Annotated in this window: 51 protein-coding genes, 1 tRNA gene and 1 pseudogene (1 of these 53 only partly in view); 29 read left to right on the top strand and 24 right to left on the bottom strand. The window is 64.5% G+C overall.

Translation table 11 applies throughout. The features are described 5' to 3' along the window. On the bottom strand, positions 1 to 305 hold the 5' end (the start) of the coding sequence (locus ACFC3J_RS05340; protein WP_375195169.1) for a CsgG/HfaB family protein. The gene continues 466 nt to the left of window position 1, outside the view; 305 of the gene's 771 nt are visible here — the first part of the coding sequence; the start codon lies at positions 303 to 305; its stop codon lies beyond the left edge, outside the window. Between the two features lie 249 nt (positions 306 to 554). Between ACFC3J_RS05340 and lepA the strand changes: the two genes are divergently transcribed. From lepA to ACFC3J_RS05325, 3 genes are all read left to right on the top strand, one after another. Further along, entirely contained in the window at positions 555 to 2,360 is a 1,806-nt protein-coding gene (lepA, locus tag ACFC3J_RS05335) for a translation elongation factor 4 (protein ID WP_375195168.1), read from the top strand. Positions 2,361 to 2,602: 242 nt separating this feature from the next. Next, positions 2,603 to 2,989 carry a PH domain-containing protein gene (locus tag ACFC3J_RS05330; RefSeq protein WP_375195167.1) on the top strand — a complete coding sequence of 129 codons (387 nt, stop codon included), beginning with the start codon at positions 2,603 to 2,605 and terminating at the stop codon, positions 2,987 to 2,989. Between the two features lie 173 nt (positions 2,990 to 3,162). Then, positions 3,163 to 3,846: a hypothetical protein gene (locus ACFC3J_RS05325; RefSeq protein ID WP_375195184.1), complete on the top strand. Its 684-nt coding sequence runs from the start codon at positions 3,163 to 3,165 to the stop codon at positions 3,844 to 3,846. A 378-nt stretch (positions 3,847 to 4,224) separates the two neighbouring features. Here ACFC3J_RS05325 and ACFC3J_RS05320 read toward each other — a convergent pair whose 3' ends face one another. Then, complete coding sequence (locus ACFC3J_RS05320; protein ID WP_375195166.1) at positions 4,225 to 4,521, bottom strand: I78 family peptidase inhibitor; 297 nt, start codon at positions 4,519 to 4,521, stop codon at positions 4,225 to 4,227. A 12-nt stretch (positions 4,522 to 4,533) separates the two neighbouring features. After that, positions 4,534 to 5,700, bottom strand: coding sequence for a ribonuclease D (gene rnd, locus ACFC3J_RS05315; protein WP_375195165.1), 1,167 nt, complete (start codon positions 5,698 to 5,700; stop codon positions 4,534 to 4,536). A gap of 127 nt (positions 5,701 to 5,827) precedes the next feature. On the opposite strand from rnd, the gene aspS reads away from it, so the two are divergent. From aspS to ACFC3J_RS05290, 5 genes are all read left to right on the top strand, one after another. Beyond that, the gene (gene aspS / locus ACFC3J_RS05310; protein WP_375195164.1) at positions 5,828 to 7,612 is read left to right on the top strand and encodes an aspartate--tRNA ligase; all 1,785 of its coding nucleotides are present in this window, start codon (positions 5,828 to 5,830) and stop codon (positions 7,610 to 7,612) included. A gap of 74 nt (positions 7,613 to 7,686) precedes the next feature. Next, the gene (locus ACFC3J_RS05305) at positions 7,687 to 9,066 is read left to right on the top strand and encodes an APC family permease (RefSeq protein WP_375195163.1); all 1,380 of its coding nucleotides are present in this window, start codon (positions 7,687 to 7,689) and stop codon (positions 9,064 to 9,066) included. Then, positions 9,063 to 9,845, top strand: a complete 783-nt coding sequence (locus ACFC3J_RS05300) for a polyphosphate kinase 2 family protein (RefSeq protein ID WP_375195162.1) — start codon at positions 9,063 to 9,065, stop codon at positions 9,843 to 9,845. The genes ACFC3J_RS05305 and ACFC3J_RS05300 overlap by 4 nt, the downstream gene beginning before the upstream one ends. An 86-nt stretch (positions 9,846 to 9,931) precedes the next feature. Continuing rightward, positions 9,932 to 11,260 (top strand): methyl-accepting chemotaxis protein, encoded by a 1,329-nt coding sequence (locus ACFC3J_RS05295; RefSeq protein WP_375195161.1) that lies wholly within the window; start codon positions 9,932 to 9,934, stop codon positions 11,258 to 11,260. 128 nt (positions 11,261 to 11,388) lie between these two features. Beyond that, a complete protein-coding gene (locus ACFC3J_RS05290; RefSeq protein ID WP_192665389.1) occupies positions 11,389 to 11,574 on the top strand; it encodes a hypothetical protein in 186 nt (61 codons plus the stop codon). On the opposite strand, the gene bla is transcribed toward ACFC3J_RS05290, so the two are convergent. Then, positions 11,571 to 12,428 carry a subclass B3 metallo-beta-lactamase gene (gene bla / locus ACFC3J_RS05285; RefSeq protein WP_375195160.1) on the bottom strand — a complete coding sequence of 286 codons (858 nt, stop codon included), beginning with the start codon at positions 12,426 to 12,428 and terminating at the stop codon, positions 11,571 to 11,573. The genes ACFC3J_RS05290 and bla overlap by 4 nt on opposite strands. A 105-nt stretch (positions 12,429 to 12,533) precedes the next feature. Between bla and ACFC3J_RS05280 the strand changes: the two genes are divergently transcribed. Beyond that, complete coding sequence (locus ACFC3J_RS05280; RefSeq protein ID WP_375195159.1) at positions 12,534 to 13,400, top strand: LysR family transcriptional regulator; 867 nt, start codon at positions 12,534 to 12,536, stop codon at positions 13,398 to 13,400. Here the strand turns inward: ACFC3J_RS05280 and greB are convergent. Both greB and ACFC3J_RS05270 read right to left on the bottom strand, forming a co-directional pair. Then, on the bottom strand, positions 13,388 to 13,873 hold the full coding sequence (greB, locus tag ACFC3J_RS05275; protein WP_375195158.1) for a transcription elongation factor GreB: 486 nt from the start codon (positions 13,871 to 13,873) through the stop codon (positions 13,388 to 13,390). The genes ACFC3J_RS05280 and greB overlap by 13 nt on opposite strands. Positions 13,874 to 13,886: 13 nt before the next feature. Continuing rightward, positions 13,887 to 15,917, bottom strand: a complete 2,031-nt coding sequence (locus tag ACFC3J_RS05270; RefSeq protein WP_375195157.1) for a transglycosylase SLT domain-containing protein — start codon at positions 15,915 to 15,917, stop codon at positions 13,887 to 13,889. Between the two features lie 169 nt (positions 15,918 to 16,086). Between ACFC3J_RS05270 and dapA the strand changes: the two genes are divergently transcribed. The 7 genes from dapA (at position 16,087) to ACFC3J_RS05235 (ending at position 23,830) form a co-directional block, all read left to right on the top strand. Further along, a complete protein-coding gene (gene dapA, locus ACFC3J_RS05265; RefSeq protein ID WP_375195156.1) occupies positions 16,087 to 16,965 on the top strand; it encodes a 4-hydroxy-tetrahydrodipicolinate synthase in 879 nt (292 codons plus the stop codon). 113 nt (positions 16,966 to 17,078) lie between these two features. Further along, positions 17,079 to 17,561, top strand: a complete 483-nt coding sequence (gene smpB / locus ACFC3J_RS05260) for an SsrA-binding protein SmpB (protein ID WP_192665395.1) — start codon at positions 17,079 to 17,081, stop codon at positions 17,559 to 17,561. Further along, positions 17,561 to 18,154, top strand: a complete 594-nt coding sequence (locus ACFC3J_RS05255; RefSeq protein WP_375195155.1) for a DUF2062 domain-containing protein — start codon at positions 17,561 to 17,563, stop codon at positions 18,152 to 18,154. Before smpB ends, ACFC3J_RS05255 begins: the two co-directional genes overlap by 1 nt. Before the next feature lie 24 nt (positions 18,155 to 18,178). Continuing rightward, entirely contained in the window at positions 18,179 to 20,626 is a 2,448-nt protein-coding gene (locus tag ACFC3J_RS05250) for a response regulator (RefSeq protein ID WP_375195154.1), read from the top strand. Between the two features lie 91 nt (positions 20,627 to 20,717). After that, positions 20,718 to 21,074 (top strand): response regulator, encoded by a 357-nt coding sequence (locus ACFC3J_RS05245; protein WP_375195153.1) that lies wholly within the window; start codon positions 20,718 to 20,720, stop codon positions 21,072 to 21,074. Between the two features lie 101 nt (positions 21,075 to 21,175). Then, positions 21,176 to 22,249: a recombinase RecA gene (gene recA / locus ACFC3J_RS05240; protein WP_375195152.1), complete on the top strand. Its 1,074-nt coding sequence runs from the start codon at positions 21,176 to 21,178 to the stop codon at positions 22,247 to 22,249. A 1,071-nt stretch (positions 22,250 to 23,320) separates the two neighbouring features. Further along, positions 23,321 to 23,830: a hypothetical protein gene (locus ACFC3J_RS05235; RefSeq protein ID WP_375195151.1), complete on the top strand. Its 510-nt coding sequence runs from the start codon at positions 23,321 to 23,323 to the stop codon at positions 23,828 to 23,830. 85 nt (positions 23,831 to 23,915) lie between these two features. Here the strand turns inward: ACFC3J_RS05235 and ACFC3J_RS05230 are convergent, their stop codons facing one another. The 6 genes from ACFC3J_RS05230 to ACFC3J_RS05205 form a co-directional block, all read right to left on the bottom strand. Beyond that, on the bottom strand, positions 23,916 to 27,503 hold the full coding sequence (locus ACFC3J_RS05230) for an error-prone DNA polymerase (protein ID WP_375195150.1): 3,588 nt from the start codon (positions 27,501 to 27,503) through the stop codon (positions 23,916 to 23,918). Further along, a complete protein-coding gene (locus tag ACFC3J_RS05225) occupies positions 27,500 to 29,092 on the bottom strand; it encodes a DNA polymerase Y family protein (RefSeq protein ID WP_375195183.1) in 1,593 nt (530 codons plus the stop codon). Before ACFC3J_RS05225 ends, ACFC3J_RS05230 begins: the two co-directional genes overlap by 4 nt. Further along, positions 28,989 to 29,849 carry an ImuA family protein gene (locus ACFC3J_RS05220; protein ID WP_375195149.1) on the bottom strand — a complete coding sequence of 287 codons (861 nt, stop codon included), beginning with the start codon at positions 29,847 to 29,849 and terminating at the stop codon, positions 28,989 to 28,991. The genes ACFC3J_RS05225 and ACFC3J_RS05220 overlap by 104 nt, the downstream gene beginning before the upstream one ends. Positions 29,850 to 29,895: 46 nt before the next feature. Then, the gene (locus ACFC3J_RS05215; protein ID WP_375195148.1) at positions 29,896 to 30,705 is read right to left on the bottom strand and encodes a transglutaminase family protein; all 810 of its coding nucleotides are present in this window, start codon (positions 30,703 to 30,705) and stop codon (positions 29,896 to 29,898) included. Positions 30,706 to 30,879: 174 nt separating this feature from the next. Next, positions 30,880 to 35,067: a translocation/assembly module TamB domain-containing protein gene (locus ACFC3J_RS05210; protein ID WP_375195147.1), complete on the bottom strand. Its 4,188-nt coding sequence runs from the start codon at positions 35,065 to 35,067 to the stop codon at positions 30,880 to 30,882. After that, positions 35,067 to 37,205 (bottom strand): autotransporter assembly complex family protein, encoded by a 2,139-nt coding sequence (locus tag ACFC3J_RS05205; protein WP_375195146.1) that lies wholly within the window; start codon positions 37,203 to 37,205, stop codon positions 35,067 to 35,069. The genes ACFC3J_RS05210 and ACFC3J_RS05205 overlap by 1 nt, the downstream gene beginning before the upstream one ends. Before the next feature lie 137 nt (positions 37,206 to 37,342). Between ACFC3J_RS05205 and recJ the strand changes: the two genes are divergently transcribed. The 4 genes from recJ to ACFC3J_RS05185 all read left to right on the top strand — a co-directional run bounded on the left by recJ (position 37,343) and on the right by ACFC3J_RS05185 (position 40,981). Beyond that, positions 37,343 to 39,109, top strand: coding sequence for a single-stranded-DNA-specific exonuclease RecJ (recJ, locus tag ACFC3J_RS05200; RefSeq protein ID WP_375195145.1), 1,767 nt, complete (start codon positions 37,343 to 37,345; stop codon positions 39,107 to 39,109). A gap of 121 nt (positions 39,110 to 39,230) precedes the next feature. Beyond that, positions 39,231 to 39,306: transfer RNA gene (locus ACFC3J_RS05195), tRNA-Glu, on the top strand. 115 nt (positions 39,307 to 39,421) lie between these two features. Then, positions 39,422 to 40,090 carry a peptidylprolyl isomerase gene (locus ACFC3J_RS05190; protein WP_375195144.1) on the top strand — a complete coding sequence of 223 codons (669 nt, stop codon included), beginning with the start codon at positions 39,422 to 39,424 and terminating at the stop codon, positions 40,088 to 40,090. Between the two features lie 144 nt (positions 40,091 to 40,234). Beyond that, positions 40,235 to 40,981: a DUF72 domain-containing protein gene (locus ACFC3J_RS05185; RefSeq protein WP_375195143.1), complete on the top strand. Its 747-nt coding sequence runs from the start codon at positions 40,235 to 40,237 to the stop codon at positions 40,979 to 40,981. Positions 40,982 to 41,277: 296 nt separating this feature from the next. Here the strand turns inward: ACFC3J_RS05185 and ACFC3J_RS05180 are convergent, their stop codons facing one another. After that, complete coding sequence (locus ACFC3J_RS05180) at positions 41,278 to 41,463, bottom strand: PspC domain-containing protein (protein WP_375195142.1); 186 nt, start codon at positions 41,461 to 41,463, stop codon at positions 41,278 to 41,280. Between the two features lie 327 nt (positions 41,464 to 41,790). Here ACFC3J_RS05180 and ACFC3J_RS05175 point away from each other — a divergent pair, with 327 nt between their 5' ends. Further along, positions 41,791 to 42,177, top strand: a complete 387-nt coding sequence (locus tag ACFC3J_RS05175; RefSeq protein WP_375195141.1) for a gamma-glutamylcyclotransferase — start codon at positions 41,791 to 41,793, stop codon at positions 42,175 to 42,177. 64 nt (positions 42,178 to 42,241) lie between these two features. Beyond that, entirely contained in the window at positions 42,242 to 43,147 is a 906-nt protein-coding gene (locus ACFC3J_RS05170; protein ID WP_375195140.1) for a dienelactone hydrolase family protein, read from the top strand. On the opposite strand, the gene ACFC3J_RS05165 is transcribed toward ACFC3J_RS05170, so the two are convergent. Then, entirely contained in the window at positions 43,148 to 43,681 is a 534-nt protein-coding gene (locus ACFC3J_RS05165) for a peroxiredoxin (protein WP_375195182.1), read from the bottom strand. Positions 43,682 to 43,729: 48 nt separating this feature from the next. Between ACFC3J_RS05165 and ACFC3J_RS05160 the strand changes: the two genes are divergently transcribed. The 4 genes from ACFC3J_RS05160 (at position 43,730) to ACFC3J_RS05145 (ending at position 47,003) form a co-directional block, all read left to right on the top strand. Continuing rightward, positions 43,730 to 44,419 (top strand): hypothetical protein, encoded by a 690-nt coding sequence (locus ACFC3J_RS05160; protein ID WP_375195139.1) that lies wholly within the window; start codon positions 43,730 to 43,732, stop codon positions 44,417 to 44,419. 115 nt (positions 44,420 to 44,534) lie between these two features. Beyond that, a complete protein-coding gene (gene recF / locus ACFC3J_RS05155) occupies positions 44,535 to 45,605 on the top strand; it encodes a DNA replication/repair protein RecF (RefSeq protein WP_375195138.1) in 1,071 nt (356 codons plus the stop codon). Positions 45,606 to 45,712: 107 nt separating this feature from the next. Then, the gene (locus ACFC3J_RS05150; protein ID WP_375195137.1) at positions 45,713 to 46,243 is read left to right on the top strand and encodes a CHAP domain-containing protein; all 531 of its coding nucleotides are present in this window, start codon (positions 45,713 to 45,715) and stop codon (positions 46,241 to 46,243) included. Positions 46,244 to 46,316: 73 nt separating this feature from the next. Then, positions 46,317 to 47,003, top strand: a complete 687-nt coding sequence (locus tag ACFC3J_RS05145; protein WP_375195136.1) for a CHAP domain-containing protein — start codon at positions 46,317 to 46,319, stop codon at positions 47,001 to 47,003. Between the two features lie 76 nt (positions 47,004 to 47,079). On the opposite strand, the gene ACFC3J_RS05140 is transcribed toward ACFC3J_RS05145, so the two are convergent. From ACFC3J_RS05140 to ACFC3J_RS05110, 7 genes are all read right to left on the bottom strand, one after another. Further along, positions 47,080 to 47,358 carry a DUF3297 family protein gene (locus tag ACFC3J_RS05140; RefSeq protein WP_375195135.1) on the bottom strand — a complete coding sequence of 93 codons (279 nt, stop codon included), beginning with the start codon at positions 47,356 to 47,358 and terminating at the stop codon, positions 47,080 to 47,082. Positions 47,359 to 47,390: 32 nt separating this feature from the next. Next, positions 47,391 to 48,287, bottom strand: a complete 897-nt coding sequence (locus ACFC3J_RS05135; RefSeq protein WP_375195134.1) for a serine protease — start codon at positions 48,285 to 48,287, stop codon at positions 47,391 to 47,393. A gap of 3 nt (positions 48,288 to 48,290) precedes the next feature. Continuing rightward, positions 48,291 to 48,713 (bottom strand): DUF350 domain-containing protein, encoded by a 423-nt coding sequence (locus tag ACFC3J_RS05130; protein ID WP_375195133.1) that lies wholly within the window; start codon positions 48,711 to 48,713, stop codon positions 48,291 to 48,293. 145 nt (positions 48,714 to 48,858) lie between these two features. Continuing rightward, a complete protein-coding gene (locus tag ACFC3J_RS05125; protein WP_375195132.1) occupies positions 48,859 to 49,161 on the bottom strand; it encodes a hypothetical protein in 303 nt (100 codons plus the stop codon). Positions 49,162 to 49,269: 108 nt separating this feature from the next. Beyond that, positions 49,270 to 50,511, bottom strand: a complete 1,242-nt coding sequence (locus ACFC3J_RS05120) for a class I SAM-dependent methyltransferase (protein WP_375195131.1) — start codon at positions 50,509 to 50,511, stop codon at positions 49,270 to 49,272. A gap of 32 nt (positions 50,512 to 50,543) precedes the next feature. Beyond that, the gene (locus ACFC3J_RS05115; RefSeq protein WP_375195130.1) at positions 50,544 to 51,296 is read right to left on the bottom strand and encodes a molybdopterin-binding protein; all 753 of its coding nucleotides are present in this window, start codon (positions 51,294 to 51,296) and stop codon (positions 50,544 to 50,546) included. Beyond that, on the bottom strand, positions 51,293 to 52,021 hold the full coding sequence (locus tag ACFC3J_RS05110) for a cytochrome b/b6 domain-containing protein (RefSeq protein ID WP_375195181.1): 729 nt from the start codon (positions 52,019 to 52,021) through the stop codon (positions 51,293 to 51,295). Before ACFC3J_RS05110 ends, ACFC3J_RS05115 begins: the two co-directional genes overlap by 4 nt. Before the next feature lie 291 nt (positions 52,022 to 52,312). Between ACFC3J_RS05110 and ACFC3J_RS05105 the strand changes: the two genes are divergently transcribed. Next, a complete protein-coding gene (locus tag ACFC3J_RS05105) occupies positions 52,313 to 52,822 on the top strand; it encodes a porin family protein (protein ID WP_375195129.1) in 510 nt (169 codons plus the stop codon). 303 nt (positions 52,823 to 53,125) lie between these two features. Further along, positions 53,126 to 53,632 carry an outer membrane protein gene (locus ACFC3J_RS05100; protein WP_375195128.1) on the top strand — a complete coding sequence of 169 codons (507 nt, stop codon included), beginning with the start codon at positions 53,126 to 53,128 and terminating at the stop codon, positions 53,630 to 53,632. A gap of 53 nt (positions 53,633 to 53,685) precedes the next feature. Here ACFC3J_RS05100 and ACFC3J_RS05095 read toward each other — a convergent pair whose 3' ends face one another. The 3 genes from ACFC3J_RS05095 to ACFC3J_RS05085 all read right to left on the bottom strand — a co-directional run bounded on the left by ACFC3J_RS05095 (position 53,686) and on the right by ACFC3J_RS05085 (position 56,016). Continuing rightward, positions 53,686 to 54,111 carry a hypothetical protein gene (locus tag ACFC3J_RS05095; protein WP_375195127.1) on the bottom strand — a complete coding sequence of 142 codons (426 nt, stop codon included), beginning with the start codon at positions 54,109 to 54,111 and terminating at the stop codon, positions 53,686 to 53,688. A 107-nt stretch (positions 54,112 to 54,218) separates the two neighbouring features. Then, entirely contained in the window at positions 54,219 to 55,478 is a 1,260-nt protein-coding gene (gene rlmN, locus ACFC3J_RS05090) for a 23S rRNA (adenine(2503)-C(2))-methyltransferase RlmN (RefSeq protein ID WP_375195126.1), read from the bottom strand. 46 nt (positions 55,479 to 55,524) lie between these two features. Continuing rightward, on the bottom strand, positions 55,525 to 56,016 hold the full coding sequence (locus ACFC3J_RS05085; protein WP_375195125.1) for a hypothetical protein: 492 nt from the start codon (positions 56,014 to 56,016) through the stop codon (positions 55,525 to 55,527). A 169-nt stretch (positions 56,017 to 56,185) separates the two neighbouring features. Here ACFC3J_RS05085 and ACFC3J_RS05080 point away from each other — a divergent pair. Beyond that, positions 56,186 to 56,475, top strand: a pseudogene (locus ACFC3J_RS05080) (DNA polymerase III subunit beta); the annotation flags it as partial.

Here is a 56,475-nt window from a genome sequence, read left to right as displayed (position 1 = left end):
GCCATGGCGCGTTCCATGTTGCGGCTGGCCATGGCGCGGCCGCGATTGACGATGCCGAAGCAGCCGGACTGCTGGATGAACACCTTGAGGATCGCCTCCGGGCTGCCCAGATTCAGCTCGCGCCACCACTGATTGTCCGGCTCGACGATCGCGACGGTGCCGAGGCGGCGGGTGCAATGGGGGATTTCGGCCGTTTTCTTGGCCTGCTGCTGCCGGGCCGACGAACCCTTGTCGGCGGCCATCGCAGGAGAAGCCGCGACAGCCAGACCGGCTGCGGCAGCGACGAATTTCGTGAACACACGCATGATCATGCACCCCTGAAGATTGCTGAAGTCATTTTGATTTTTGGCGCCCCGGTTGTTACCAAAGCTCTAGCACAATGGTGTTACGGTTCAAGTAATGCGAACGGTTATCACCGGGATTTCCATTGATGGGCCAGACCGGAAAAGCGCATGTCGGCGCACCGTGGCGCCCGGACGCGATTTTTCGCGCATTTCCGGCCAGACTCTAACCGTTGCTGACAGGCCCGCAAATGGCTGCTATCGGCGCGGGCCATGACCGATCTCTCGCACATCCGCAATTTCTCGATCATCGCCCATATCGACCATGGCAAGTCGACGCTGGCCGACCGTCTGATCCAGCGCACCGGCGGCCTCACCGACCGCGAGATGTCGGCGCAGGTTCTCGACAATATGGATATCGAGAAGGAGCGCGGCATCACCATCAAGGCGCAGACCGTGCGTCTCGATTATGTCGCGAAAAATGGCGAGACTTACGAACTCAACCTCATGGACACGCCGGGCCATGTCGACTTCGCCTATGAGGTGAGCCGGTCGCTCGCCGCGTGCGAGGGCGCGCTGCTGGTGGTGGACGCGGCGCAGGGCGTCGAGGCGCAGACGCTGGCGAACGTCTATCAGTCGATCGAGCATGATCATGAGATCGTGCCGGTTCTCAACAAGATCGACCTGCCTGCCGCCGAACCGGAAAAGGTGCGCGCGGAAATCGAGGAAGTGATCGGTCTCGACGCATCGGAAGCGGTGCTGGCCAGCGCCAAGTCGGGCATCGGCATCGACGATATCCTTGAAGCCATCGTCGCCAAGATCCCGGCACCCAAGGGCGATCGCAATGCGCCGCTCGAAGCCATGCTGGTCGACAGCTGGTATGACCCCTATCTGGGCGTCGTCATTCTGGTCCGCGTGGTCAATGGCGTGATCCGGAAGGGTCAGAACATCAAGTTCATGATCGGCGAGACGGAACATCTGATCGACCGCGTCGGCTGCTTCCGGCCCAAGATCGAGCAGCTTGCCGAACTCGGCCCCGGCGAGATCGGCTTCATCACCGCGCAGATCAAGGATATCAGCCAGACCCGCGTCGGCGATACCATCACCACGGTCAAGAATCCGGCGAAGGAACCGCTGCCGGGCTTCAAGGAAGTGCAGCCGGTGGTATTTTGCGGCCTGTTCCCGGTCGACGCCAATGATTTCGAGAAGCTGCGCGATTCGATTTCGAAGCTGCGCCTCAACGACGCCAGCTTTTCCTTCGAGATGGAGACGTCGGCGGCGCTGGGCTTCGGCTTCCGCTGCGGCTTCCTGGGGCTGCTCCATCTGGAGATCATCCAGGAGCGGCTGACCCGCGAATATGATCTCGATCTCATCACCACCGCGCCGTCGGTGGTTTACGAGATGCACATGAAGGATGGGGAGGTCAGGCATCTTCACAACCCGGCCGACATGCCCGATCCCAACCATATCGAGATGATCGAGGAGCCGTGGATCGAGGCGGTGATTTACTGCCCCGACGAATATCTCGGCAGCATCCTGAAGCTCTGCCAGGACCGGCGGGGCATCCAGAAGAACCTGACCTATGTCGGCGGGCGCGCGCAGGTGACCTATGAACTGCCGCTCAACGAAGTGGTGTTCGACTTTTACGATCGCCTGAAGTCGATTTCACGCGGCTATGCCAGTTTCGACTATCATCAGATCGGTACGCGCGAGGGCGACCTCGTCAAGATGAGCATCCTCGTCAACAATGAGCCGGTCGATGCGCTGTCGATGATCGTTCACCGCAGCGCGGCCGAATCGCGCGGGCGGCATATGTGCGAGCGGTTGAAGGACCTCATTCCCCGCCATCTGTTCAAGATTCCGATTCAGGCGGCGATCGGCGGCAAGGTGATCGCCCGCGAGACGATTGCGGCGATGCGCAAGGACGTGACCGCCAAATGTTATGGCGGCGACATCACCCGCAAGAAGAAGCTGCTGGAGAAGCAGAAAGAGGGCAAGAAGCGGATGCGCGAATATGGCTCGGTCCAGATTCCGCAGGAAGCCTTTATCGCGGCGCTGCGCATGGGGGATGAGAGCTGAGAGGCCGTTTGGGAACGCGCTCGTCCGCGCATTTCCAAACAGTCCCTAAATCGATTTGACTGCGCTGGCCTTCGGCCCCCGGCAATTGGAAACGCGGTTCGACGAAGCCGTCTTTCCGTTCCCGCCGGTTGTTGATGCAGATCAGACAAATATTTGGCAAACCAGCGGGATAGGCAGGGCGCCGGCTTGACGCTCAGGCCCGATCCATGGTCATGTCCCCTGCACCATTGGCGGGAGGTGGCATGAGCGATACATGGCTGTATGATGAGCATCCGGCGATGTTCCGCGCCCATCCCTTTCTGTTCGTTCTGCTGCTGATTTCGGTCATTGGCATCTTGGCGATCGGCATATGGTGGGTGTTGTGCAAGGGCGAACGATTGGCGCTGAGCGATCGGGAGGTGCTGCTGGAGCGGGGCCTGCTGGCCAAGCAGCGGACGGAGATCGCGCTTTCCAGCATTCGCAGCGTGCGGATCACCCAGACGCTGGGCCAGCGCATTTTGAACGTGGGAAATGTCGAACTGTTCAGCGCGGGCGACATGGCGGAAATCGCGGTCAGATCCATGCCCCGGCCAGACCGGATCCGGGCCATTGCGGCGTCGCGCAATCTTGATCTGTTGCCGCAGCGATAAGGGATGTTGGTGGACTCTCTTGACTTGTCCGTATTTTTTTCAACGATAGTGCAATAGCGAGAGGGGCGCGTTGGAGCGCTCCCGGCCAGCAGGAAGGACGCCGAAGGAACGCCAGCCCGCGAATGGCGCGGGCGGGCTAAGCCAAGGGGTCGTCGTGCATGGGCTTGCGTGTGATGCCGTCGCTGCCAGAACTGACCGCGCAGCAGCGGGACGATGTCCGTCAGGCGTGCGGTTTTGCCTGCGTCCGCTGCGGGGTGACGATCTATCGCTATCTCGGCCTGCCGGAGGGCAATGGCGTGACCCTGCTCTGTCCCACCTGCCATGGGCTGGTGGAGGAAGGGCGGCTGACGCCGATGCAGGTGCAGGGCTTCCACGCCAATCCGGTGGTGCGACAGCGCCATTTCGCCCGCGATCGCCTGCCTTTCTCGCCTGAACTGCCGACTCTGATCATGGGCGGATCGCGGCTGCTCCGCGACACGCCCATCCCGCTGACGCTGGAGGGGGAGCCGATCCTGATCTTCGCGCCGCCGCGTCGCAGCAACGGCGCCACCCGTATCAGCGTGCGCATGGGCGACGCTGATGGAGAGCCGACGCAGATTATCGACGGCAATGAATGGATCCCGGCCGACGGTAGCTGGCACTTTCTGCTGCGAGGGGATCGTTACAGCATGATGGCGACCCGTGGCGACGGGCTGGCGGTGCTTCGGATCGTGGCGCGCAACCGGATCGCCGTGGAGCATCTGCGCACGACGATTCGCGGGCGACGGCTGGAGGTAACGCCGGACTGGCTGGAGATTGACGGAAAACGCTATGTCGGCCGGATCGGCAGCGGCACGCTCATCGGGCTGGAGTGCTGACCGCAGCTTTCTTCCGGGACCCGATCAGGGTGAGGACGAAGGCCGCCTGCAAGAGCGCTTTTGAGGGTTCCGCCTCGCCAGCCGCGGGTTCCGCGATTGGCGCGTCGATCAGCGTCGAGGGGAAATCCCCGTCCGTCATCGAGCCGATCCGGCCCCTGTTGCTGAAGAGCTGCCCCGTCCGGAGAAAAGGCGAAGGCGTAGCGGTGGCGCCGGGAGGGGCCTAATCCTCATGCTCCACCGCTACGCCGCCCTGTAGGGACCACCCTGAGGGCTGGGCCGGGCACGATCGGAAGGATCGCGACGGGTGCCGGGGAGAATACGCCTGAGAGGGGAGGATTATTCCACCCCAATCCTGTCCGCTTTGACGGCGGTCGGGATTCAGCCGCAGCGGGCGTTGGTGATCGCCATTTTCGCGTCATAGCTGACCGTCAGCCGATCAGCGCGAAAGTCCATGGTCATCGCCATGCCGGGCGCGCCCCAGCGCAGCGTGCGGGCGCCGGAGGCCTTGAGCAGTTCCGCGCCCAGATCGGCGCTGGCGGTCTGGCCGATAAAAGAGTCCAGACCTTCATTCCTGCACGGCCCTTCCGCCGTTGCCGGCGGAGCGGCCGGACCTTCGCCATTGGCGCCTGCGCAGGCCGCGAGCAGGGGAAGAAGGCTGAGCATTGCCGTCCGCATCGCTTGAAACTCCTATTCGGTCCGGGTCATTTTCAGACGGCCATTCTTGACCGCGAAGGCCATCCTGCCCTCGACCAGATCAACCGCGTCGCGGCCGAATTGTTCATAGCGCCAGCCTTCAAGGATCGAGAGATCCTCACGCACCCCGGCCGCCAGCGCGTCGATATCGTCGCTGCGGGCGATCAGGCGCGCGGCGACATTGATGTCGCGCGAGCGGATCTTGAGCAGCAGCTTGAGCAGATCGGCGACCAGCGCGCCATCCTTCCCAAGGCCGGGCCGTTTGGGATCCCGCTCGGGCATCTCGTCCTTGCCAAGCGGCTGGTGATTGGCGAGCGCCAGCATCAGCCGGTTGCCGATATCGTTGGTCTTCCAGGTGGCGCTGAGGCCGCGCACCTTGCCCAGATCCTCCTGAGAGCGCGGGGGATGGCTGGCGATGTCCGCCAGCGTCTCATCCTTGACGATGCGGCCGCGGGGCAGGTTCTTGTCCTGAGCCTCGATCTCGCGCCACGCCGCCAGCGCCTTCAGGCGGCCCAGCACATCGGCCTTGCGGCTGGCGATGCGGACGCGCTGCCACGCCTCCTCCGGCCTGTTTTCATAATTGGAGGCATCGCTGATCCGCTCCATCTCCTGATCCAGCCAGTCGCCCCGGCCGGTGCGGCGCAATTCCTCCAGCATCTTGGGGAAAATCTGGATCAGGTAGGTGACGTCGCCGATAGCATAATCGATCTGCCGCTTGTCGAGCGGCCGGCGCGCCCAGTCGGTGAAGCGGGCGCCCTTGTCGAGCTGCACGCCCAGCCACGCATCGACCAGATTGCCGTAGCCGATCTGTTCGCCCAGCCCCAGCGCCATTGCCGCGATCTGCGTGTCGAACAGCGGGTGCGGCGTCTTGCCGGTAAGATTGTAGATGATTTCCAGATCCTGCCCGCCGGCATGAAAGACCTTCAGCACATCCTCATTGTCGACCATCAGGTCGAGCAGGGGAGAAAGGTCGAGGCCAGGGGCTTTGGGATCGATCGCCGCGGCCTCGTTCGGGTCGGCGACCTGGATCAGGCAGAGTTCGGGCCAATAGCTGTTTTCGCGCATGAACTCGGTATCGATCGCGACATAGGGCGATTGGGCGATCCGGGCGCAGAAGGAAGCAAGAGTTTGGCTGTCGGTAATCAGCGGATGGATTTGCATATGGTCTTCGATCTTATTATGGGCTGGCCCGTTGCTCACGGGCTCGTCAAAGCTTGACAGGTTCGCCCATAGCGGGGCTGCAACAATTTGTCATTTCCGTAAAACGAATCTGAAAGACCGAAACGCCATGCACGCATATCGCACTCATACCTGCGGCGCCCTTACGACGGCCGAGGTCGGCAATGAGGTGCGCGTGTCGGGCTGGGTCCATCGCAAGCGTGACCATGGCGATCTGGTCTTCATCGACCTGCGCGACCATTATGGCATGGTGCAGATCGTCACCGAGGTCGACGGGCCGGTGTTCAAGGTGATCGAATCGCTGCGCGCCGAAAGCGTCGTGACCGTGACCGGCAAGGTCGTGGCGCGTGCGAAGGAAGCCGTCAATCCCAACCTGCCCACCGGCGAAATCGAGATTCGCGCGCTGGACGCGGTGCTGCTGTCCGCCGCCGCCGATCTGCCGCTGCCAGTGGCGGGCGAGCAGGAATATCCGGAAGACATCCGCCTGCGCTACCGCTTCCTCGACCTGCGTCGCGAAACGCTGCACGCCAACATCGTCAAGCGGACGAAGATCATCTCCGACATGCGCCGCCGCATGGAGGCGCAGGGCTTCACCGAATATTCGACCCCGATCCTGACGGCGTCCTCGCCCGAAGGCGCGCGCGACTTCCTCGTGCCGAGCCGCATCCATGCGGGCAAATTCTACGCGCTGCCGCAGGCGCCGCAGCAATATAAGCAGCTGCTGATGGTCGCTGGCTTTGACCGCTATTTCCAGATCGCGCCCTGCTTCCGCGACGAAGACCCGCGCGCCGACCGCCTGCCGGGCGAATTCTACCAGCTTGACCTGGAAATGAGCTTCGTCACGCAGGAAGACGTGTGGAACACGATGGAGCCGGTGATTGCCGAGGTGTTCGAGCAGTTTGCCGAGGGCAAGCATGTGACCCCGGCGGGCAGCTTCCCGCGCATCCCGCACGCCGAGGCGATGCTGAAATACGGGTCGGACAAGCCCGACCTGCGCAACCCGATCGTCATTACGGATGTGACCGAGCATTTCGTGGGTTCCGGCTTCGGCATCTTCGCCTCGCTGGTCGAGAGCGGCAGCGTGATCCGCGCCATCCCGGCGCCGGGTGCCGGCGCGGGCAGCCGCAAGTTCTTCGACGAGATGAACAATTGGGCGCGGGCCGAGGGCTATTCGGGCCTTGGCTACATCAACATCAAGGATGGCGTGCCCGGCGGTCCCATCGCCAAGAATCATGGCGAGGAGCGGACGGCGAAGCTGATCGACGCGCTGGGCCTTGGTCCCAATGACGGCGTTTTCTTCGCGGCGGGCAAGGAGTCGCAGGCCGCCAAGCTGGCCGGTCTGGCGCGCATTCGCGTCGGCGAGCAGCTCGACCTGATCGACAAGGACCGGTTCGAGCTGTGCTGGATCGTCGATTTCCCCTTCTACGAATATGATGAGGAAACGAAGTCGATCGACTTCGCGCACAACCCTTTCTCCATGCCGCAGGGCGGGATGGAGGCGCTGGAGTCTCAGGACCCGCTCAGCCTCAAGGCCTATCAATATGACATGGTCTGCAACGGCTATGAGATCGCTTCCGGGTCGATCCGTAACCAGTCGCCGGAGCTGATGGTCAAGGCGTTCGAGAAGGTCGGCCTCAGCCAACAGGATGTGGAGGAGCGTTTCGGCGGCCTCTATCGCGCCTTCCAGTACGGCGCGCCGCCGCATGGTGGTATGGCCGCTGGCGTAGATCGCATCGTGATGCTGCTCTGCGGCGCGCAGAATCTGCGCGAAATCACGCTGTTCCCGATGAACCAGCGCGCCGAAGACCTGCTGATGGGCGCGCCCAGCCCGGCCGAGTTCAAGCAGCTGCGCGAACTGCATATCCGCGTCGTGGAACCTCAAGCCAAGGCGTAATTCCTGACGGCCGGTGGAGGGGCTTGTCCTCCGGTCTCCCCTCGGGTGTAAGGACTGCACCGAGGGGGACGCACATGCTTGACGACCAGATGTTGCCGGACAAGCCGCCCGCCCTGGCGCGCAGCCTGGGCGTGGCGGGCGTGCTGTTCCTGACGCTTTCCGCGACGACCCCGGCATCCTCCGTCTTCGTCATCATCCCCGGCATGTTGCAGGAAGCCGGGACCGGCGCGATCTGGGCGATGATTCTCGCCAGCCTGATCTGCGTCACCACCGCCTTCATCTATGCCGAACTTTCCTCCGCCTGGCCGGTCGCGGGCGGGGAATATGTCGCGGTGGCGCAGACATTGGGGCCAATGGCGGGCTTCGTCATGCTGGGCGTCAATGTCTTCAACAATGTGCTGTTCCCGCCCGTCGCGGCGCTGGGCATCGCTTCGGTCATGGCGACGCTGGTGCCGGGCCTGCCCGCCGTGCCGGTCGCGGTCGCGGTGATGATCGGATCGACGCTGGTGGCGATCCTCAACATTCGCGTGAATGCCGCCATCACCGGGCTGTTCCTGTTGGTCGAGTTGCTGGCCGTGGTCGTAGTGATGGTGCTGGGCTTTGCCGACAATGCGCGTCCCGCGCTCGATTTCCTCATCCACCCGGTCGCGGTGGGGAGGCAGGGCTTCGCCCCGGCCAGCGCGGCCTCCATCGGGGTTGCGACCACCATCGCGATCTTCGCCCTGAACGGCTATGGCATGGCCGTCTATTTCGGCGAGGAAATGCAAGGGGCGCCGCGGCGCATCGCCCGGACCATCCTTGCCGCGCTGGGGTTGGCGCTGCTGTTCGAAGGTGTGCCGCTGGTCGCGTTGCTGCTCGCGAAAATCGACCTTGCGACCCTGCTGACCGTCGACGATCCCTTCGGCCTGCTGGTCCGGCAGAGGGGCAGCGCGGGATTGTCGGCGCTGGTGTCGGTGGGCATCGTGCTGGCCATCATCAACGCCATCATCGCCTGTGTGCTGGCCTGCGCGCGCTTCTTCTATTCGACCGGCCGGGACCGGGCATGGATTCCGCGCATCGACGACTGGCTGGTGGCGATCCACCCCCGCTTCGATTCCCCGTGGATCGGGACGATCATCGTCGGCGCGCTCGGCACGCTCGCATGCTTCCTGCCGTTGCCATTGCTGCTGGTGCTGAACGGCACCGGGCTGGTGGCGATCTATGGCGGCATAGCGCTGGCGGCTCTGGCGGGGCGGCGCAGCGGGGCGAGTTCCCATGCGCCCTACAAGATGCCGCTCTATCCGATCGCCCCCATCGTGACGCTGTTGGCGCTCGCCTATGTGACCTGGACGAGCTGGCTCGATGTCGGGGAAGGCCGCCCCGGCCTGATCGCAACCGCTGCCCAGATTGCGGGTTCCATCCTTTGGTATAAGCTGGTGCTTTGCCGCCGGGGCCAGTGGAAGGTGAAGACATGACCATCGACCTTGCCGATTATGAGAAGGGCGCGATTTTCAAGGGCGATTATGAGGCGAAGCTGGGCGCGCTTCAGGAACGGCTCGCCAAGATTCAGGTCGCGCACATCATCCATGACCGGCGCAGCGTCATCCTGCTGGAAGGCTGGGATGCGGCGGGCAAGGGCGGCATCATCAAGCGCATGACCGCCGACTGGGACCCGCGCTATTACAAGGTGCACCCCATCGCCGCGCCCAGTGAGGAGGAGCGCGACCGTCATTTCCTCTGGCGCTTCTGGACCCGTCTGCCCGCCGGACGCAACATCGCAATCTTCGACCGCAGCTGGTATGGCCGGGTGCTGGTCGAGCGGGTCGAGGGCTTTTGCTCCAGGGGCGAGTGGAAGCGCGCCTATGACGAGATCAATGCCTTCGAAAAGCAGCAGGTCGACGCGGGGACCAACATCGTCAAGCTGTTCGTCCATATCACGCAGGAGACGCAGGACGAGCAACTCGCCCAGCGGCTCGACACGCCGTGGAAGCGGTGGAAGACCGGCGCGGAGGATTATCGCAATCGGGCAAAGCGAAAGGATTATCTGGACGCCATGCACGACATGTTTCGCAAGACCGATACCAAGGCTGCGCCCTGGCATGTGATCGACAATAACCACCGCCGGGCAGGACGGATCGCGGCGCTCAACCATGTTGCCAAGCGATTGGAAAAACTGGTGCCGATGAATTTTCCCGAAGCCGATCCCGAAGTGGTGAAGCTGGCCGCCAAGGCCTACGGCTATAAGGTTCCTTGAGAAAATATTGGAAAAACAAGGATTTGTCATAAAATTGTCATCAAAATCTAATGCCTCATTTACCATTGGGCGCTTAATCGGGGGCCATGTTCGCACCCCAGATGCTTGATCGATCCATCGCCCATGCGGCTCCGCAGGAGCGTGGGCACATACCCTTTGTCGCGGCCAGTCCGATGATCCGGCTCGGTCGGCCCTTGTCGGAGGCTGTCGACCAGTTTCAGATCGATCCGACGCTGCGTCTCTTGCCCGTGCTTGACGCGGAAGGGCGACCTGCCGGTGCCATTTACGAGCGCGACATGCGGCGCATTCTGTTCAACCCCTTCGGCCATGCGCTGCTGCGCAATCCCAGTTTCGGCGGGCGGCTGGACGATCATGTCCGACCCTGCGCCCATGTCGAACGCAGCGCCTGCGTGGAAGCGTTGATCGACCTCTATGCGGCGCAGGGTCAGGGCTGCGAGGGGCTGATCGTGGTGGATGGGGGCCGTTATGCGGGGGTCATCGGCGGGCAGTTGCTGCTGAAGCTGGCCGCGGAGCGCGACGCGCGGGAAGCGATTGCCCGCGCTGAGCGGCTGGAGCGCGTGACCCAGCAGAGCCAGGCCTTCCGCAGCGACATCGAGTCGCTGATCGCCGATCTGGTGGGCATGGCCGACATGCTGTCGCGCTTCGCGACCGAAGCGGCTGAGCGGGCTGCGCAGAATGGCCATGCTTCGGCGGGGATGGCGGTGGCCGCGGCGCAGACGGCGGACAATATGGCGGGCATAGCGGCATCCGGGCGCGAACTGGGCCTGCTGTTCCAGTCGATGGAGGGGGAAGTGCGGGAGGCCGGCGCCGCCATTCGCTCCGCCGTCGAGCAGAGTCGGCAGGGATCGGCCCAGACGCAGGCCCTGCGCCTTCAGGCCGACGGCATCGGCGAGGTGACGGCGCTGATAGACGCAATTGCGCGGGCGACGACGACGCTGGCGCTCAATGCCGGGATCGAAGCAGCGCGGGCCGGAGAGGCGGGACAGGGTTTTGCCGTAGTCGCGCGGGAGGTGAAGTCGCTTGCCGGACAGACCCGCGACGCCGTGGCCGAAATCGCGCGGCGCATCGACCATATCCGGGCTGCCGTCGGCCAGGTTGCGCAGGGGCATGCGCATATGGATGCGGCGATCGCGACGGCTGACCGCCTCTCGGCTTCGGTGTTCGAGGCGGTGGCCCGTCACGGCACCTTCAGCCGGGAGATCACCGCAAGCCTGGCCGAAGCGGGGCAATCAAGCGAGCATATCCGCGCCAGCGCTGCCCGGATCAGCGATCATGCCGGTGCGGCGGTCGATGGCGCGACGGCGATGCGCAAGGCGGCAGGCCGGCTGTCGGCGGAGGCGCAGCGGCTGGATGCGCGGGCCAGCGCCTTTATCCGGGCGATACAGCTGGCCTGATGGCGATTTGACGCCCCGAGCCTCCTTTCCGGCACTCCAGCGGCGCTGAACTTCGCCTCACGGTCGTCAGCTGTTCCATCTGACGCGAAATCCCCCTAAGCTCGTCTTCCAATAAGAAGGAGAGATGCATGCTCGTCATGTTCGTGGGCGCTGATCGCACCGAAACCGCCGTCAATGCCGCGCAGGTCACCTTCGTTTCCTCAGTCACCGACGGCACCCGCATCCGCTTTGGCGAAGGGCGCAGCGTGACCGTGACCGAACCGATCGGGGAGGTGATGAGGACTCTCAACGAGGCGCTGCGTCCGCATGATTAGGGCTTGGCGCCTGCTTCCTTCCTGAGCCTTGCATCCAGCCGGGCCTGCGCGCTGTCGGCATAGCTGCGGCAGTTGGCGCCCCTGCCCTGGTCGGGATGGGCGGTAATCAGCATGTCGCAGGGCAGGGTCCGCATGATTGCGAAGCTCTTGCGGAAAGCGGCCACCTGCGAGCGGTGGGCCGGGTCGGAGAAGCGATAGCCGTCGCCGGAAATGGCGTTGAGGCTGGAGGCGAAGACCATGCTGCGGCATTCGCGTCCCTCGCAGGACCGCCAGCGCCAGCTCATGCTGCCCATGGTGTGACCCGGCGTGGCGACGGGCATGACGGTGACGCCGCCCAGCCTGATCGCTTCGCCGGGGCGGGCGATGCGCAGCTTCGTGACGGCGGCTATGGGCGCAAGGATCGAGGTCTGCGGGTCGTTTGGATCTGCACCGCCCTTGCGCAGCACCGACGCGGCATAGGCGCTGGCGACGACGGGGGCGCCGCTGTCGCGCGACAGGGCGGCAAGGCCCCCAGCATGATCATAATGGGGTTCGGTCGACAGGATCAGCTTCACGTCGCGGATCGAAAAGCCGAGCGCCTGGATGTTCGACTCTATATCGCGCACCGCCTGCGGCAGCGCACCGTCGATCAGGATGAGTCCCGCGCGGGTGTGGATCAGAACGACGCTGAGGCCGCCAAAGCCGACACTGTAGCTGTTGCCGAACAGGCGATGGGGCTTTTCCGGGCTGAGCCACTGTCTGGCATAATCGGGTTCGATAGGGCGCAGCAGCGGATCATCGGCGGCATGAGCCGGGGCAATCAGGGGCAGTATCGCTGCAGTCAGCCTAATGCAAAAGCGTGTCGTTCGCCGCATGATGATCCCTTTTTTCATTCCTTTGATCCGCAGATTGGCGACCGTTCATGGGATCGGCAAAGCATCAAATCTCGACAGAGCCATAAGCTGCGCTAATGTCCGTTCATGGATCGTGCCCAGCTTCCGCTAAATGCCCTGCGCGCCTTTGAAGCGTCCGCCCGGCATCTGAGCTTCACCCGCGCCGCAATCGAGCTGTGCGTCAGCCAGGGGGCGGTCAGCCAGCAGGTCGCCGCGCTGGAGGCACGGATCGGGGCGTCGCTGTTCCGGCGCCTGCCCAGAGGATTGGCGCTGACGGACGAAGGGCTGGCGTTGATGCCGGTGCTGGGAGACAGTTTCGACCGGATCGGGGCGGTGCTGGAGCGCTGTATCGGCGGCCGGGCCCGCGAAGTGCTGACGGTGGCGGTGGTCGGCACCTTCGCCAATGGCTGGCTGCTGCGGCGGACCGCCGATTTCGGGCGGGCCTTTCCGCATGTCGACCTGCGCATCATGACCAACAACAACCGGATCGATCTTGCGGGGGAGGGGGTGGATCTGGCGATCCGCTTCGGGGATGGCGCCTGGCACGGAACGCATGCCGAACCGATCATGCGCGCCCCGCTGACGCCGCTTTGCGCGCCGGAAATGGCAGCGCGCCTGTCCACTCCCGCTGCGCTGGCGGGGGAGGTGTTGCTGCGTTCCTATCGCGCCGATGAATGGCCGCGCTGGTTCGCCGCGGCAGGGACGGCCTGTCCGGCCTTGCGCGGGCCGGTGTTCGACAGCTCGGTCCTGATGATCGGGGCGGCGCTGGCGGGACATGGGGTCGCGCTTGCGCCGGCGGCGTTGTTCGAGGCGGAACTGCAGACGGAGCGGCTGGTTCAGCCCTTCGGCATCGCGGTCGATCTGGGCGGCTATTGGCTGACGCGGCTCATGTCGCGTGCGGACAGCCCCGCGATGGCGGATTTCCGCAGTTGGCTGCAGGATCAGCTGGGGTAGCGGATCGCCATGACCTCATATTCCTTCTCGCCCGCGGGCAGCGCCACGCGGCGCAGGTCGCCGACGGCCGCGCCGCGCAGGGCGCGGGCGATGGGCGTGCTCCAGCCGATACGGCCCGCGCTGGCTTCCGTCTCGTCGTTGCCGACCAGCGTTACGGTGCGGCGGTTGTCATCCTCATCCGCGATGGTGACGGTGGCGCCGAAATAGACCCTGCTCTTGTCGGGCTGCTGGCGCGGGTCCACGATCTTGGCGTCCTTCATCTTGCGCGACAGGCGCTTGAGCTGTCCGTCAATTTCCCGCATGCGCTTGCGGCCGTAAAGATAGTCGCCATTTTCGCTGCGGTCGCCATTGCCTGCCGCCCAACTCACCACCTCGACGATCTTCGGCCGTTCGACGCCCAGAAGCTGATCATATTCGGCGCGCAGCTTCGCAAAGCCTTCGGGGGTGATGTAATTGGGATGGGCGGTGCTCATGGCTCCGCCCCTATCATCCCGGCGTCTGCTTGCCGAGATATTTGGACAGCGGCGTTGTCGCTCCCCGGAATCGTGCTCGCTCCGGATTCATGGCTTCATAGACCACGGCATTTTCCAGCACGCGCTGGACATAGTTGCGCGTTTCGAACAGCGGAATCTGCTCGATCCAGCGAAGCATGTCGGCACCGGGCAGGCGGGGGTCGCCATTGGCGCTGATCCAGCGGTTCACGTTGCCCGGACCCGCATTATAGGCCGCTACCGCCAGCGGATAGCTGCCGCCATAATAGTCGAGCATCCGCTGGAAGTAGGAAGAGCCGAGCATGATGTTATAGTTCGGGTCGTTGAGCGAACTGGGGTCATAGCTCATGCCCAGCTTTCCCGCCTGCTCCCGCGCCGTGCCGGGCATCAGCTGCATCAGGCCGCGGGCGCCCGCATGGCTGACGATCTGCCGGTCGAACTGGCTTTCCTGGCGGGCGATGGCGTGGACCATGGTCCAGTTATATTGCGCTTCGGACGGCACCGGCACGCGCGGGAAGGCGCTGGTCCCATAGCCGGTCAGCCCGCTGGAGACGGCGCGGCGACCGACCATCACGCCCATGTCGGGGCGGCCGATGCTCTGCGCCAGTTCGACCGCCAGATAATGGTCGGCATCGCTGTCGGCATTGTTGGCGATAGCGCGGGCGAATTTGCTCTGATCCTCCCAATAGCCCATCTGGCCCAGCGCCTTCACGGCGCGGACGACCGAGCGATTGGCGAAGGCGGCGCGTTCGGCGGCGGAGATTTCCACCGGCCGTTCGACGGCGGCAGGCGCGGGGATGGGGCGGCCCAGCCGTTCGAGCGCAAGCTGGCCATAGAATTGATCCGGGAAGACGGCGGCGCGGCTGAAATAGCTGTTCGCGCCGGCCGTATCGCCCGCCTGAAGCGCGGCGCGCCCCGCCCAGTAAAAGCCCTTGGACTGGGTCTGCGGCGACTTGGCCGCCGTCGCATAGCGGCGGAACATCTCCACCGCGTCGGCGGGGCGGTTCAGATTGTAGAAGGCGGTCGACCCCGCCAGCCAGGCGAGGCTGGTATAATCGTCGCGCTCGCCAATGGGCCGCGTGTTGACGTCGGTGCCGGGCAGATAGGCGTCGTCCAGCTTGCTCGCAATGCCGTAGGCGAAGCTCCATTGGCTGTCGTTCGCCGCGGCGCGCGCCTGCGTGAGCAGCGTCTCATACCATTTTTCGGCGTCGCTGGGCCGGAAGGTCAGCGCCGGGCGGTTGGCGAGATATTGACGCCCCGCGATCCAGTTGCCGGTGTTGAGCATCCATGTCGCCTTGTCCGCGACGAAGCCCGCATCGCTCGCGCCCATCGGTTCGGCCAACTGCATCTTCGTCGCGGCGTCGGATGCCTTCTGACGGAAGGCGATGCGCGCTTCGTAGATCGGGCGGCGGGCGGGCGAGACATAGGCCAGCATCCGCTGCGTGCCCAGCGTGTCGCCCTTCCACAGCAGGGCGTCGGCGCGCAGATCATGTTCGGCCGAGGTCCAGCCCGATCCGAACAGCGAGAGCAGCCGCGCCTCGTCATCGGGCGTCAATATGCCGCCGGTCCACGCATTGCGCGCGGCGACCCGCGCCTCGCCCATGCGCCCCTGCTGCATCAGGGCAAGGGCATAGCGCGCATTGCCGGTGGCGGTGCGCGGTGGGAAGCGGGTGAAGAAGGCGATGATCTGCCCCGGATCGTAGCTGTTGGGGTTGATGCCGGTTTCAGCCAGTCGCCGCATCCGGTCCTCGCCCGGCCAGCCGGGATTGGCCATGATGAAGTTCATATAGGTGGACGAACCGAGTCCGTCGCTCTGCTGCAGGGCACGCCACTGGCTGATCGTGCCGGAGATGCCGGGATCGCTGGCCACGCCGATTCGGCTTTGCGCCTGTTGCCAGGGACTCGGCTCGGTCGAGCGCGGGATCGGCTGCACCACCGCGCCGGGCGGATAGGCCGACGCGGGCACGGTCATTTCGGTCTGGGCGCTGGCGCCCGCGGTGAAGAGCAAAAGGGCAATCAAAGGCATACGGACCGTGAGAGCTTCCGGGGCAGTTTCAAGAGGGGCGAGCGACAGCCTACTAGACATAATCGCAAATGCATCCTTATCAGGCCCTGAATGACGCGCTATAGCGCGCCGTTCGCGTGTTCCACGCTATAATGCCCCGGAATCCCGGTGAATTGAAGGAGTTTGTTGCATGTTTTCCGGGTCGATTCCGGCGCTGATCACGCCCTTCCGCGATGGCGCCGTGGATGAGGCGGCATTCCGCGCCTTTGTCGACTGGCAGATCGCCGAGGGCAGCAGCGCACTGGTTCCCTGCGGCACGACCGGCGAAAGCGCGACCATGACGGTTGAGGAGCATAATCGCGTCATTGCCATCTGCGTCGATCAGGCGGCGGGCCGGGTGCCGGTGATTGCGGGCTGCGGCTCCAACGATACGCGAATCGCGCTGGAGCATATGTTCGCGGCGCAGGCGGCGGGCGCCGATGCCGCATTGGTGGTCGCGCCCTATTATAACAAGCCCAATCAGGAGGGCGTCTATCAGCATTTCGCCTATCTGGCCGAACGCTGCGACCTGCCTATCGTGCTCTATAATGTGCCCAGCCGCACCATCACCGATATCGGCGTGCCGGTGATCCACCGCCTGTCGGAAGAATATCAGTCCATCGTCGGCATCAAGGACGCCACCGGAAATCTGGGGCGGGTCAGCGCACAACGCCTCGCCTGCCGTCCCGATTTCTGCCAGCTTTCGGGCAATGACGAGACGGCACTGGGATTCAACGCCATGGGGGGCAAGGGCTGCATCTCGGTCACGGCCAATGTCGCGCCGCGTCTTTGCGCCGATTTCCAGAAAGCGATTGCCTCGGACGATTGGGATGGTGCCCTGGCGCTTCAGGATCGTCTCTACCCGCTGCATGATGCTCTGTTCAGCGATTCTTCACCCGGCCCGGTTAAATACGCCCTTACGCGTGTCCGGCCCGACATGCCCGGCGACGTCCGGCTGCCTATCACCTGGCCGTCGGAATCGAGCCGCGCCGCTGTCGACCGGGCTTTGGAGATTGCCGGACTGGTATAAGGCTGCGCCGTCCCCATATTCCATCCTTTCGGGCTGCGTGTCCGGAATAGCGATGCGGGGCGGTGCGTATAAGTCGACCCGCGCCTGACATAATGGAAGTTTAGAAAAGACCGATGGCCCGCCCACGCCCCGAACTGTTCGACAAGAAGAAGATCGTCGCCGAGAACCGGCGCGCGAAATTCGAATATTTCCTTGAGGACGTGTTCGAGGCGGGCATCGCCCTGCAAGGCACGGAGGTCAAATCGCTGCGCTTTGGCGAAGGCAATATCGCGGAAAGCTATGCCGAGGTGAAGGGCGAGCAGGTGTGGCTGGTCAACAGCAACATCCCCGAATTCAGCCATGGCAACCGCTTCAACCATGAACCAAAACGTCCCCGCAAGCTGCTGCTGCACGAGCGCGAGATCGCCCGCATGCACGGCGCGGTGGAACGCAAGGGCATGACGCTGGTGCCGCTCTCCATCTATTTCAACAGCCGCGGCAAGGCGAAGGTCGAACTGGCCCTGGCCAAGGGCAAGAAGACCCATGACAAGCGCGACACGATCAAGGAGCGCGACTGGAAGCGCGATCAACAGCGCATCATGAAGGCGCATCGCTGATGGACAACAGGCTCAGCCGCTGGTGGCACGCCAATGCCCCGACCCGCGAGTCGCTGGAACATAACCGCTTTCTGGCCCCGGTGGCGCATCGGGTGCTGGAGCCTTCCCTGTGGCGCTTCACCCGCCGGTCGGTGCCCCGCGGCGTGGCGCTGGGGCTGCTGGTCGGCATCTTCCTGCTGATCCCCGGCGTGCAGATTGCGGGCGCGGCATTGCTGGCGCTGCCGTTCCGCGCCAATATTCCGTTGGCGGCCGCCATGACCTTCCTCTCCAATCCCGCGACGACGCCCCTGTTCCTGATGGCTTCGGTGTGGATGGGCAACTGGATGCTGGGGCGCAGCGCCGACGCGTCGGGCTTCATGGCGCTGGTCGACAAGCATGCCTCGATCCGCGACTGGTGCGCCTGGCTCTTTTCCGAAGCGGCGCCCGCCATGCTGCTGGGCCTTGCGCTGATTTCCCTCGCCTTCGCCGTGGTAGGCTATTTCCTCGCCGACTGGATCTGGCGTCACCGCATGGGGCGGAAATGGCATGCCCGCAAATTGAGGATTGGCAAGCGACCCGAAAGCAGCGCATTGGAAGAAGTCGCTTCGGCCTGACGGGGCTGAACGAAGCCATTGTGAATGCAGGGGGATGGCCGGCCAGTGTCCGCGCGCGCAATCAGGGATGGAGACGCTTGGGCGGCCGATCGGCCGTCGCCTCTGGCCCTGCCTTTGCTGATCGGACTGGCGCTGCTGTCGGCGGCGCTGGTGGTCTATGCCGCCGGAAACTGGGCGTTGGGCGTGGGCTTTGGCGCGGCAGTGCTGGCGGCAGCGGCGCTGCTCAGCTGGTATCGGCGGCTTTATCCGCCGCAAACGGCGGTGGGCGAGGTTGTTCCCGACTGGACGGTGGCGCGGGCCGCTGCCGATGCCTCCAGCATGGCGATTGCGGTGACCGATCGCGCCGGGCGGCTGGTCTGCGCCAGCGATCTGTTCGGCGAATGGTTTCCCGGATATCCGACGCCGCCGCACATCACCGGCGATGCCGCGCTGTCCGATAGTCTGGCCGGCGCGGCGCGCGCGGCATGGCGCGATGGCGAGGCCAGGGTGGAAGGGATCGTGCAGGGCGCGCTGCGGCTGGACGCGACATTGTGCCGTACCGGGCGTTCGGAGGATTATCTGCTCTGGCGTTTCAGCCCGGTTCGCCAGCCGAGCGCGCTGGACGACGTCCATCGCCTGCTGACCGGAGAAGCCGGGCGTCAGCTCGGCGAAGCGGGCATCATGGCCGTGATGATCGGCGGCGAAGGGCGTATCCGGGCTGCCAACGGCGCCTTCCTGCTGCGCGCCGCCGGGCGGATCGACGCCAATATCACCGGCCGCGATTTCGCCGCTCATATGCGGGTCGACGACAAGGCGCGGCTGTTCCTGGCCCGTGAGGAAGCAGGTGGCATCCCGCTCCGGCTCTTGCAGGTGCCGCTGAAGCGCGCCGCCCAGCCGGCCGGTGCGCAATCGGGGGCGCAGGATGGGCCGATGCTGCTGCTGCTGATCGACGAACCGGCGGGCAGCGCAGGAGGGACGTCGGCGCTTTCCTATATCGAAACCCTGCTGTCGCTGCTCCCCTTCGGTCTGGCTATGGCGGACCGTGACGGGCGGGTGCTGTTTCTCAACAAGGCCTTTTCCCGCGCCGCCGGGCTCAAGATTGAGGAGAAGCCGAGCTATCCCGGCGATCTGGTGGTGCGGGAGGATCAGGCAGCCGTGGCGGACGCTGTGCGCCGTTTTGCCGTGGGGCCGCAAATGTCGGGCGACGTCGCGGTGCGCATGCGCAGCCAGCCCGACGAGCCGATCGCGCTCAGCCTGGCGGGCGTTCGGGGCTTGGGCGAAGCGGCGGTGCTGCTTTCCCTCAAGGACAATAGTGAAGAGAGCAAGCTCAAGCGGCAGGTGGCGCAGGCCACCAAGATGCAGGCCATCGGCCAGCTTGCGGGCGGCGTCGCGCATGACTTCAACAATATTCTGACCGCGATCATCGGCCATTGCGACCTGATGCTGATGCGCCATACGCCGGGCGACAGCGACTATGACGACATTCAGCAGATCAAGTCGAACAGCAACCGCGCGGCGGGCCTGACCCGGCAGCTGCTGGCCTTCTCGCGCCAGCAGACGCTGCGGCCGCAGATTTTGCAGCTTCCCGATATCGTCGCGGACGTTTCCAATCTGCTGAAGCGGTTGCTGGGCGAGAGCGTCAAGCTGGAGGTCAGCCATGGCCGCAATCTGGGCGCGGTGCGCGCCGATCCCGGCCAGCTCGAACAGGTGATCGTCAACCTCGCCGTCAACGCCCGCGACGCCATGCCGGAGGGCGGCACGCTCAACATCCAGACCTATGGAGTGCCTGCCGCCAAGGTGCGGGAGATGCGATCGGACATATTGCCGCCCGCCGACTATACGGCGGTGCGCGTGTCGGATACGGGCCTTGGCATCCCGCCCGATATTCTTTCCAAGATCTTCGAACCTTTCTTCACCACCAAGGAACTGGGCAAAGGCACCGGTCTTGGTCTCTCCACCGTCTATGGCATCGTCAAGCAGTCAGGCGGCTTCATCTTTGCCGAATCGGAGTTGGGGCGAGGGGCGAGCTTCGTGATCTACCTGCCCGTTTATCAGGGTGCCGATGCCGCCCAGGCCGCCCAGCCCAAGGCCCCCGTCCGCCGCACCGAAACCTGGGGCACAGGCACCGTGCTGCTGGTCGAGGACGAGGATATGGTGCGTGCCGTCGCGGAACGGGCGCTCACCCGGCAGGGATATAAGGTGCTGACCGCCAATGATGGCGAGCAGGGGCTGGAGGTGCTTGGCGGCGATGAGAAGATCGACCTGCTGATCTCCGACGTGGTCATGCCCAACATGGACGGCCCGTCCATGGTGGCGCGGGCGCGGGCCACTCATCCGGACCTGCCGGTGCTGTTTATGTCCGGCTATGCGGAGGAACAGTTGCGCAAATCGATCGATATCGCCAATGTGGCCTTCCTGCCAAAACCCTTTTCCGTCAGTCAGTTGGCGGAGGCGGCGCGGGATGCACTGGCGATGCGGCCGGCGGCGGAGTGATTTTGGAGAATGAACTTCTCTGCGCGTCGGCGATTATGCTGGTCGGATGTCGCATCTGGAGACGGCAGGGGCAAGATTGGGGACCGCAAACATGTCTGACGGCAAGACCATCCTGGTTGTCGAGGATGAAGCAATGATCGGCATGATGCTGGAGGATTATCTCGACACGCTGGGATACCGGCTGCACGCCATAGCCGAATCGGTGGATGAGGCTTGCGCCAGGGCGCGCGAAGGCGGGTTCGACGCGGCGCTGCTCGACTGCAACCTGCATGGCGAGAAAAGCTGGCCGGTCGCCGACATTCTGGCGCAGAGCGGCATTCCGTTCGTTTTTGCGACGGGCGGCATGTCGGACGATCTGCCGACCGGCCATGCAGACCGGCCGACCTTGGCCAAACCGTTTACCATCGGCGCGGTGGAGCGTGCGCTGAACAAGGCGCTGGGGGTCTGACAGGAATTTTCGTTCCCCCCTTGTTCTCTTAGAACAAACAGGATACATGGTGGCCACGCGCCACTTGGACCGGCGTGTTCCGCTTGACAGGGGATAGGCCGATGACAGCAATGCTCTCACTCATCGATTCCAAGAAGACAGGGACAATGGACAGACAGAAAGCATTGGAAGCGGCTCTTTCCCAGATCGATCGTGCCTTTGGTAAAGGCTCGGCGATGAAGCTGGGCAGTCGCGAGAAGATCGAGATCGAGGCGATCTCGACCGGATCGCTGGGGCTGGATATCGCGCTCGGCATTGGCGGCCTGCCGAAGGGGCGCATCATCGAGATTTATGGCCCGGAAAGCTCGGGCAAGACCACATTGGCGCTGCATGCCATTGCCGAGGCGCAGAAGACCGGCGGCATCGCGGCCTTTGTCGACGCGGAACATGCGCTCGATCCCGGCTATGCCAAGAAGCTGGGCGTCGACATTGATGAACTGATCGTGTCGCAGCCCGATACCGGCGAACAGGCGCTGGAGATCGTGGATACGCTGGTACGCTCGAACGCGATCGACGTGCTGGTGGTCGACTCCGTCGCCGCGCTGGTGCCGCGCGCCGAAATCGAGGGCGAAATGGGCGACAGCCATGTCGGCCTGCAGGCCCGCCTGATGAGTCAGGCCCTGCGCAAGCTGACCGGCTCCATTTCGCGCTCCAAATGCATGGTGATCTTCATCAACCAGGTGCGCATGAAGATCGGTGTGATGTACGGGAACCCCGAAACGACGACCGGCGGCAATGCGCTCAAATTCTATGCCTCTGTTCGCCTCGACATTCGCCGCACCGGCCAGATCAAGGATCGCGAGGATATTGTCGGCAACACGACCCGCGTGAAGGTGGTCAAGAACAAGGTTGCCCCGCCGTTCAAGCAGGTCGAATTCGACATCATGTATGGCGAGGGCGTGTCCAAGATCGGCGAACTGCTCGACATCGGCGTGAAGGCCGGCATCGTCGAGAAATCGGGCGCGTGGTTCTCCTACGACTCGGTTCGCATCGGCCAGGGTCGCGAGAACGCCAAGACCTATCTCAAAGAACATCCCGAACTGGCGGAGAAGCTGGAAAAGGCGATTCGCGGCAAGACCGAGGAAGTCGCCGAAGGGATGATGGCTGGACCCGAAGCGGAGGATGATGGCGAATAAGCGCTGACCAGGTCCTTCGGCCAGATCAACCGGAGGGCTTCAGCGCCGCTCTGCCCGCCTGCTGCTTCATGCACTGAAAAGGCCCGTTGCGCTAAGGCGCGGCGGGCCTTTTACCCTCGCGAAGAAACAGCTCTTGTGCGCGGAAGGAGAATATCTCAGGGGCTTCTATCAGGGGCAGGAGGTCGCCGAATCTGACGCTGGCGGCATGAGTCCGCGCCATCTGCCCTCATAAAATCTGTGCTGTTATGTCCAGGCGAATTGGCCGAACGCATGTTTGAGCAGGCTTTAGAGCATCTGCAATCACATCGAATTTGACGTTGCGGGTGGGTAGGCGGAATGTCGCCTTTATAGCGCAAAAGAGGCAATAGGTGCGGTTCAGCCTCGAGGCCGATCACCCATTTGACCGGCCCACTGAGGCTTACACCAAAGCTCGATCATGCTGTAGGGGCCGCTAGGCCGGGGCGATGGCCTAAAATCTACCACCACGTCACCCCATCTAGCAGTATGGTCAGGGTCATATCTGATCTTGTGACCATCGCTTAATAGCAGGACCGTAACAGCGCCCTCCGGACGCAATGCCGATATGCGTCCCTCACCTTCCGGGCTTTCGAACGTCATCCCACGGATGTTGAAGCTATATTTCCGACCTTTGCGCGTGGTGTGTCGATGCAAATATCATCATCGCTGCAACTCCGAACGCCTGCTTGGGCGCTGTGTAACTTATGCGGCATGAGCGAGCTTGCTGATGTCGTCGCGGTGGAAAGCAAAAGAAAGGCCGGAATTATCCATATTGCTCGCCCTTCTCCGTGGCCTGGTATTTTTGCCCCATATTCCACCTTAATGCCTGCATGCGGCAAGCCTGCAAATACCCGCCATTGAGCATCAAAGCCCCTAATTGGACTGGCAGGAATTGGTGGTCTGCCGCTGGCTGCTTTGCGCTGCTCGACTTCACAGTAAATTGATCCATTTGGTGTGGATTGGGTGGAGAGCGGACAGGCAGGTATCGGGCGCTAAAGTCAAATTGTAGCCAGAGGCTTGGCAATTACGCCCCATCCCGTATCATCAGCAACAATGACATTCAAAAACATGCAGGCGCTCATTTTGTCACTGTGCTGGGTGCTGAACGCCAGCGCAGCCTTCGCGTGTTCGCCGCCATCACCAGATTACAAGGCTCCGGCTCTTACTGACCAAGTGAAGCAGAACATTAGGCAGGCCGACGCTATAGTGGATGGAGAGATCGTTCGAGTCAGTGGCTATGACCAGAAGAACAAGAAAGAAATTCCCGCCGTTCTTAAAGTGAACAGAATTCTGAAAGGTCCAAAGATTCAGGCATTCTTTCTGAGAATTCCGGGGGGAGGTTGTGAGATCGGCTTTCGACGAAAGGAAAAGGTCAGATTGTTGCTGAGCGAAAGCGGAGGCAGTTGGGCCGCTTTAGAAACGTTGAACCTGCCCTCGCCCGCACTGTCTGGGTCATCGGGTACCCATTTGATCGACAACCGAATCCCTTACGCTAGGTTGCTTGATAAGCAGGTCGGATTACCTCGCAGCGCGGATACCGCTGTAACCCCTGAGGGACTTTGAGAAGTCAACAGCTGCGGCAGCTTTTGACGTATCTGGTAAGCTCGCTGAACGTCCAAAACTGGTCGAAAGGCGACATCGCGCCTTTTCAATGAAAATCCCGTGATTGCGGCAGAATCCGGACGTTGCGGGGATGCCCTGTCGCATGAGACGGCCGGGCTTGGGCCGAACGCTCCTCCAAGCTTTCGGCAAGGCGAGCCATTTCCCCGCTCCGGTCATGAACCCGGCTCGCCATCAGGTGAACGACGCCCTCCCTGCTACGCTGCACCTCGCCCTCAACCAGCATCAGCCGCGACGCCATGACCGGCCTGCGCTGTCTTTCGAACAGCCGCGCCCAGAGCAGGATGTTGGTGATGCCTGTTTCATCCTCGATGGTGATGAAGATCGCATTGCCCTTGCCCGGCCGTTGCCGCACGAGCACGACACCCGCCGTTTTCACACGCATTCCGTTTTTCGCGGCAGCGGTCTCCGCGCAGCTCAGCACGCCTTCCGCTGCGAAGACGGGTCGCAGGAACTGCATCGGATGTCCCTTGAGCGACAGCCGCGTCACCGCATAATCGGTCGCCACCTGCTGCGACAAAGCCATGGCAGGGAGCATGGCATCCGGCTCTTCGCCCAATTCGCGCGCGTCTGAATCGCGCTTACGGGCGGCGGCGAACAGCGGCAACTCATCGGAGGGCGTCCGCCGCGCTTCCCACAAGGCCGCCCGCCGATCCTGCCCCAGCGAGCGGCAGGCGTCGGCATCGGCCAGCAACCGCAAGGCCCGCGCCGGCAAGCCTGCCCGCCGCGCCATATCCTCGATGCTGGCGAACATTCCATGCGCTCGCGCTGTGGTGAGTTGCCGCGCCCATTCCTCGCGAAAGCCGTCCACCTGCCGCAACCCCAGCCGCAGCGCGAGCGCCCGTCCCAGTCCTTCACCCCGCCGGCCGTCGCGCGATCGGAGCAGGGGTTCAAGACTATTGTCCCATCCGCTCATGTTCACATCGACATCGTGCACGGTCACGCCATGGTCCCGCGCATCCCCCACGATCTGCGCGGGGGCGTAAAATCCCATCGGCTGGGAATTCAGCAAGGCGCAGGCGAACACCGCAGGCTGATGACATTTGAGCCAGGCCGACACATAGACCAGCCGCGCAAAGGACAGGGCATGGCTCTCAGGAAAGCCGTAGCTGCCAAAACCCTCTATCTGCCTGAAGCAGCGTCGGGCGAAGTCCGCTTCATAGCCGCGCGCAACCATGCCCTTCACCATCTTCTCGCGAAAATGATGGATGGTCCCGACATTGCGGAAAGTCGCCATGGCGCGGCGCAGCTGATTGGCCTCCACATCGCTGAAACGGGCGGCCACGATCGCCAGCCGCATCGCCTGTTCCTGAAACAACGGAACGCCCTTGGTCTTGTCGAGTATCTTTTCCAGCTCGTCCTTCGGCCCATGTTCCGGCGCGGGCGAGGGATAGCTCACCTTCTCCTCCCCGCAGCGCCGGCGCAGATAGGGATGCACCATGTCGCCCTCGATCGGGCCCGGCCGCACGATCGCGACCTGAATGGTCAGATCGTAGAGCGTGCGGGGTTTCAGACGCGGCAGCATGTTGATCTGCGCCCGGCTTTCCACCTGAAATACGCCGATGCTGTCGCCCTTGCACAGCATATCGTAGACGGCGCCATCCTGCGCTTCCAGATCGACCGTCAACTGATGGTCTCCCAGCCCCTGTTCCCGCATCAGGTCGAACGCCTTGCGGATGCAGCTCAACATCCCCAGCGCCAGCACATCGACCTTCATCAGCCCAAGGGCGTCGATGTCGTCCTTGTCCCATTCGATGAAGCTGCGATCCTCCATCGCCGCATGATGCAGCGGCACCGTCTCGTCGAGCCGGTTCTGCGTCAGCACGAAACCGCCGACATGCTGGGACAGATGGCGGGGAAAAGGCGCCCGCAGCAACTGGTCGAGTATGGCGCGCAATTGCACGATCTGCGGATTGTCGAGGTCGAAGCCCGCCTCTGTGATCCGCGCATCGCCCATGTCGCCCGAATAGCTGCCCCAGACGGTGCTGGAGAGGCGCGCCGACACATCTTCGCTGAGGCCCAGCACCTTTGCCGCTTCCCGCACAGCGCTGCGCGAGCGGTAGTGGATGACGGTAGCGGCTATGCCCGCGCGGTGGCGGCCGTAACGTTCATAGATATATTGCATCACCTCCTCGCGCCGCTCATGCTCGAAATCGACATCGATGTCGGGCGGCTCATCGCGCTCTTCGGACACGAAGCGGGAAAAGAGCAGGTCATGCTGGCGCGGATCGACCGAGGTCACGCCCAGCAGGAAGCAGACCATGGAATTGGCGGCCGACCCTCGTCCCTGGCACAAAATGCCCTTCATCCGGGCGAAAGCGACGATGTCGTGAACGGTCAGGAAATAAGCGGCATAGTTGCGCTTGGCGATCAGCCCGAATTCCTCATCCAGCAATTCGCGCACCTTGCGCGGAATGCGCGGGCCATAGCGGGCATGGGCGGCGGAAAGGGTGAGTTCCTCCAGCCATTGCTGCGCGGTCCATCCTTCGGGCACCGGCTCATGGGGATATTCATAGGCCAGCTGGTCCAGCGTGAAATGCACATGGGTCAGAAAGGCGACGCTTTCCGCCACCGCTTCGGGGCAGGCCCGGAACAGATGCGCCATTTCAGCGGCGCTGTGGATATGCCGCTCGGCATTGGCCTCCAGCACGCGGCCTGCCCTGGCGATGGTGGTGCCTTCGCGGATGCAGCTCAGCACATCCTGCAAGGGCCGCTGCGCGGGGGTCGCATAGAGCGCGTCCATGGTCGCCAGCAAGGGCACGCCCGTCGAGGCCGAAAGCCCCTTGAACCGGGCCAGCCGCCGCGCATCCCGCCCATCCCGGCGCAAGGCGGCGCCCAGCCACAGACGACCGGGCACCAGCCGGTTCAATCGGTTCAGCAGGGCTTCCAGATCGGCGGGAGGCGGCGGCGGGACAAGACTGAGATGGCCTTGCCTGATCGCTTCCCTGGAGGGCCGGTCGTCATAGTCATACGCCACGGGCCGGCGATGCGCGGTCTGTTCGGTGGCGGTGGAGTAAGGCAGCACGATCAGCAGCAGATCGTCGAGATAAGCGGTCAGATCCTCATAGGTCAGGATGCAGTCGCCCTTGACCGACCGGAGGTTTCCCACGGTCAGCAATTTGGTGAGTTCGCCCCAACCCCGCCGCGTGGCGGGATAGGCCACGATATCCGGCGTGCCGTCGGCAAAGACCAGCCGGGTGCCGACGACCAGCCGCAAATCGGTCTGGCAGGCCCGTTCCTCCTCTTTGCTGAGCTTCAAAGGTTGCCCGGCTTCCTTGCGGGCTTCCAGCAGGGCGGCGCGCATCTGTTCGGGCCAGCGCTTGCGCGCGACATGGGCGCGGACCACGCCCGCCACCGTGTTGCGATCGGCAATGCCCAGTCCCGTGAGGCCAAGGCTGATGGCGCGCGTCACCATGTCCGACGCATGGGACGCGCCGCGCAGGAAGGAAAAATTGGTGGCCGCGACCAGTTCGGCGAAGGGCAACGCCGCTATCGGCGGGCGGTCAGCGGGCGGCTGGCGCTGGGCCTTCTCCCGCGCCGCCTCCAGCGCCTTCAGTTCGCGCCGGTCGGTGGATTTGGGCCTGGCGGGATCAGGGCCTTTGCCGCGCCCTTTCATGCGAAAAGGCCATGGATAAACCAGCCCGGATGCACCGCCTCGGTCCCGTAAAGCCCGTGGCGGAAAATCCAGTAGCGCCGCCCGCGCGCATCCTCGACCCGGTAATAGTCGCGCGTCAGCCCCGCGCCTTCGTCCTCCAATGTGCCGTCTTTGGCCGTCCACCATTCGGGCGCGATCCGCTCGGGCCCTTCATAGCGGGTCACCTCATGCAAGGCCCGGCGCCAGCGGAAGCGATGCGGGGGACCGTCGGGCACCTGCGCCACCACCTCGATCGGTTGGGGCGGATCGAACAGATGCAGCGGGCGCATCGGCGGATCGCCCGTTTCCTGCCGCTGCGGCCAGTTGGCCGGAGGACGGCTTTCCACGGCGGGAAGGGCGAGCTGGGCCTGTTCGGGAATATGGCTGTCACGCGGCTCCAGCCGCTGGATGCGCGCACGCCCCGCCCGTATCGACAGCCGGTCGACCAGCGCGGCGACGCTTTCTTCGCGACGCGCCTCGCCGCCCTCCAGCGCCAACTGGGTAGGCGCCATCGGCTCGGCCTGAGGCACGGTGAGGCGCAGCATGTCGAAGCCGAAACCCGGATCCAGCGGATCGGACAGCGCGTCGATCCGCTCCTGCACCAGCCGCATGATCGTGGGTGCGTCGCGCACCGGCAGGCTGGTTTCCAGCCGCAGCGGAAAGGCGAGTCCGTCACTGCGGAAGAAAGTCACTTCAAAGCGGCGGCCGCCCTGTCCGCGTTCGCCCAGCCTTTCGCCGGCTTCCGCTGCCATGTCCGTCAGCGTCTTCAGCGCAAAGGTCGTGCTGCCCATGGGTTCGGCGAATCGCCGCTCGATGCGGATCGCCGGGCGCGGCCGCCGGGGGGCGAGCGGCCGCCGCCCCAGCCCCAGCAGCGCATGCAACGCATCCACCGCTTCCTCCCCGAAGCGCGCCGCCAGCACCGCCGCCGGGCGGGCCGCCAGATCGCCCACGGTGCGCAGGCCCGCCCGGCGCAGCGCCACCGCGCTTTCCTCCTCCAGGCGCAAGGCCTCGACCGGCAGGCGGCGCAGGGCCGCATCCTCATCCGCCGCCGCACCGACAGGGAAGCGGCACAGCGCATGCGCGCCCTCCGCCGTTCCGGCCAGCGCATGACGCACCCGCATGCCATGTCGTTCCAGCCGGTCGGCGGCATCGCGCGCCAGGGCTTGCTCACCGTTCCAGAGGTGCGCGCAACCGCTGATGTCGAGCATCAGGCCGAAGGGCGAATCCAGCGCGGCCACCGGCGTATAGCGGGCGGAACCGTCGCACAGCCGCTCCAGCCAATCCTGATCGGCATGGGGATCGGCATCAAATACCCGCAGATCCGGCTCGCGAGCCCGCGCATCGGCCAGCGTCATGCCCGGCGTCAGCCCCAGCGCCAGCGCATCGGCGTCCAGCGTCGCCAGCCGCATCGCGCCGCGCACCTGTTCGACGACGACCGCAGGCCCATCGCCCTGCGCGCTCCAAAGATCAGGCCGCGCGATCCGCAGCCGGTCGATCGGCAGGAAGGGGAACCAAAGCGCCAGATAGCGGCGCTGGACGATCGCGTCGCCCGCTGTCCTGTTCCCCGCCATGCTGTTCCCCGACATGCTGTCCAAGGTCATGGCGTTCATCGCGCCCACCTCTCCATTCTTCAAACACGCCCCGGCCATTGTCCCACATAAGCCGCCAGTGAAGCCCATCCCGTCCCGCCCGCCGCCGCAGCAGATGCAGATCGAAAACACTCATGCCCGGCCCATTGCCCGGCAAGGGGAGGGAGGGCGCCGCCGCCACCCGCCAGCGGGTGTCGGCCGCGCTGGGCGCCGGATCGCCGCCCAGACGGACGAGCAGCGGCGTCACGCCCGATCCTTCCGCCGCCAGCGCCAACCGGCGGCTGGCCGTCAGGTCGAGCAACGGCGCCCGGCCCCGCAATTCCACCACCAGCGCGCCCAAAGCCGGACAGCGCAACGCATCCACCGCCGCCCGCAACAGCATGGCGTCGTCCGCCATCATGCCGATCACCAGCTGTTCGGGATTGATCCCCAGCGCCGCCAGCCCCGGTCCATAGGGCATGCCGCCCGTTCGTCCCGCCGCGGCCGTCCGCAACCAGAGCAGCGGCGCTTCCCCTGCCGTCAGTCGCGCAAGGATCAGCGCCAGCCCGGCGGCCGCGCCTTCCTCTTCCGGGGTCGCGAAAAATTCATGCACCCGGCCGCGCGCCAGTCCACCGTCGAGCGCCTGATCGAGCGGCGCATGACCCGTCGCCACCCGGGCGCAAGGCTGGGCGGCTGGAATCCGCTCCAGCGATGCGATATGCCGCTTGAGGGCGGCGAGGGTCTTCACCGACTCGGTCATGCCATATGTTCCTGATTTGTTCTTTTCGCGCCAAGCGTGGCGTCTGTCAATCGGGCTGCGCCGCGTCCGATGCGCCTTGCAGCCGCGTCACCCGGATCGCCTGGCTGTTCATGGCCGCCGAGCCAAAGGCGGTCATGAAGGCGATGTCGGTGGCGTCCCGCCCTACCGCAATCCGCACCATCGTCTCCACGGGCGCCAGACCCGTCGAATCAACCAGATGCCAGGCGCCGTCCAGCCACACTTCCACCACCGCATGGAAATCGGGCGGATCAAGGCCCAGCGCATAGACTGACACCAGCCGGGCCGGAATGTCGTGGGCGCGGATCAGAGCGGCGGTCAGATGGGCATAGTCGCGGCAGACCCCCTGTTGCGCGACGAAGCAGTCGACCGCGCTGGTCCTTACATCGGAACTGCCCGGCACATAACGGATATTGTCGTGCACCCAGCCTGCCATCGCCTGCACCAGCGCGCCCCCGCACAGCCCCTTGAAATGGCTGCAGACGAAGGGAACGAAGCGATCCGCTTCGCAATAGCGGCTGGGCCAGATGAAAGGCAGCACTTCTCTGGGCAGGCTGGGCAGGGGCGATTTGGCCAGAGGGAAAAGGTTCGGAAAGGGCCGGTTCACCTCGACCGTGGCGCGATAGCGGGCCTGCATGCGGCCTGTTTCCGCCAGCGTCCAGTTGCGCCGGCCAACGTCGCTGCCGCCATCCAGGGTCGTCAGAGGGCCTGCGCCCTCAATTTCCAACGACTGATCGAGGACCGTCTGATCGGGCAGCTGGGCCGCCTCCAGCGCAAGGAGCACGTCGGTCGGTTCAGTGAATTCATAATCCAGCAGGACTTCGATCCCGACGCGCATGGCGGCTGCTCCACTAAAGCATTTTCGAAGCAGGGGCCCAGCTGCTGGCTTGGAAAATGCGGAAAACCAGAGGCAAACGGAGCATGATCCGGTTCAGGCTGATCGGATCATGCTGCAGACGATATCAGAACCGGAAGAGAGTGGCACACGTTCCGGTCGGCAGGCGCAGCGCGTTCAATAATCCTTCGAATAGCGCAGATTTGCGGACGATCCCGCATTGGTCCCGGTCTTGGACAGCAGACTCAGCGTCCTGGACAGCGAGATTTCGAGCTGGGTGGCGGTGAAACCCTTGGGATCGGTGATCACCTCCACATAGATATTGTTGGAGATATGCTGTCCCACCGCCAGCGATGTCCCGCGTCCGGTCGCCTCGTCGCCGCCGACGATGCCGATGCGGTCGACGCCTGAGGCGTTTTGCAGCTTGCCCATCGGATTGAGTCCGCCGCTGCCCCCGCGCAGCCCGTTCAGGGCAGCGGCAAGCTGAATCGCCTGCGTCGCGCTGAGGTTAGCGACATTGTCCCCGAACAGGATGCGGGCGAGGATCTCGTCCTGCGGCAGCGTCGGCGTCGAAACAAAGGCGATGTCCGGCCGCTGCGCCGTGCCGCCCACCGAAATGCCTGCCGTCACATCGTCGATCCGGGTTTCGGCGCGGATCGCCAGCACCGGGTTCATCATCGGCCCGTTGAAGGTGATGACGCCCTGTTCCAGATCGAACTGATGGCCCGAGAAGCTGTAGCGGCCCCGGATCACCTCGATCTTGCCAACCACGCGCGGATCGGAGGTGGTGCCGGTGATGCGCATGTTCGTCTTCCATTCGGAATCGAGGCCCATGCCGGTCACGTAAATCTCGTTATCGGCGCGCACCCGCACGTCGAGTTTCCATGCCGTCGGCCTGGCGGCGGTCTGCCGCGCGGCAAGGCGCTGATCCAGCAGGTCGGTGCCTTCGCCCTTGCGCCGCACGCCGGTCAGTTGCCGAATGTCGGTGCCGCCCTGCCAGGCGACGCGATAGCGGGTCTCGGGCAGCGACAGATCGCCCTTGATCAACCCGCCATTGGCCGCGCTGTTGGTGATGTTGAGCGTGCCGCTGACCACGCTGGTAACCGCCTCGCTGCGGGCCAGGCGGGCGCGGTCCAGCTTGACCCTGATGTCCATCGGATAGCCGCTGTCCGCCGCGAGGCCGACCGTGCCGCTCGCCTGCACCGTGCCGTCGCCCGCCCGGCCCGAAAAGTCGCGCAGCTCCAGCCGGTCGTTGGTGAAACGTCCGTCCAGCCGCATCTGCGTGACGCGGGTGCCGAACGTCTCATTCTCATAGGTCAGCGCATTGGCGCGAACGATGCCGTTGAGGCGGGGGGCGCTCAGCCGGCCGCCGAAGTCCGCCGCGACCGCGATCGGTCCGGTCAGTTGCTGGTCGGCCTGCCCGGCGAAGGAGAACAGCACATCGGCAGGGCCGGCATAGCGGATGCCGCCGCCCAGAGGCGCCGACTGCAACTGCTCGCTCCAGCTCGCACCCGGTCCCGGCGGCGCGAGCGTCGCGACGAAGCGGCCCAGCGTCGCATTGCCGCGCCGGATGAGGCCGCGCATGTCGCCGCCCGCGCCGGACAGCTTGCCCTCGATCGCCATCGACACCGGATCGGACACGGCGGTCAGGCTGGAGCGACGGAAATCGCTGATCGCAAGCCGCGTGGTTGCGGTGGGGAAGGCGCTGCCGGTCTGGGCATAGTCCAGCGTGCCGGTAGCCTTGCCGCTGATGCCGATGCCGGGACTCATCATGTTGACGATGGCGAGGTCGAAATCCTTGAAGCGCGCCTGCATTGCGGTCTGGTCGCCGAAGCGTCCGGCGAGGTCGACCCGCCCCTGGGGCAGCACCAGCGTCGCGGGCTCGAGGCGATAACCGCCCTTCTCGATGCGGATGATCGCGGGCTGGGCAAAGCGGAAGGGAATGTTGCTCGCCTTGCCCTCCAGCGCGACGGCATAGAGGCTGGGGCGCAGCGCGGCATTCACCGCCAGCGAGAAGGGCACGCCGGTCGATCCGTCCGCGACCAGCTGCGCCCGACCGCGCCCGGCCTGATAATCGATCCGCCCCCGCGCCTTGCGGACCACATAGTCGCCATAGGCGGCGTTGGCCATCTGCACGTCGGCGCTGATCTGCGGCTGGTCGGTCAGGACCATGTTCGCGGTGATCAGGGCGCGGCCGATCACGACATCGGCCTCTCCGGGCAGTTTCGCGTTGCTGGCGGTGGCGTTGAGCTGCGCGCCCTGCGCCCTGCCCACCGCCGTCAGCCGGGCCGTGCCGGTGATGCCCGATCCGTTCATCGCCAGCTGGCCGGTGAAGGGACCGGCGGCGCTCTGCTGCACGCGGCCGTTCATGTCCACGCCTGCGAAGCGTGCCTTCGTGACGTCGATTGTGAGCGGGCCTTTGGCCGTGCGGATCAGCACATTGGCGAAGAAGGGGCCGTAAGGCGATCCGCCCGTGGCTTCGAGCCGATAGCCCGCCGCCTCGCCATTCAGTTTCGCCACCACATCATGCAACTGCACGCCGACATTGGGCCGGGCTGCGCGCAGCACGGCCTGCGGGCGTTCCATCGTGCCGCGCACGGTGAGGGCCAGCGGACCATATTGGCGCGACGACGCCCTGGCGTCGAAGGCGATCGCGCCGTCCGTGTCATAGCTGCCCGAACCTGAGTGCACCTGGAAATTGGGTGCGGCGCCCTTGAGACCGGCGAGGGTGAACTTGCCCTCCGGCGTCATGCCGATGCGGCCGGATAGGACCGCATTGCCGCCGAGGAAATCGCGCACCGAGGCATTTTCCCAGCGCGCCGTGCGCACCCCGAACTTGCCGTCCAGCCCAAAGCCCCCCCGCGGCCCCGGCACCAGATGCATGTCGGTGGTGAGGTTGACGATGCCGACGCCGTCGATCCTATAGTCGTTGACCCGGCCCTTGAGCGCGCCGCGATAAATGGCGTTATCCAGGTCGGCGAGGACGATGGCGGTGGCGTCCACCCGGTCGCTGTCGATCTTGAGATTGTCGCTGATCAGCTTGCCTGCCGCATAGGCGAAGTCGCCCTTCACCCGCAAATTGTTGAGCAGTCCCCCGGCGGCGGCGTTAAGGCCGGTCACGCGGCTGGCGGTGGCGTTGACCGGAATCCGGATGCGGTCGGCATCGATCACGGCACGGCCGCTGGCCCTGAGATTCTCGATGCCGGTGGCGTCGAAGGCGAGGTGCTTCGCCGTGATGTCATAGTCGATGAAGGGCGTCGCCATCGGGCCATCGAGAATGACGGAGGCGCGGACATCCTTGCCCTTCACCTTCTCCATGATCGCGCCGGGGATGAGCAGGGCGGCATCGATCTTCAAGGCGCTGAACTGGCTCCTGCCGAGGTCGATCAGCCCCTGCGCCGTGGCGGAGACGGCAGGCGATTTCAATGATCCCTTGAGGTTCACCCGCCGTTCGTTCAGCCCCGCGAACAGGTCGACGTCGAGCGCGGGTGCGGTCAGCCGGTCGACCGTCCCGGCAAAGACCAGACCGGGGCGCACCGGACCCCTGGCGGTGAAATTGCCGTCGCGGGCCGCGAGCGCGATATTGGCCAGCTCCCCCTTGCCCGAGGTCGCGACGATCCGCCCGTCCCATGCCTGCCACGTTCCCCTGCCGTCCAGCGTCGCGGTGAAGCCGTCGGTCAGGCCGCTCATCGCCGCGATCACGCCGCCTCTGGGTGCGGTCAGCCTGCCCTTCATGGCGAGGCGGTTCTGGGAGGGCACGGCGTCCAGATTGGCCTGTAACCGGTCGCCGCTGTCCACCACGGCATTGGCCGACAGGATCGCCCGGCCATCGGCTATGTGGGTGACGCCGTCGATGGCGATCTCGCGCTTCTGGCCGATTACCGGTTTGGCGACGAGAAAGCGGGCGATCTTCAGCCGGTCGACGTCAATGTCGAGGTCGGGCAGGATCGGCGCATCGGGATCGGTCTTGGTGACGTTGAACTGCGGACTGCGCGCCAGCACGACCAGCGGGCTTTCCAGCAGCCGCACCGAAATATGATTGTTGATGTAACGGAACGGGCTCCACACCACATGGACTCGCGGGCTGACGGCGAAGATGCCTTTGGGGTCGCGCAGCACCAGATTGTGGATGGTCATGTCGCTGTAGATCGACCCGTCGATCCGGCCGACCTCGATCGCCATGCCGGATTCCAGCTTGAGCGCGGCGATCTGGCGGATCAGGAATTTCTTGCCCGGCTGGCTGTTGAGGAACATCAGCAGGCCTGCCGTCAGCACCAGCAGGCCGGTGATCAGGCCGATCAGGCCCAGCACGATCTTCTGCCAGAGCGGGCGCGGTTCGCGGAGGGTGACGGTGTCCTCTGCCATCAGAAGGCCTGCCCGATGCCGATGTAGAGGGCGAATTTGGACTCGCCCGGCTGCCGGTTGATCGGCATGGCGATGTCGGCGCGGAAGGGACCGAAATTGGTGTAGAAGCGCCCGCCGACGCCGACGCCGTAGCGAATGTCGGAAAATTGCGGCATGGAACTTTCATAGACCTGACCCGCATCGACGAAGGCGACCACGCCATAGTCACCGAAGCGGTAGCGGCCCTCGACCGCAAATTCATTGACGGATCGGCCGCCGATCGGATCGTTGTTCGCGTCCTTCGGCCCCAGTTCCTGATAGCCAAAGCCGCGCACCGACCCGCCACCGCCCGCATAGATGCGCCGCGAGGGGGCGATATCGTCCCGTGCCACTCCGCTGATCGTCCCGATCCGCGTGCGCCCGGCGATGACGAGACCGTCGGACAGCGGATAATAGCCGGTGAGATCGAAGGTGGCGCGCAGATAGGGTGAGAAGCTGCCCTGCAACGATCCTTCCGGTTCGGCGCGGAGATTGGCGCGAAACCCCTTGGTCGGGTTCAGCAGATCGTTCGAGCGGTCATAGCCGACCTGCACCGGCAGGCCGCCGATGAAATAGGTGCGCCGTGTCTTGTCCGCCGTTGCGGGATCGACCACGACCTGCTCGTTGGTCAGCAATATTTCCGCGCCATAGCTGTAGGTCCAGCGCTTCTGGAAGATCGGCGTGGACTGGCGCGACCAGCTGACGTTGAGGCCCGCGGTATAGGCTTCATAGGCATCGTAATTCTGGTGGTTGAGCGATAGGCCGGTCTGGAACGTTCTGTCGCGCTTGCCGGCATTGGAGCGGCGGAAGGTGCCCGAGGCGCCCTGTTCCTGCGTGCCCGCTATGACGCTGGCGATCACCGCGCCTTCGGGCGGGAAGAGGTTGCGGTGAGTCCATGTCCCCTCGGCGCGGAAGCCCTGTCCGGTGCCATAGCCCAGCTCCCCGGCGAGCGTGCGCGGCTTGCCCGCCTCTTGGCTGACATGGAGGTCGACATATTCGGTGCCGTCCGGCCCCGGCACGCTGGTCCGCACCGGATCGACCGCCACGCTGGAAAACAGCCCCGTCGCCACCAGCGCCCGGCGCAGATCATCGACCTTGCGGCTGTCATACAGCTCGCCCGGCCTGAAGCGGCTCATGATCTTCATATGGTCGGCGCCAAAGGCCTGTTTCTCGCCGGAGGTGGTGATCCCCCGGAACGACCCGCGCGGACCCGTCTCGACCGGCAGCGTGTAGTCGCCGGTCGCCGTCGCGGGATCGAGCACTATGTCGCGCTGCCCCAGCTTGGCGAAGGCATAGCCATTTTCCGGCAGCTTGACCCCGATATTGGCCTCTGCCGCCTCGACCGCCGCCGCGACGATGAAATCGCCGGTTGCCAGCGGCAGGCTGTCGCGGATCAGGCCCGGCGGCACGGTCGGCCCGGCGGTGATGACGATCTCGCCGATCTTGTAGCGCTTGCCCGGCGTTACCGAGACGACCGCCTTCAGCGTTCCCCCGCTCGCCTGATCTCCGGCCTGATCCCCCGCCTGCTCCAACGTGGCGAGCGCGGTCGCGTCATAATAGCCTTCGGAATAGAGCAGCCGCACGGCCAGCGCTTCATCCTCATGGGCGCGGGCCTGCACCATGGCGGCGGTGTCCGCCTTGCCCTTGCCGTCAACCAGCGCGGAGGCGGCGCGGAAATCATCCTCCAGCCCGGTCCTGCCGAAACCTTCGACCGCGGTGGTGTAACGAACCGTCTGCGTTTTCTCCTCGGGATTGCTGTCGGTCGCGACCTGCAAGGGCACCTGCACGCTGTCGAGCGGCGGCAGCGGCGCGGCCAGTTCGCGTTCCCCCCGCGGTTCGGTGGCGGGCGGCAGTTCGGCCGGTGCGCCCGCTCGCCCCATATTCGTCTGCGGCATCTGCTGATCGATCCATTCATCGATCGAAGGCAGGGGCGCGGCCCTGTCGGCCGGTGCCTCGCCGGTCTTGGGCAGGCGGGCCTCGAACTCGCTGTCGGGAAGGATCGGCTCTTCCTCTTGCGGCGGCGAGGCTGCGGGGGTCTGGGCCATCAGGGGAAGGGGGGAGGCCGCTATCATCATCAAACCCAGGGCATGCCGAACCCGCTTTGCCTGCCCTGAACCCATGGAAACCGCTTTGCCCCTTTTGTCCGTCGCCCATTTTCGGGCGGGAATGACAATACGCGCAACAAGTTGCCTCGGTTCCGACCCCGTCATGATTTGAAGGGCTACCGCGCGAATCCCATCCGGTCTAAGCCCGATCCATGACTATAGCGCTCAACATCACCCGTTCGATCCTCGGCCAGCCCTGGCGGTGGCGCGGAGGCAATGCCGATGGGCGCGATCCGGGTTATCGGCCCGACGATCTGGTGACGCAATTGCTGCTGGCGCGCGGCTGTCCGCGCGACGCGGTGGAGGCGCATCGCAACCCCACCATCCGCCATTTCATGCCCGACCCCAGCCTGTTCCGCGACATGGACGCCGCCGCCGAACGCCTCGCCGACGCAGTGGTCGGGGGCGAGGATGTGCGCATTTTCGGCGACTATGACGTCGACGGCGCGACCAGCGCGGCGCTGCTGATTCGGCTGCTGCGCGATCTGGGATTGGCGGCGCGACCCTATATACCCGACCGGCTGATGGAGGGCTATGGCCCCTCGGGCGAGGCGCTGGTCCGGCTGGCGGGCGAGGGCGCGACCCTGATCGTCACCGTCGATTGCGGCGCGCAGGCCTTCGAAGCGCTGGCGATGGCCAAGGAAGCTGGCGTCGACGTGGTGGTCGTCGATCATCACAAATGCGCCGCCGCGCTTCCGCAAGCGCTGGCGCTGGTGAATCCCAACCGTCTCGACGAAGACCCCGAAGCGGCGCTGCACGGCCATCTGGCGGCGGTGGGCGTGGCCTTTCTGCTGGGCGCTGCGCTGATCCGGGTGCTGCGCAGGCGGGGCTGGTTCGCCCAAAGGTCCGAGCCGCCGTTGATGGAATTGCTCGATATCGTGGCGCTCGGCACTGTGGCGGACGTGGCGCAACTGAAGGGCCTCAACCGCGCCTTCGTGGCGCAGGGCCTCAAGATCATGGCGAAGCGCCGCAACATCGGCCTTTCCGCGCTGATCGACGCCAGCCGCCTGACTCGGGCGCCGCTCTGCCATGATCTGGGCTTTGCGCTGGGTCCGCGCATCAATGCGGGCGGGCGCGTGGGCAAGGCGGACCTCGGCGTGCGGTTGCTCACCACCGAAGATCCGGCGGAGGCGGCGAAGATCGCGCAGGAACTGGACCTGCTCAACGAGGAACGCCGCGCCATCGAAGCGGCGGTGCAGGCCGAGGCCGAGGAGTTGCTCGCCGCGCAGGGCAATCGCGCGGTGGCTCTGGTGTCGGGCGCTGGCTGGCACCCAGGGGTCATCGGCATCGTCGCGGGTCGCATCAAGGAGAAGGCAGGCCGCCCCGCCATCGTCGTCGCCATCGATGAGGAGGGCACCGGCAAGGGATCGGGTCGCTCCATTTCCGGTGTCGACCTGGGGGCCGCGGTGTTGGCGGCGAAGGATAGCGGCCTGCTGGTCGCGGGCGGCGGGCACGCCATGGCGGCGGGTCTGACGGTCGCGGCGGACAAGGTGGATGCGCTGGCCGACTTCCTCGACGAACGACTGTCCGGCGCGGTCGCCAAGGCGCGCGACGACCGCGCGCTGCTGATCGACGCTGTATTGGCTCCGGCGGGGGTCAATCCGGATTTCGTCGCCGCCATCGATGCAGGCGGTCCCTATGGCGCGGGCTGGCCCGCGCCGCTCATCGCGTCGGGACCGATGCGCGTCATCAAGGCGGACATTGTCGGCAATGGCCATTTGCGCGCAATCATGGCGGGCGACGATGGCCGATCGATCAAGACCATCGCTTTCCGTCAGGCCGAATCCGATCTGGGTCAGGCCATCCTCGGCGCCCCGCGTGACCGGCGGCTGTGGATTGCGGGGCGGGCGAAGATCGACGATTGGGGGCCGCGTCCTGCCGCTGAACTGCATCTGGAGGATGCGGCCTGGGCAGACTGAGGAGCGGGCAGGCAATTTTTTGCTCCGCGTCATTTTCATGACGAAAAGGGGGTTGACCGTTTCCGCGCCGCCGCCTAATGCCCGCCTCGCTTCGCAGCGACGCCCACGCGGAACTGCATGTGGCCCCTTCGTCTAGCGGTCTAGGACGCGGCCCTTTCACGGCTGAAACACGGGTTCGATTCCCGTAGGGGTCACCACTTTCTCTATAGGAAAATGGTGCGAAACCGGTTGCTGAGGCACCCGGTTGCGCGTTGCACGCAGGCGCTCTAGCCTGAGCGGAAATCTCCTCTTTCGTGAGCTGCTTTCTTGCTGATGCGTCCGGTTTTGCGTTGCCTTGCCCTGCTGATCGCCTTTCTTTCCGGTTCCGTCTCTGCGCAGCCTGCCAACCGGCCGACGTCCGGCTATACGCGGGTCGCCATCGAGACTTCCGTCGGCACGATCATCGTAGCCACCGACGACAAAAGGGCGCCGCTGACCTCGGCCAATTTCCTGACCTATGTGGATGACGGGCGCTTCGACGGCGTGACCTTCTACCGGGCGGCGCGGCGCAGGAGCGATCCGAAGCTGGGACTGATCCAGGGTGGCATAGACACCGATGCCCGCCGATCCCTGCCGCCGATCCGGCATGAGCCGACGACGCGGACGGGCCTCAGGCATCTCGACGCGACCCTGTCCATGGCCCGGCCCAATCGCGCCAATTCGGCTATGGGCAATTTCTTCATCACCATCGGGTCGACGCCGAACATGGACGCGCGAGGCGACTATATCGGCTATGCCGCTTTTGGCCACGTCGTCGGCGGCATGGATGTGGTGAAGCGAATACTCGCCGTCCCCACCTGCTGTGGTTCGGGGCCCATGCGCGGGCAGATCATCATCAGGCCCATAACCATCATCCGCGCCAAAAGGCTGGACGGCAAGCCGCATCCCTCGCGCGGGGTGAAGCCGTGGCTGCTCGGCCTCAACCGCAAGCCCGCGCGCTGATTTTGCGTTGACGTTGATGAGTGCGGGAAGCGGTCATGGTCCGCCTTCCTTCAGACAGGATCGGGGAGGGAAAACCCGTTCCGTCAAAAGCCGCTGGCGTTGATCGCCTCTGCCGATCAGGATGGAGTCAAAGGAGAGTCCGGCATGGGTGGAAAAATCAGGGTCGGCATCGGTGGTTGGGTCTTCGAGCCATGGCGCGGCACTTTCTATCCCGAAGGGCTGCGGCAGAAGGATGAACTGGCCTATGTCGGCGAACATCTGACCGCAACGGAGATCAACGCCACCTATTACAGCACGCAAAAGCCTGCGACCTTTGCCGGTTGGGCGAAGGCGGTGCCGGACGGCTTCCAGTTCGCGGTCAAGGCTTCCCGTTATTGCACCAATCGCAAGGTGTTGGCCGAATCGGGCGATTCCATTGCGAAATTCGTCAATCAGGGGCTGGTCGAGCTGGGCGACCGGCTGGGTCCTATCCTCTGGCAGTTCATGCCGACCAAGAAATTCGACCCGGAGGATTTCGGCGCTTTCCTGAAACTGCTGCCCGCCAGCGTCGACGGCGTGCCACTGCGCCACGCGCTTGAGGTGCGACATGAAAGTTTCGATGATCCTGCCTTTTTCGAGCTGGCGGGACAGGCCGGCGCTGCGGTGGTCTATGCCGATCACCCCGAATATCCGGCGTTGCGCGGCCATGATGTCGGTTTTTCCTATGCCCGGCTGATGCGCACGCGGGAGGAAGAGGATAGCGGCTATGCCTCCGACGAGATCGCGCATTGGGCCGCCATGGCGCGGGGGCAGGGCGCTCAGGGCGACGCCTATGTCTTCTTCATCAGCGGCGCCAAGGTTCGCGCCCCCGCAGCGGCGCAGGCGACGATCGCGGCTTTGGGGCAACAGTGACTGTTGCATTTGCTGCAACTGCGAAATCGTCCTTTGCGATTGTTACAATTTCATGTCCGGCGCATAGGCGCGCTTGCCCAATGGGCAGACATAAAAAAACAACTTGCAGGACGAACGATATGCGAAACACTGTTCAGGGCGTTGCCCTCATGGTTGCGGTTGGCGCCCAGATGCTGACCTTCTATTCGGTTCTGTTTGCCTGAGCGCAACATGACCTTATCTTTTCCGTCACTGGCGGACAGCAAAAGAGCCACCCCGGACATGTCCAAGGGTGGCTTTTTTATTATGCGCAATCTTCAGCCCGCGGCCAGCCAGCCCGCGAGCAGATAGGCGACGACGCCCACCGGCCCCAGCGCGCAAAGGGTCATCAGCACCACGGCAATGCGGATCAGCGTGACATCCAGACCGGTGCGGTTGGAAAGTCCCGCACATACGCCCATGATCTTTCCGTTGTGGCGGTCGAGGGTGAAGCTGTTGTTCATGAATCTGGCCTTCTTACTGCGAAGTGAAAATCAGGCGATGGGGGCGACGGGAACGGCAGCGCCGATGAATAGCCCGGCAACCAGCAGGGCGCCGGTGAGGGCGAATGCGATATTCTGGATTTTTGCGAGGAACATGATTGAACTCCCTGACATCGTCGGGGCCGGACCATCCGGCCATGATGTCGGGAAGATTGCAGGAGCCGTGCCAATTTCGATTTTCCGCAGGATTGGGCGCCTTTTCGGTTCAATCGGGGGAATTTGCACCGGGAAAATATCCATTATTTGGTCAAAATTCCCGCGAGTGGGGAATATTCCCATGGCCTGTCCATGAGCGCGCCCTTGCTCTTCGTTTATGGCACGCTCCGTCCCGGTCATGACGGCCCGATGGCCCACTGGCTTGCACATGTCGCTCGCCATGTCGGAGGGGCGACTGCGTCAGGGACGCTTTACCATGTCGACGGCTATCCCGCTTTCGTGCCGGGCGAGGCCGATGTCGTCAGAGGCGATCTGTTTGCACTGCCTGACCCAGCCGCGATCCTGGCCGTGCTGGACGAGCATGAGGAATGTTCCCCCCATTTCCCCCATCCGCAGGAATATCGGCGCGAGCGGCTGACCGTGCGAAGCGTGGCCGGTCCGGTCGAGGCATGGACCTATATATACAATCGGGACGTTGGCGCGCTGGCGCGAATCCAGAGCGGCGATTTCCTTGCCTGAGAAGGACTTGCGCTCGGCGGAGGCGGGATTAGGCTCCGCAACTCCGGCTTCAGGAGAGACGCGCATGACCGACTCGCAGGACCAGCCCGAACGTTTGCCCGAAGATCGCAACTGGATCGGCTCCACCGGACTGGATCGCCGCAGATTGCTGGCCGGGGGCGCTTTCGCGGCAGGATTTGCGGCCGCCTGCCGCCCCGTTTCCAGCAGCGCCGTACAGACCTCCGGCGAGGGGCTGAAGGAAGAGACGGTGTCGATCAGGGCGGATGACGGCTTTGCCATGCCCGCTTTCGTCGCCCGACCAGCCGCCGCGAAGAGCGCACCCGTCATCTGCGTCGTTCATGAAATTTTCGGCGTCCATGAATGGATACGCGACATGTGCCGCCGTTTTGCGAGGGCAGGCTATTATGCGATCGCGCCCGACCTGTTCGCGCGTCATGGGGACGCCACCAAGGTCGCGGACTTCAGGCAGCTCATCGCCACCATCGTTTCCAGGGCGCCGGACGCGCAGGTCCTGAGCGATATCGATGCCACCTATGTCTGGGCCAGCGGACATGGCGGCGACGGGACACGGCGCGGCATCACCGGCTTTTGCTGGGGCGGGCGGATGGTGTGGCTCTACGCGGCCCACGCGCGGGATCTGGATGCGGGGGTCGCCTTCTACGGCCGGCTCATCAGCGACAGGACGGAACTGCAGCCCCTCAGCGTCATCGAACGGGTGAGCGCGCTCAAGGCCCCGGTGCTGGGCCAATATGGCGCGCTAGACAAGGGTATTCCCGTGGCCGACGTGGAAAAGATGAAGGCGGCGCTGACGCTTGCCGGCAAATCGCCGCCGGATGCGATCACCGTCTACCCCGGCGCCGACCATGGCTTCATGGCGGACTATCGCCCCAGCTATGACGAAGCCGCCGCCAAGGCCGCGTGGAAGGCGACGCTTGGCTGGTTCGACACCTATGTGAAGCGCGGGAAATGATTATTTCTGCTTCATCGCCTCCACGGCGGCCAGCGTGCTCTTCACATGACCGGCATAGTTCATCTCGCTATGGACAAAGGCGATGCGGCCGCTGGGCGCGATGACATAGGAGGTGCGATCGGTCATGCCCGGCCGCATCTTGAGCGCAACATCATAGCCCGACACGATCGCGGGGCCAGCCGATGCCACCGCGAATTTGCCCGCGCATTCCTTGGTCGAGAAGGCGACCAGATCGTCCACCGGATCGGCCGACATGCCGATCACGGTCGCGCCCGCCTTTTTGAAATCCTCGATATGTTCGGCAAATTCCCGCGCTTCGGCCGAACAACCCGGCGTGAAGGCCTTGGGGAAGAAATAGAGGACCACCGGCCCGCGCTTCAGCTGGTGCGACAGCGTCAGGGTAAAGGTCTTGCCCGCCAGCGCGCCGCGCGTGGTGAAGTCGGGGGCCTTCGCGCCCACGGCCAGCGCCGCCATCGCGCCCTGCGTACCCAGCGCGGCCGCGGCAAGAGCAAGGGCGATCTTCATGCTTTTCATCATCGGCTTCCTCTTCATGGTGGCGGCTCCCGAAAATAGTGCAGGATCATGGTGATGGCCGCAAGCTTTGCCGGGCGCAAGTCCGCCGAACAGGATCTGGCAGCCGTCCGTTCGGATCAGGCGCGAGAGAAAAATCCTCCCTTGCCGGGACAGGCATGGCATGATGGCGTGCCAATCGGACGGAGTGCAGCAGAGATGACATCAGAGGGCGCCAATGCGGGAACCCCTTGGCGAAGCGCCGGTTTTCTTCCCATGCGCGCAACGATCCTCCTGCCGCTGCTGATGCTGGCGGCCTGCGGCGACAGGCAGGATGAGAAGTCCGGTGTCGTGACCAACATCGTCGATCAGACGCTGCCCGACGTTCGGGCGGTGCCGGAGGGGTCGAACGGCATCCAGACCGCTGAACCGGCTCCCGCGTCGCCAGCCCGGGAAGCGCCGTCCGGATCAACCATGCCTGCCAGCGTGCAGGGGCGCTGGAAGGGGCTTGACGAAAGTTGCGCCGATCGCGCGACCGAACTGGAGCTGACGGTTACGCCCACCAGTCTGATCTTCCTCGAAAGCGAGGGCAAGGTGACCGGCCTGTCCCATGGTCCCGATGGCGCGATCCGCATCGACGCCGCCTTCACGGGCGAAGGGCAGAGCTGGACCAAGAGGCTGGAGCTGCGCCCGTCGGCGAACGGTCGCGAACTGACCGTGCTGAACGACGGGAGGGCCGTGACCCGCAAGCGTTGCAGTTGAAGTGCGAAGCGCTTTGTCGGCGCGCCGGCCGTCGCCGGAGCATTTCCAAGCGAAAATGCGGCATGGAAAGACAAGAGTGTTTTCGCTCAAAGTGAAAACACTCTAGAGCGTCCGCATGATCGGCCGTCTCACCTTAAGCGATTTCCGCAACCATGCGGACGCGCTGATCGTGCCCGGTCATGCGTTCATCGTGTTGACCGGCGAAAATGGCGCGGGCAAGACCAACATATTGGAAGCGATCTCCATGCTGGCGCCCGGCCGCGGGCTGCGCGGCGCTGCCCTGCGCGACATGGTGCGGCAGGACGGTGCGGGCGGTTTCGGCATAGCCGCCGAAGTGGACGGCGCGATGCTTGGCACCGGCGTTCTCGCCGCAACGCCAGACCGGCGGCAGGTGCGGATCGGCGGCGTCGCCTCCTCCGCCAATGCGCTGGCGGACCATCTCTCGATCGTCTGGCTGACCCCGGCGATGGATCGGCTGTTCATGGACAGCCCCGGCGGGCGACGGCGCTTTCTGGACCGACTGACGCTGGCGCTGCATCCCGCCCATGCCGTCCACAGCGCCCGTTATGAGGCAGCGATGCGGGCGCGCAACCGGCTGCTGGGCGACCTGCATGGCGCCGATCCGGGCTGGCTGAGCGCGCTGGAAGCGCAAATGGACGAGCATGGCACCGCGCTGGCGGCTGCCCGCGCCGATCTGGTCGCCCGCCTCTGCGCCGCGCTGGAGGGGCAGCCCGATCATCCCTTCGCCCGCCCGCTGCTGGCGATCGAGAGCGAGGAGGAGGGGGGCGAACCGCTCGGTCGCCGTCTGGCGCGGGAGCGCCGCCGCGACGCCGCCGCCGGGCGGACCCTGTCCGGCCCGCACCGGCAGGATCTGGCCGTCACCCATGCCGCCAAGGGGCAGGCCGCCGCGCTCTGTTCGACCGGCGAGCAGAAGGCCCTGCTGCTCTCGATCCTGCTTGCCCACGCCGCGCTGGTCACCGCTCATCGCGGTCAGCCGCCCGTGCTGCTGCTCGACGAAGTGGCGGCCCATCTCGACCCGTCACGACGAGCGGCGCTGTTCGAACGGCTGGGCGAAACGGGCGGTCAGGTCTGGATGACTGGAACGGAAGACAGTCTTTTCAACGAGTTGCACGAATCGAGCCGGTTTGCCGTAACGGCGGGCCATGTCTTTCGTTCCGCGGGTTGACGCGTCCAGAAAACGACTCGTCGCTCGTCGCTTTTCAACTCGTCCGGCGTCTGCCCTAAGCCTTTTCACGGGGTTGGTTCCTAAAAAACAGTCGGGGGTCGCATTTCATGATCGGTGGTTTTCGCGCTTTTGTCGCAGCGGTAACGCTCGCACTGGGCGCCCTGATCACGACCCCGGCCGCTGCCGGCGTCCTCCAGTGTGCACCGTTCGCCCGTCAGGTTTCCGGTATCGAACTCTATGGCAACGCCAATACGTGGTGGGGTCAGGCCGAGGGCCGCTATGACCGTGGCCATGAGCCGCGCGTCGGCGCCGTTCTCGCCTTCGCCGCCAGCCGGTCGATGCCGGTCGGCCATGTCGCGATGGTCAGCAAGGTCGTCAGCGAGCGCGAAGTGCTGCTGACCCATGCCAACTGGTCCTATCGCGGCGGCGTCGAGCGCAATGTCCGCGCCATCGACGTGTCGCCCAACAATGACTGGACCGACGTTCGCGTCTGGTATGGCCCGATCGGCGATCTGGGGCTGCGCTCCAATGCCGCCAGGGGCTTCATCTACGCGCACAAGTCGAACGACATGCCGGTGCAGATCGCCATGGCCGACCGCGCAACCGCCGGCAGCGACTCTGCCCGCGGTGCTTTCTGACATTTTAACCAGTTCCTAAGGGACGGCCGCCTACTCTCTCCGGCGGTGGGGCGATTCTGACTTTCGGGGTCGCATGAATTTTCGAACGATGCGCTGGGCGGCCTTGCTGCTGTCCGGCCTGATCACGACGCCTGTTCTGGGCGCGACCGTGCTGCAATGCGTGCCCTATGCGCGCGTCGTGTCCGGCGTCCAGCTCTATGGCGACGCGCTGACCTGGTGGGATCAGGCGGAAAATCATTACAGGCGCGGGCATATGCCGCGGAAGGGCGCGGTGCTGGCCTTCCGTCCGGCCGGACCCATGGTGCTGGGCCATGTCGCCGTGGTCAGCCGGGTGCTGGACGAGCGGCGGGTGCTGATCCGGCACGCCAACTGGTCGATACCCGGCGCGATCGAGGAAGATGTGCTGGCCATCGACGTGTCGGATGCGGGCGACTGGAGCGAGGTGCGCGTCTGGCACAGCCCGACCGGCCAGATGGGGGCGCGGACGAACCCGACCTTCGGCTTCATCTATCCCGACAAGCCGGGATTGCGTGAGTTCCGGCCCGATCCGGCGTTGGGTGACAGCATTCGGCTGGCCCGTGCGGAGAGCCGCGCAGACGATCCCGACGAATATGCCGCTCCGCCGCGCAAGGCCCGCGCCCTGGGCCAGCCGCGTCTTGCCATGGACATGCGCGCCATCCGCATCGCCGATGCGTCGCCCTCCGCCCGGTCGCTGGGAGACATCATCGCCGATGTGAAGCGGGACGCGGCACTGCGCTGAACGGCGTGCGCAGCCAAATGAAAAGGGCGCGGTCCGATGTCCAGACCGCGCCCTTTTCCGGTTTTCGGGAGGGGGCTTATTCGCCCTTTTCCGCCGCTTCTTCTTCGGCGCCTTCCGCAGGATTTTCGTACCAGGCTTCCACCGGCCCGGACAGCTTGATCGTCAGCGGCTGGCCATGACGGTCGCGGGTCTTGCCCGCGGCGACGCGAATCCAGCCTTCGGAAATGCTATATTCCTCGACATCGTTACGCACCCGGTCCTTGAACCGGATGCCGATGCCGCGCTGAAGCACATCCATGTCGAAAAAGGGACTTTTGGGGTTGGTGGAAAGGCGGTCGGGGGGCGTATCGCTCATGATGGTCCAAATCCTGTCAATTTGGTCGCGGACTACCTCTTTGGCCGTCCTCCCGTCAACTGTCCTGCATGGTCATCCACATCGCAGAATATCCGGCGGATTACCCCCTGCGCGAGCCAGGACTGGAACCGGGCCAGCGCTTCGCCGGGATCGATGAAGGGATAGGCGACAGGACGGTCGCTGACGGCCCGGCTGGCCATGACCAGCCGGCTCATGGCATCGGGCGGAACGGTCAGGATACGGCCGCGCCGGTCGGTCGCGGCGCTGTTGACGCCCACGACATGGCCGTCCTCGGCAAAGACCGGTCCGCCGCTGATGCCCGACAGCGTGCCGTCTCCCACGGGGATTCTGGTCCGCTCCGCCCAGGCGAGCACGGGCTGGCTTTCCTCGACCTGTCCCGCTTCCGACCGCGCTCCCTCTGCCCGCCCCCCTTCTGTCCGTCCCCGCCGGGCGCGGGCGGCGCCGATCAGTTCGGATATCACCAGCGTCGGCTGTCCTCCGGGAAAGCCCATATGATAGCCGACCGATCCGGGCGGCGGCATCGCGTCCGACAGGGGCAGGGACTGGCCGCTCGGCATACCGCCGCGCACCAGCGCCGCATCGGCCTCCCGGCTTGCAACGACATGGAAGACCTCGCGGGCGACGCCGCCTTCTTCTATACCCACGCGCGCGCAATCATGGGTCACATGCCCGGCGGTCAGCCATGTACCCTGGCGGTCGACGGCAAAGGTGGTGCCCATGCTGTCGGCGGGGCCGCCCGGACGATCTTCGATGACGAAAGCCTCGTCGCTCCATTGCGGCAGCGGTCGGCGGGGCGAGCGCGGGTCATATTCCTCGATTCGAAGCGTGGGGGCCCGCGTCGTCTCGCTGACCCACAGCAACGCCAGCACCGCGCTGACCAGCAAGGGCAGGCACCCCCGCCGCGCCACGGCTCAGCCTGCCACCGCGCCGGCGGTAAGGCAGGCGATGGCGATCTTCATCATCGCCAGGAAAACCGCCGCCGAACGCTCATTGGCCTCGATCCGCGCGGACAGCGAGCCGATCAGATAATCGACGAAGCGAAAGGCGATGAGTTGCAGGATCAGCGTGACGCTGCCCCAGATCATGATGTCCCAGACATTGACCGATCCGGCGAGGCAAAAGCCCAGCGGGATGCCAAGACCGATGGCCGCGCCGCCCAGCGAGATGGCCGCCGCCTCATTGCCCGCGCGGATCAGCGCGAATTCGTCATGCGGCGTGATCCACATGTAAAGCGCCAGCGCCGCAAGCCATGCCAGCGTCGCGCAGGACAGGTGCAGCAGGAAGATGGGCAAGCCGGCGAGCAGGCTCTGGATGACGGGCATGGGATCGCTCATGCTTCAGAAAATGCCGTAAGCCGCCCGCCGGTGCAATCGGCGAGCGACCCATATTCCATGGCGCAAATGCGGCGCCTTCATTGTCGGCATCCTCCCCGCCCACCGATGGGGAGGATTTCCGGTCAGATCATGGCTGACGCGCCGGTCAGTTGCAGACCCGGATTTTCACACGCCTGTCGCGATAATGGTTATAGCGCCATTCGGTCCAGCAGCGCTGACGATAGTGGCCGCGCCAGTAGCCCCGTCGGTCATCGCGCCAATGCCGGCGATGATCGCGCCAGTCGCGCCGATTGTCCCAACGGCGATCATCATAACGGTCGCCGCGGTAACCGTCACGATAGCCATAATCACGGCCGCCATAATATTGCGCCTGGGCCGGAGCCGCGCTTACGCCCATGGCACTGATCGCCAGCCCCAGCGCCGCGACGCCCTTCCACAAGATGTTCATCTCTTACTCTCCTCACATGCACGCCCGTTACCGGGGACATGGGGGGAAGATGCCGCAGACTGACTGAACCGTCCGGGAACGGCGCTGTCAGCGAATATTCATGGTCAATCAGCGGCCGCGCAGCGCGCTCTCCGCCTCCAGCATATAGTCGCGCGTGATCGGCAGGACGCGGCGGTCGCGGACATATTGAACCTGATAATTCACCATGCCGCCATGTTCGAAAACGGTCGCGGCTCCGGCCAGATAGAAGGTCCAGAGCCGGAAGAAGCGCTCGTCATACAACGCGACGATGTCCGCCTTGTGCGCCAGCGTCCGCTTGTACCATTCGCGGATGGTGAGGCCGTAATGCATCCGCAGCACCTCCACATCCGTCACCATCAGCCGCGTTCCCTCGCTGCCCTGGATCATTTCGGAGAGGGCCGGAATATAGCCGCCGGGGAAGATATATTTCTGGGTGAAGGCGTCGGTGACGCCCGGCCCGTCGACCCGGCCGATGGTGTGGATCAGCATCACCCCATCCGTCGCCAGCAACTCGCGGCATTTATTGTAGAAGGTGCGGTAATCCCTGGTGCCGACATGTTCGAACATACCCACCGACACGATGCGGTCGAACGGCCCCTGCATGTCGCGATAGTCGATCAGCTCGAAACGCACATGATCGGCGACGCCCGCATCCTGCGCCCGCTGCCGCGCGACTTTCAGCTGCTCTTCCGACAGGGTGATGCCGGTCACGTCCACGCCGCAGGTGCGGTGCAGATACAGCGCCATCCCGCCCCAGCCGCAGCCGATGTCCAGCACCTTCATGCCGGGCTTCAGGTGCAGCTTGGCGGCGATGTGCGCCTTCTTGTCCTCCTGCGCCTGCTCCAGACTGATCCCGGCCTCATTGTCGGCGTCGGGGAAATAGGCGCAGCTATATTGCCGGTCGCGATCGAGGAAGAGGGCGTAGAGCGCCCCGGAAAGATCGTAATGATGGGCGACATTGGCCTTTGACCGCGCCCGGTGATTGGCCGCCCACAGCTTGCGCCGGATCGCCTTCAAGCCGCGCTTGACCGACCCAAGATCGCTGATCGACTTGCCTGTTTCCCAGGCATTGTTCATCCGGATCAGCGAGATCAGCTCCATGATCCCGCCGCCCTCGATCGTGACGCGCCCGTCGATAAAGGCCTCCGCCATGCCCAGGCGCGGGTCCCTGATGATGTCGAACGGCACCCGCGCATCGCTGAATTTCAGCGCCAGGGCGGGAAAGCCCGGCTCGGGTGTCCCGACCGTGATCTTCTTGCCGTCATGGTAGAAAATGGAAAGCTGGCCACGCGTGACCAACCGTTTGATGACCCGATCGAACAATTTCATGCCGCGCAACCTGTCAGGTCATTGAAGGCGCGTCAAATGCCCGCATACCAGTCATAGCCGGCATGGTCCTCCCAGAAGCCGCCCTTGCCCCCGTAAACATGGTCGAGCCGCGCAACCGCTTCGATTTCCATCAGATATTTCGCCTGCTTGTAGCCCAGCTGCCGCTCTACCCGGAGCCTCAGCGGCGCGCCGTTGGCGACCCGCAGCGGCTCATCGTTCAACGCGAAGGCAAGGATGGTCTGGGGGTGAAACGCATCGACCAGATCGATGCTTTCATAATAGCCCTTGCCCCCGCCCATGTCGTCGGCGCAGTGAAAGACGATATAGCGCGCCCCGTCGCGCAGTCGCGCCGCATCCAGAATCGGCTTCAGCGGCACGCCCCGCCATTTGCCGATCGCGCTCCATCCCTCGACGCAATCATGCCGCGTGATCTGTTCGCGATGGGGCAGGGAGCGGAGTTGCGCCAAGGACAGCGAGAGGGGGCGTTCGACCAGTCCGCCAATTTTCAGCCGCCAGCCGGCAAAGCCATCGCGCCACAGCGCCTTATATTCGGGCGTATTCGGATTGGCGGTGCCGTTGGGGCGGAAGAAGGGTGAAATCTGGTCCGGCCGGAATTCATGCGCCATGGCGTCGCGGACCATCAGGCTGCGCTGCGCCCATTTGTGGAAATTTTCGGCGGAAAACAGCGCTTCGCGCACGGTCGGGTTGCGCGCCAGCCGGTCGCAGCCCGCAAGCGTCGCGGCTGCCCCCAGGATCAGGTTCCGCCGGTTGAGGATCAGACTCATGCCCGCGCCGCCGGCACTTTATAGCGGCCGGTGATCATCGACCGGATCTCATTCACCGGCCCGGCAAGGATGACCATGATGATATGCGCCAGAAAGAAAGCGACGAGGCTGAACGCCGCGATGAAATGGATCGACCGCGCCGACTGCCTGCCGCCGAAAAGGTCCACCAGCCAGGGCCAGGCCGCATTCATGCCCGGCGACATGGTGAGGCCGGTCAGGATCACCAGCGGCAGAGCCACGAAGATCACGCCGATATAGCTGGCCTTTTGCAGCACATTATAGCGCAGTGCCGCCTCCCCGGTTGGGAAGCGCAAACGCGCATGGTCCCTGATGTCCTGCCAGATATGGCGCGGCGCCAGCTCCCCCCGGCGGAAGGCGAGGTCGCGTCCGAGATGGCCCAACAGGCTCCAGAGCATATAGAAGAGCAGGGCAAAGGCGAAAATCGGCGCGGCGGCCAGATGCCAGTGGCGCGACATCGCCAGATCATAATGAGCGGGCAGGGTGATCCAGCTGCCGAACCGCTCCAGCGTCAGCCAGGCATGGTCGTAATTTGCGCCATATTGTCCCCAGTAGAGCCGGGGATGCGCATTGAAGATGCCAAGCCCGCTGGTGAACAGCACGTAGAGAAGGGCGGCATTCAGCCAGTGCCACAGCCGCGTCGCCAGCCGGTGGCGGAGCACCGTTCGGGGTTCGGCCAGTGCAGGCCCAGATGGCGTGCTATCCATGCGCACCTGTTACCCTTTTGCATCAGAAAGGTCAAAATCTCGGGATCGTTCCGCAGGTGAACGCAATTTCATGTTTCCGTTCATGTGGCAGCCAGCTTCCGGGTCCATAAGCGCGCTTGCCCGGTGCCAAGTCAAATTTCCGGGTAGTTGAAGTTCGTATGGATCGATTCCCTGATATTTCAAGAGAGATGGGATCAAAGATTTTTAAAAATCAGTCCCTTTTAAAAACCGATTGAGACCTTAGATAAAACTCGTACCGGTCAGGGTATCAGATAAGTTATGAGGAATATCATGAAGACTGTTATTTTTGCGGCCATTGCTGCCGCCTCTGTTTCTGTTCCGGCTTTTGCTCAGGACGCCGCGCCTTTTACTGGTCCGCGCGCTGGCATCACCATGGGCTTCGACAAGATTCAGGGCGATGACGGCTTCAGCTATGGCGGGACCGCGGGCTATGACCTGGCCGTGACGCCGCGCATCACCGTCGGCCCGGAAGTGTCCTTCAGCGACGCCACCACCGACAGCGCGGCCACCGACGTCAGCCGCGATCTCGCCGCGTCGGTGCGTCTGGGCTATGTCGTGACGCCGAAGGTGCTGGCGTTCGGCAAGGTCGGCTATGCCAACACCCGTTTCGAGCCGGTCGCCGGCGGCCATTATTCGCTGGAAGCCGTGCGCTATGGCGGCGGTCTGGAATATTCGGTGACGCCGCGCACCTATATTTCGGCGGAATATCAGCGCACCGAATATGAATCGAACTTCGGCGGCCGCGATGCGGGTCTGGTCGGCGTCGGTTTCCGCTTCTAAAGAGACCTTGCTGCATGCAGCGCGGAAGGGGCGGTCCCATGGGGCCGCCCCTTTCCTATTGAGACTGTTGCGAAAAGGCAGCACCATTCAATAAAGTTCATATCCATATTGCAACAATGACAATCAGGTTACATATGCGCGGCGTCAGCGAGGCATATCGCTGCATGCAGGACGGGAAGAAGGCTGAGTAAGATCGGTCTTCAAGAGGTGATGATAGTATAAAAACGCAACGCCGCCCGTAAGAGAACAGAAAACGCCTGCCATATTTCTTGGCGATGGCGTTATTCGGAATATGAGGACTTTATGAAGACTGTGATTTTCGCAGCCCTGGCTGCTGCCGCCGTTTCCGCTCCCGCTTTCGCTCAGGACGCTGCGCCCTTCACCGGCCCGCGCGCGGGCGTGACGCTGGGCTATGACAAGATCGGTGGGCAGGACGGCTTCGCCTACGGCGTCAGCGCTGGTTACGACCTTGCCGTCGCGCCGCGCATCACCTTCGGTCCGGAAGTGTCGTTCAGCGATTCCACCGTCGAGGAAGGCGGCGTCGACGTCAGCCGTGATCTGGCCGCTTCGGTGCGCCTCGGCTATGTCGTGACCCCGCGCGTCCTGGCGTTCGGCAAGGTTGGTTATGCCGACACCCGTTTCGAGGCCGCTGGCACGAACATCAACTATGAAGGCGTGCGTTACGGCGGCGGCGTGGAATTCGCCGTGACCGGCAACACCTACATCTCGGCTGAATATCAGCGCAGCGAATATGAAGACGGCCTCGGCGGCCGCGACGCTGGCGTTGTCGGCATCGGTTTCCGTTTCTAATCCCTCTCGGATGGAACAAGGAAAGGGCGGTCCCTGCCGGGGCCGCCCTTTTTCTATGCCCAGGGCAAGGGCGTGACGTCCGGCTCGACCCAGCCGCGCCGCGCCTCCACCGACATCAGCCGCTCTCGTGACCAATAGGTAAAGAGCCAGTCCTTGTCGGCCATGGGCGAGGCCATCAGAGCGGCAAAGGCCGCCTGCGGCGTCGCGCCGTCGGGCAGGCTCGCCAGCACGGCCCGTGCCGCCCGCAACGAAGCCTGCGTAATCGTTTCATGATAGCCGGACGTATCGCTGTTCACCCCGCCGACGCTTTCATTATAGGCCGCGATCATTCCCGGCATGTCGCGCTCGGGCACCAGATCGGGCCGTCGCAGCATCAGCCATAACGCCGTCGAGAAATGGGCCATATGGGTCCATTCCTCCCTGGGCAGCGTCCGGGTGCAAAAGCCCGTTGCGATCCGTTCCATCTCTTCGTCCGTCATTCCTGCTCACCCGTTCAAACCGCCCGGACGAAACGCACAAGAAAAACCCCGCCGTTCCGGGCGGGGTTTCGTCTCGCGCCACGAAAGCGCGCCCTATCGTCCCCGCTCTATCCGAGCGCGGCTTGCTTCTCCGCTGCCAGCCGGTCCAGTTCGGCCCGGCTCTTCTTTTCCGAAGCCGATTTGAGCTGCCCGCAGGCGGCCATGATGTCCCGTCCGCGCGGCGTGCGCACCGGCGCGCTGATCCCGCCCTCGAACACGATGTCGGAAAAACGCCGGATCCGTTCGGGCGTCGAACATTCATAATCCGTGCCCGGCCAGGGATTGAACGGGATCAGATTGACCTTCGCGGGCAGCTGATACTGGCGGAGCAACCGAACCAGCTCATGCGCGTCCGCGTCGCTGTCATTCTTGTCCCTGATCATCACATATTCGAAGGTGATGCGCCGCGCATTGTTCGCGCCCGGATAGTCGGCGCAGGCCTGCAACAGCTGCTCGATGCCGTATTTCCTGTTGAGCGGGACCAGCTCGTCGCGCACATCCTTGGTCACGGCATGGAGCGATACGGCAAGGTTCACGCCGATCTCCTCTCCCGCGCGCGCCATCATCGGCACCACGCCGGAGGTCGACAGGGTGATCCGCCGCTTCGACAGGGCAAGGCCGTCGCCATCCATCACGACCTTCAGCGCGTCGCGCACATGGTCGAAATTATAGAGCGGCTCGCCCATGCCCATCATCACGATGTTGGTCAGCATCCGGCCGTCGGTCGTATATTGGGAGGCGTCGTCGCCCTCATCGTCATTGGCCGACGCCATGCTGCCTTTGGGCCACTCACCCAACGCGTCGCGGGCCAGCATCACCTGACCCACAATCTCGCCCGGCGTCAGATTGCGCACCAGCCGCATCGTGCCGGTGTGGCAGAAACGGCAGTTCAACGTGCAGCCCACCTGGCTGGATACGCAAAGGGTGCCGCGATCCGCGTCCGGGATGAACACCATCTCATAATCCTGCCCGTCGTCCGAGCGCAGCAGCCATTTGCGGGTGCCGTCGCTCGACACCTGCGCCTCGACGACCTGCGGACGGCCGACGACGAAACGTTCGGCCATCCAGCCGCGCATCGGCTTGGCAAGGTCGGTCATCGCGTCGAAATCGGTTTCGCCGCGATGATAGAGCCAGTGGAACAGCTGCTTGGAGCGCAGCTTCGCCTGCTTCTGGTCGAGACCCGCTTCCTCCAGCGCGCCCTTGATCTGCGGGCGCGACAGCCCCATCAGGTCGACGCGCCCATCCTCGCGGGGCGTCACTGCGCGGGGCACGGGCACAGGGTCGATAGCGCCGGGAATCGGCATCAGGGGGTTGGCGGCTGTCTGCATGGCCGCGCCCATAGCCGATTTCTGGGGATTTTGAAAGGGCAGCGCCTCAGCGCAGCCGCGCGCAACCCAGAGCCGCCGCATCGATCGCCGTGGCTGCCCCGCGCAGCGCGTAGGTGTCGGCAAAACCGCGCCCCCGCGCATCCCGCGTCTGCACGCTCATGCTGGTGGCCGATCGCATCGCCGCGATGATGGCCGCATCAGCCCGCGCGTCCGGCGCCCAGGCGTCGACCTGTCCCGCCACCAGCGTAAAGCGCCGGTCGCCGACATTCAGGATCACCGCCGCATCGCTGCCCCGCATCCGGCTCAGGCGAAAATGCACCTGACCGCGTACCCGCCGGCGCGGCCAGCTCCCCACCGCGGCAAAGCCCGCCGGCTTTGCCGACACCGGCATGGCGATTGCATAGCAGCGGGGCGCGAGGGGATCGCGGAACGCGCCCCAGGCATCGAACACGCCCAAAGAATCGCGTGCCTGCGCCCCGGTTCCGGACAGTGCGCCGATCGTCAGCAGGAGGAGGGCAAGGGCGGCCAGGCGTTTCACATGTCCGGGAAAGCCCATGCCGTTCCTTTTTGCAACCCTGATCGAAACGAAAGGATCAGCGAGCGCTTGCAGGGGCCGCAACAGCGGCTATGAAGGATCATCCATCATTGTCGCCCGGATTCGACCGTCTCCGGGCTTTCGCAAGAAAAGAAACGGACAGAACAGGGACATGAAGGCCACCATCGAACGCGCAACGCTCCTCAAGAGCCTCAGCCACGTCCAGTCGGTGGTTGAGCGGCGCAACACGATTCCGATCCTGTCCAACGTGCTGATCGAAGCGTCAGCCGACGGCGCGATCAAGCTGATGGCGACCGATCTAGACCTCCAGATCGTTGAAAGCGTGTCGGCGCAGGTCGAACAGCCCGGCGCCACCACGATCAGCGCGCACACCCTGTTCGACATCGCCCGCAAGCTGCCCGAAGGGTCGCAGGTGTCGCTCCACGCGGCCGAGGGCAAGAT

It is taken from the genome of Sphingobium sp. (assembly GCF_041987595.1).
In the GTDB taxonomy this organism is placed as follows: domain Bacteria; phylum Pseudomonadota; class Alphaproteobacteria; order Sphingomonadales; family Sphingomonadaceae; genus Sphingobium.
The sequence above is the reverse complement of the archived record's forward strand: the minus strand, read 5'-3'. Positions and strand labels throughout refer to the sequence as shown.

Coding starts and splice junctions, on each gene's coding strand:
- ACFC3J_RS05160 (WP_375195139.1), top strand. CDS start 43,730: ATGGTGATGGCCGCAAGCTTTGCCGGGCGCAAGTCCGCCGAACAGGAT.
- ACFC3J_RS05220 (WP_375195149.1), bottom strand. CDS start 29,849: ATGACCGAGTCGGTGAAGACCCTCGCCGCCCTCAAGCGGCATATCGCA.
- ACFC3J_RS05170 (WP_375195140.1), top strand. CDS start 42,242: ATGACCGACTCGCAGGACCAGCCCGAACGTTTGCCCGAAGATCGCAAC.
- ACFC3J_RS05320 (WP_375195166.1), bottom strand. CDS start 4,521: ATGCGGACGGCAATGCTCAGCCTTCTTCCCCTGCTCGCGGCCTGCGCA.
- rnd (WP_375195165.1), bottom strand. CDS start 5,700: ATGCAAATCCATCCGCTGATTACCGACAGCCAAACTCTTGCTTCCTTC.
- ACFC3J_RS05165 (WP_375195182.1), bottom strand. CDS start 43,681: ATGAAAAGCATGAAGATCGCCCTTGCTCTTGCCGCGGCCGCGCTGGGT.
- ACFC3J_RS05125 (WP_375195132.1), bottom strand. CDS start 49,161: ATGAACATCTTGTGGAAGGGCGTCGCGGCGCTGGGGCTGGCGATCAGT.
- ACFC3J_RS05100 (WP_375195128.1), top strand. CDS start 53,126: ATGAAGACTGTGATTTTCGCAGCCCTGGCTGCTGCCGCCGTTTCCGCT.
- recF (WP_375195138.1), top strand. CDS start 44,535: ATGATCGGCCGTCTCACCTTAAGCGATTTCCGCAACCATGCGGACGCG.
- dapA (WP_375195156.1), top strand. CDS start 16,087: ATGTTTTCCGGGTCGATTCCGGCGCTGATCACGCCCTTCCGCGATGGC.
- greB (WP_375195158.1), bottom strand. CDS start 13,873: ATGAGCACCGCCCATCCCAATTACATCACCCCCGAAGGCTTTGCGAAG.
- ACFC3J_RS05150 (WP_375195137.1), top strand. CDS start 45,713: ATGATCGGTGGTTTTCGCGCTTTTGTCGCAGCGGTAACGCTCGCACTG.
- ACFC3J_RS05230 (WP_375195150.1), bottom strand. CDS start 27,503: ATGAAAGGGCGCGGCAAAGGCCCTGATCCCGCCAGGCCCAAATCCACC.
- rlmN (WP_375195126.1), bottom strand. CDS start 55,478: ATGCAGACAGCCGCCAACCCCCTGATGCCGATTCCCGGCGCTATCGAC.
- ACFC3J_RS05225 (WP_375195183.1), bottom strand. CDS start 29,092: ATGGCGGGGAACAGGACAGCGGGCGACGCGATCGTCCAGCGCCGCTAT.
- ACFC3J_RS05210 (WP_375195147.1), bottom strand. CDS start 35,067: ATGGCAGAGGACACCGTCACCCTCCGCGAACCGCGCCCGCTCTGGCAG.
- ACFC3J_RS05180 (WP_375195142.1), bottom strand. CDS start 41,463: ATGAACAACAGCTTCACCCTCGACCGCCACAACGGAAAGATCATGGGC.
- ACFC3J_RS05280 (WP_375195159.1), top strand. CDS start 12,534: ATGGATCGTGCCCAGCTTCCGCTAAATGCCCTGCGCGCCTTTGAAGCG.
- ACFC3J_RS05255 (WP_375195155.1), top strand. CDS start 17,561: ATGGACAACAGGCTCAGCCGCTGGTGGCACGCCAATGCCCCGACCCGC.
- ACFC3J_RS05130 (WP_375195133.1), bottom strand. CDS start 48,713: ATGAGCGATCCCATGCCCGTCATCCAGAGCCTGCTCGCCGGCTTGCCC.
- lepA (WP_375195168.1), top strand. CDS start 555: ATGACCGATCTCTCGCACATCCGCAATTTCTCGATCATCGCCCATATC.
- ACFC3J_RS05325 (WP_375195184.1), top strand. CDS start 3,163: ATGCCGTCGCTGCCAGAACTGACCGCGCAGCAGCGGGACGATGTCCGT.
- ACFC3J_RS05190 (WP_375195144.1), top strand. CDS start 39,422: ATGCGTCCGGTTTTGCGTTGCCTTGCCCTGCTGATCGCCTTTCTTTCC.
- aspS (WP_375195164.1), top strand. CDS start 5,828: ATGCACGCATATCGCACTCATACCTGCGGCGCCCTTACGACGGCCGAG.
- ACFC3J_RS05270 (WP_375195157.1), bottom strand. CDS start 15,917: ATGCCTTTGATTGCCCTTTTGCTCTTCACCGCGGGCGCCAGCGCCCAG.
- recA (WP_375195152.1), top strand. CDS start 21,176: ATGACAGCAATGCTCTCACTCATCGATTCCAAGAAGACAGGGACAATG.
- ACFC3J_RS05290 (WP_192665389.1), top strand. CDS start 11,389: ATGCTCGTCATGTTCGTGGGCGCTGATCGCACCGAAACCGCCGTCAAT.
- ACFC3J_RS05115 (WP_375195130.1), bottom strand. CDS start 51,296: ATGAGTCTGATCCTCAACCGGCGGAACCTGATCCTGGGGGCAGCCGCG.
- ACFC3J_RS05205 (WP_375195146.1), bottom strand. CDS start 37,205: ATGGGTTCAGGGCAGGCAAAGCGGGTTCGGCATGCCCTGGGTTTGATG.
- recJ (WP_375195145.1), top strand. CDS start 37,343: ATGACTATAGCGCTCAACATCACCCGTTCGATCCTCGGCCAGCCCTGG.
- smpB (WP_192665395.1), top strand. CDS start 17,079: ATGGCCCGCCCACGCCCCGAACTGTTCGACAAGAAGAAGATCGTCGCC.
- ACFC3J_RS05235 (WP_375195151.1), top strand. CDS start 23,321: ATGACATTCAAAAACATGCAGGCGCTCATTTTGTCACTGTGCTGGGTG.
- ACFC3J_RS05095 (WP_375195127.1), bottom strand. CDS start 54,111: ATGACGGACGAAGAGATGGAACGGATCGCAACGGGCTTTTGCACCCGG.
- ACFC3J_RS05305 (WP_375195163.1), top strand. CDS start 7,687: ATGCTTGACGACCAGATGTTGCCGGACAAGCCGCCCGCCCTGGCGCGC.
- bla (WP_375195160.1), bottom strand. CDS start 12,428: ATGCGGCGAACGACACGCTTTTGCATTAGGCTGACTGCAGCGATACTG.
- ACFC3J_RS05250 (WP_375195154.1), top strand. CDS start 18,179: ATGCAGGGGGATGGCCGGCCAGTGTCCGCGCGCGCAATCAGGGATGGA.
- ACFC3J_RS05120 (WP_375195131.1), bottom strand. CDS start 50,511: ATGAAATTGTTCGATCGGGTCATCAAACGGTTGGTCACGCGTGGCCAG.
- ACFC3J_RS05105 (WP_375195129.1), top strand. CDS start 52,313: ATGAAGACTGTTATTTTTGCGGCCATTGCTGCCGCCTCTGTTTCTGTT.
- ACFC3J_RS05185 (WP_375195143.1), top strand. CDS start 40,235: ATGGGTGGAAAAATCAGGGTCGGCATCGGTGGTTGGGTCTTCGAGCCA.
- ACFC3J_RS05215 (WP_375195148.1), bottom strand. CDS start 30,705: ATGCGCGTCGGGATCGAAGTCCTGCTGGATTATGAATTCACTGAACCG.
- ACFC3J_RS05145 (WP_375195136.1), top strand. CDS start 46,317: ATGAATTTTCGAACGATGCGCTGGGCGGCCTTGCTGCTGTCCGGCCTG.
- ACFC3J_RS05295 (WP_375195161.1), top strand. CDS start 9,932: ATGTTCGCACCCCAGATGCTTGATCGATCCATCGCCCATGCGGCTCCG.
- ACFC3J_RS05140 (WP_375195135.1), bottom strand. CDS start 47,358: ATGAGCGATACGCCCCCCGACCGCCTTTCCACCAACCCCAAAAGTCCC.
- ACFC3J_RS05175 (WP_375195141.1), top strand. CDS start 41,791: ATGAGCGCGCCCTTGCTCTTCGTTTATGGCACGCTCCGTCCCGGTCAT.
- ACFC3J_RS05110 (WP_375195181.1), bottom strand. CDS start 52,021: ATGGATAGCACGCCATCTGGGCCTGCACTGGCCGAACCCCGAACGGTG.
- ACFC3J_RS05300 (WP_375195162.1), top strand. CDS start 9,063: ATGACCATCGACCTTGCCGATTATGAGAAGGGCGCGATTTTCAAGGGC.
- ACFC3J_RS05330 (WP_375195167.1), top strand. CDS start 2,603: ATGAGCGATACATGGCTGTATGATGAGCATCCGGCGATGTTCCGCGCC.
- ACFC3J_RS05245 (WP_375195153.1), top strand. CDS start 20,718: ATGTCTGACGGCAAGACCATCCTGGTTGTCGAGGATGAAGCAATGATC.